Annotated in this window: 49 protein-coding genes (2 of these 49 running past the window's edge); 26 read left to right on the top strand and 23 right to left on the bottom strand. The window is 68.9% G+C overall.

Going from position 1 to position 56970, the window contains the following annotated elements; genetic code table 11:
• The 6 genes in view from ASC87_RS14835 to ASC87_RS14810 are tightly spaced (at most 58 nt apart) and all read right to left on the bottom strand, a layout consistent with a single transcriptional unit that may run on beyond the window.
• Positions 1 to 321, bottom strand: the beginning of a protein-coding gene (locus tag ASC87_RS14835; protein ID WP_056663198.1) for a D-mannonate oxidoreductase. It extends 813 nt beyond the left edge of the window; 321 of the gene's 1134 nt are visible here — the first part of the coding sequence; the start codon lies at positions 319 to 321; its stop codon lies beyond the left edge, outside the window.
• Between the two features lie 2 nt (positions 322 to 323).
• Positions 324 to 1334, bottom strand: coding sequence for a zinc-binding alcohol dehydrogenase family protein (locus ASC87_RS14830; protein ID WP_056663195.1), 1011 nt, complete (start codon positions 1332 to 1334; stop codon positions 324 to 326).
• Between the two features lie 35 nt (positions 1335 to 1369).
• Positions 1370 to 2260, bottom strand: a complete 891-nt coding sequence (locus ASC87_RS14825) for an amidohydrolase (RefSeq protein ID WP_056663192.1) — start codon at positions 2258 to 2260, stop codon at positions 1370 to 1372.
• Between the two features lie 58 nt (positions 2261 to 2318).
• Entirely contained in the window at positions 2319 to 3260 is a 942-nt protein-coding gene (locus tag ASC87_RS14820) for an ABC transporter substrate-binding protein (protein WP_056663190.1), read from the bottom strand.
• Between the two features lie 53 nt (positions 3261 to 3313).
• On the bottom strand, positions 3314 to 4297 hold the full coding sequence (locus ASC87_RS14815) for an ABC transporter permease (protein WP_056663187.1): 984 nt from the start codon (positions 4295 to 4297) through the stop codon (positions 3314 to 3316).
• The gene (locus ASC87_RS14810) at positions 4294 to 5892 is read right to left on the bottom strand and encodes a sugar ABC transporter ATP-binding protein (protein ID WP_056663184.1); all 1599 of its coding nucleotides are present in this window, start codon (positions 5890 to 5892) and stop codon (positions 4294 to 4296) included. Before ASC87_RS14810 ends, ASC87_RS14815 begins: the two co-directional genes overlap by 4 nt.
• Positions 5893 to 6049: 157 nt before the next feature.
• Here ASC87_RS14810 and ASC87_RS14805 point away from each other — a divergent pair, with 157 nt between their 5' ends.
• The gene (locus ASC87_RS14805; protein WP_056663182.1) at positions 6050 to 6793 is read left to right on the top strand and encodes a FadR/GntR family transcriptional regulator; all 744 of its coding nucleotides are present in this window, start codon (positions 6050 to 6052) and stop codon (positions 6791 to 6793) included.
• A gap of 55 nt (positions 6794 to 6848) precedes the next feature.
• Here the strand turns inward: ASC87_RS14805 and ASC87_RS14800 are convergent, their stop codons facing one another.
• The 6 genes from ASC87_RS14800 to ASC87_RS14775 all read right to left on the bottom strand — a co-directional run bounded on the left by ASC87_RS14800 (position 6849) and on the right by ASC87_RS14775 (position 15164).
• Positions 6849 to 9956: a calcium-binding protein gene (locus ASC87_RS14800; protein ID WP_056663180.1), complete on the bottom strand. Its 3108-nt coding sequence runs from the start codon at positions 9954 to 9956 to the stop codon at positions 6849 to 6851.
• A gap of 4 nt (positions 9957 to 9960) precedes the next feature.
• Positions 9961 to 10452 carry a calcium-binding protein gene (locus ASC87_RS33610; RefSeq protein ID WP_056663178.1) on the bottom strand — a complete coding sequence of 164 codons (492 nt, stop codon included), beginning with the start codon at positions 10450 to 10452 and terminating at the stop codon, positions 9961 to 9963.
• Positions 10453 to 10469: 17 nt separating this feature from the next.
• Complete coding sequence (locus ASC87_RS14790; RefSeq protein ID WP_056663174.1) at positions 10470 to 11531, bottom strand: calcium-binding protein; 1062 nt, start codon at positions 11529 to 11531, stop codon at positions 10470 to 10472.
• Positions 11532 to 11618: 87 nt separating this feature from the next.
• The gene (locus ASC87_RS14785) at positions 11619 to 11843 is read right to left on the bottom strand and encodes a hypothetical protein (protein WP_056663172.1); all 225 of its coding nucleotides are present in this window, start codon (positions 11841 to 11843) and stop codon (positions 11619 to 11621) included.
• A 137-nt stretch (positions 11844 to 11980) separates the two neighbouring features.
• On the bottom strand, positions 11981 to 12913 hold the full coding sequence (locus ASC87_RS14780; protein ID WP_157604054.1) for a PEP-CTERM sorting domain-containing protein: 933 nt from the start codon (positions 12911 to 12913) through the stop codon (positions 11981 to 11983).
• A gap of 199 nt (positions 12914 to 13112) precedes the next feature.
• Positions 13113 to 15164 carry an acyltransferase family protein gene (locus ASC87_RS14775; RefSeq protein WP_056663164.1) on the bottom strand — a complete coding sequence of 684 codons (2052 nt, stop codon included), beginning with the start codon at positions 15162 to 15164 and terminating at the stop codon, positions 13113 to 13115.
• A 385-nt stretch (positions 15165 to 15549) separates the two neighbouring features.
• Here ASC87_RS14775 and ASC87_RS14770 point away from each other — a divergent pair, with 385 nt between their 5' ends.
• Both ASC87_RS14770 and ASC87_RS14765 read left to right on the top strand, forming a co-directional pair.
• Positions 15550 to 16191 (top strand): MBL fold metallo-hydrolase, encoded by a 642-nt coding sequence (locus ASC87_RS14770; RefSeq protein ID WP_056663162.1) that lies wholly within the window; start codon positions 15550 to 15552, stop codon positions 16189 to 16191.
• A 75-nt stretch (positions 16192 to 16266) separates the two neighbouring features.
• Positions 16267 to 17649, top strand: coding sequence for a cytochrome P450 (locus ASC87_RS14765; RefSeq protein ID WP_056663157.1), 1383 nt, complete (start codon positions 16267 to 16269; stop codon positions 17647 to 17649).
• 18 nt (positions 17650 to 17667) lie between these two features.
• Here the strand turns inward: ASC87_RS14765 and ASC87_RS14760 are convergent, their stop codons facing one another.
• Together ASC87_RS14760 and ASC87_RS14755 are read right to left on the bottom strand one after the other, a co-directional pair.
• On the bottom strand, positions 17668 to 18567 hold the full coding sequence (locus tag ASC87_RS14760) for a M48 family metallopeptidase (RefSeq protein WP_056663154.1): 900 nt from the start codon (positions 18565 to 18567) through the stop codon (positions 17668 to 17670).
• 41 nt (positions 18568 to 18608) lie between these two features.
• A complete protein-coding gene (locus ASC87_RS14755) occupies positions 18609 to 20234 on the bottom strand; it encodes an MFS transporter (RefSeq protein ID WP_056663151.1) in 1626 nt (541 codons plus the stop codon).
• 77 nt (positions 20235 to 20311) lie between these two features.
• Here ASC87_RS14755 and ASC87_RS14750 point away from each other — a divergent pair, with 77 nt between their 5' ends.
• On the top strand, positions 20312 to 20824 hold the full coding sequence (locus ASC87_RS14750) for a flavin reductase family protein (protein ID WP_056663140.1): 513 nt from the start codon (positions 20312 to 20314) through the stop codon (positions 20822 to 20824).
• 4 nt (positions 20825 to 20828) lie between these two features.
• On the opposite strand, the gene ASC87_RS14745 is transcribed toward ASC87_RS14750, so the two are convergent.
• The gene (locus tag ASC87_RS14745; protein ID WP_056663126.1) at positions 20829 to 21989 is read right to left on the bottom strand and encodes a HAMP domain-containing histidine kinase; all 1161 of its coding nucleotides are present in this window, start codon (positions 21987 to 21989) and stop codon (positions 20829 to 20831) included.
• Between the two features lie 146 nt (positions 21990 to 22135).
• Between ASC87_RS14745 and trxC the strand changes: the two genes are divergently transcribed.
• Complete coding sequence (trxC, locus tag ASC87_RS14740; RefSeq protein ID WP_056663122.1) at positions 22136 to 22552, top strand: thioredoxin TrxC; 417 nt, start codon at positions 22136 to 22138, stop codon at positions 22550 to 22552.
• Here trxC and ASC87_RS14735 read toward each other — a convergent pair whose 3' ends face one another.
• Positions 22553 to 24355: an ABC transporter substrate-binding protein gene (locus ASC87_RS14735; RefSeq protein ID WP_056663119.1), complete on the bottom strand. Its 1803-nt coding sequence runs from the start codon at positions 24353 to 24355 to the stop codon at positions 22553 to 22555. It lies immediately after the preceding gene.
• A gap of 71 nt (positions 24356 to 24426) precedes the next feature.
• Between ASC87_RS14735 and ASC87_RS14730 the strand changes: the two genes are divergently transcribed.
• Genes ASC87_RS14730 through ASC87_RS14720 form a run of 3 tightly spaced genes read left to right on the top strand, consistent with a single transcriptional unit; the run spans position 24427 to position 28074 of the window.
• A complete protein-coding gene (locus tag ASC87_RS14730) occupies positions 24427 to 25365 on the top strand; it encodes an ABC transporter permease (RefSeq protein ID WP_056663116.1) in 939 nt (312 codons plus the stop codon).
• The gene (locus ASC87_RS14725; RefSeq protein ID WP_056663113.1) at positions 25362 to 26378 is read left to right on the top strand and encodes an ABC transporter permease; all 1017 of its coding nucleotides are present in this window, start codon (positions 25362 to 25364) and stop codon (positions 26376 to 26378) included. The genes ASC87_RS14730 and ASC87_RS14725 overlap by 4 nt, the downstream gene beginning before the upstream one ends.
• 10 nt (positions 26379 to 26388) lie before the next feature.
• Positions 26389 to 28074: an ABC transporter ATP-binding protein gene (locus tag ASC87_RS14720; RefSeq protein WP_157604053.1), complete on the top strand. Its 1686-nt coding sequence runs from the start codon at positions 26389 to 26391 to the stop codon at positions 28072 to 28074.
• Positions 28075 to 28095: 21 nt separating this feature from the next.
• Here the strand turns inward: ASC87_RS14720 and ASC87_RS14715 are convergent, their stop codons facing one another.
• Positions 28096 to 29919, bottom strand: a complete 1824-nt coding sequence (locus ASC87_RS14715; RefSeq protein ID WP_056663107.1) for a HAMP domain-containing sensor histidine kinase — start codon at positions 29917 to 29919, stop codon at positions 28096 to 28098.
• Between the two features lie 161 nt (positions 29920 to 30080).
• On the opposite strand from ASC87_RS14715, the gene ASC87_RS14710 reads away from it, so the two are divergent.
• The 5 genes from ASC87_RS14710 to ASC87_RS14690 all read left to right on the top strand — a co-directional run bounded on the left by ASC87_RS14710 (position 30081) and on the right by ASC87_RS14690 (position 33566).
• Entirely contained in the window at positions 30081 to 30683 is a 603-nt protein-coding gene (locus ASC87_RS14710) for a TetR/AcrR family transcriptional regulator (RefSeq protein WP_056663105.1), read from the top strand.
• Between the two features lie 184 nt (positions 30684 to 30867).
• A complete protein-coding gene (locus ASC87_RS14705; RefSeq protein ID WP_157604052.1) occupies positions 30868 to 31782 on the top strand; it encodes an alpha/beta fold hydrolase in 915 nt (304 codons plus the stop codon).
• A 130-nt stretch (positions 31783 to 31912) separates the two neighbouring features.
• Positions 31913 to 32164: a hypothetical protein gene (locus ASC87_RS14700; RefSeq protein WP_056663100.1), complete on the top strand. Its 252-nt coding sequence runs from the start codon at positions 31913 to 31915 to the stop codon at positions 32162 to 32164.
• Positions 32165 to 32189: 25 nt separating this feature from the next.
• Positions 32190 to 32381: a hypothetical protein gene (locus tag ASC87_RS14695; protein ID WP_056663097.1), complete on the top strand. Its 192-nt coding sequence runs from the start codon at positions 32190 to 32192 to the stop codon at positions 32379 to 32381.
• Positions 32382 to 32570: 189 nt separating this feature from the next.
• Complete coding sequence (locus tag ASC87_RS14690) at positions 32571 to 33566, top strand: tripartite tricarboxylate transporter substrate binding protein (RefSeq protein ID WP_056663095.1); 996 nt, start codon at positions 32571 to 32573, stop codon at positions 33564 to 33566.
• Between the two features lie 11 nt (positions 33567 to 33577).
• On the opposite strand, the gene ASC87_RS14685 is transcribed toward ASC87_RS14690, so the two are convergent.
• Positions 33578 to 34405, bottom strand: coding sequence for an NYN domain-containing protein (locus ASC87_RS14685; RefSeq protein ID WP_200954361.1), 828 nt, complete (start codon positions 34403 to 34405; stop codon positions 33578 to 33580).
• Positions 34406 to 34600: 195 nt separating this feature from the next.
• On the opposite strand from ASC87_RS14685, the gene ASC87_RS14680 reads away from it, so the two are divergent.
• A complete protein-coding gene (locus ASC87_RS14680) occupies positions 34601 to 36328 on the top strand; it encodes a SulP family inorganic anion transporter (protein WP_056663092.1) in 1728 nt (575 codons plus the stop codon).
• On the opposite strand, the gene ASC87_RS14675 is transcribed toward ASC87_RS14680, so the two are convergent.
• On the bottom strand, positions 36285 to 36563 hold the full coding sequence (locus ASC87_RS14675; protein ID WP_056663089.1) for a DUF427 domain-containing protein: 279 nt from the start codon (positions 36561 to 36563) through the stop codon (positions 36285 to 36287). The genes ASC87_RS14680 and ASC87_RS14675 overlap by 44 nt on opposite strands.
• Positions 36564 to 36621: 58 nt before the next feature.
• On the opposite strand from ASC87_RS14675, the gene ASC87_RS14670 reads away from it, so the two are divergent.
• Positions 36622 to 37575, top strand: a complete 954-nt coding sequence (locus ASC87_RS14670) for a PHB depolymerase family esterase (RefSeq protein ID WP_200954360.1) — start codon at positions 36622 to 36624, stop codon at positions 37573 to 37575.
• Here ASC87_RS14670 and ASC87_RS14665 read toward each other — a convergent pair.
• Positions 37568 to 38551, bottom strand: a complete 984-nt coding sequence (locus ASC87_RS14665) for a YafY family protein (RefSeq protein WP_056663086.1) — start codon at positions 38549 to 38551, stop codon at positions 37568 to 37570. The two genes, ASC87_RS14670 and ASC87_RS14665, sit on opposite strands and share 8 nt — an antisense overlap.
• A gap of 155 nt (positions 38552 to 38706) precedes the next feature.
• Between ASC87_RS14665 and ASC87_RS33790 the strand changes: the two genes are divergently transcribed.
• Genes ASC87_RS33790 through ASC87_RS14645 form a run of 4 tightly spaced genes read left to right on the top strand, consistent with a single transcriptional unit; the run spans position 38707 to position 46328 of the window.
• Entirely contained in the window at positions 38707 to 40647 is a 1941-nt protein-coding gene (locus ASC87_RS33790; RefSeq protein WP_369820765.1) for a TetR/AcrR family transcriptional regulator, read from the top strand.
• On the top strand, positions 40644 to 42062 hold the full coding sequence (locus ASC87_RS14655; RefSeq protein ID WP_056663083.1) for an efflux transporter outer membrane subunit: 1419 nt from the start codon (positions 40644 to 40646) through the stop codon (positions 42060 to 42062). The genes ASC87_RS33790 and ASC87_RS14655 overlap by 4 nt, the downstream gene beginning before the upstream one ends.
• A gap of 17 nt (positions 42063 to 42079) precedes the next feature.
• The gene (locus tag ASC87_RS14650) at positions 42080 to 43198 is read left to right on the top strand and encodes an efflux RND transporter periplasmic adaptor subunit (protein WP_056663343.1); all 1119 of its coding nucleotides are present in this window, start codon (positions 42080 to 42082) and stop codon (positions 43196 to 43198) included.
• 19 nt (positions 43199 to 43217) lie between these two features.
• The gene (locus tag ASC87_RS14645; protein ID WP_056663339.1) at positions 43218 to 46328 is read left to right on the top strand and encodes an efflux RND transporter permease subunit; all 3111 of its coding nucleotides are present in this window, start codon (positions 43218 to 43220) and stop codon (positions 46326 to 46328) included.
• Here ASC87_RS14645 and ASC87_RS14640 read toward each other — a convergent pair whose 3' ends face one another.
• From ASC87_RS14640 to ASC87_RS14630, 3 genes are all read right to left on the bottom strand, one after another.
• A complete protein-coding gene (locus ASC87_RS14640) occupies positions 46329 to 46847 on the bottom strand; it encodes a LapA family protein (protein ID WP_157604051.1) in 519 nt (172 codons plus the stop codon).
• A gap of 87 nt (positions 46848 to 46934) precedes the next feature.
• Entirely contained in the window at positions 46935 to 47432 is a 498-nt protein-coding gene (locus ASC87_RS14635) for a hemerythrin domain-containing protein (RefSeq protein ID WP_056663078.1), read from the bottom strand.
• Between the two features lie 91 nt (positions 47433 to 47523).
• Complete coding sequence (locus tag ASC87_RS14630; protein ID WP_056663075.1) at positions 47524 to 48504, bottom strand: LysR family transcriptional regulator; 981 nt, start codon at positions 48502 to 48504, stop codon at positions 47524 to 47526.
• Between the two features lie 116 nt (positions 48505 to 48620).
• Between ASC87_RS14630 and ASC87_RS14625 the strand changes: the two genes are divergently transcribed.
• The 7 genes from ASC87_RS14625 to ASC87_RS14595 all read left to right on the top strand — a co-directional run.
• Positions 48621 to 49223, top strand: a complete 603-nt coding sequence (locus tag ASC87_RS14625) for an FMN-dependent NADH-azoreductase (RefSeq protein WP_056663068.1) — start codon at positions 48621 to 48623, stop codon at positions 49221 to 49223.
• A gap of 83 nt (positions 49224 to 49306) precedes the next feature.
• Complete coding sequence (locus ASC87_RS14620; RefSeq protein ID WP_056663065.1) at positions 49307 to 49543, top strand: hypothetical protein; 237 nt, start codon at positions 49307 to 49309, stop codon at positions 49541 to 49543.
• Positions 49544 to 49586: 43 nt separating this feature from the next.
• Positions 49587 to 50579: an LLM class flavin-dependent oxidoreductase gene (locus tag ASC87_RS14615; RefSeq protein WP_056663062.1), complete on the top strand. Its 993-nt coding sequence runs from the start codon at positions 49587 to 49589 to the stop codon at positions 50577 to 50579.
• Positions 50580 to 50629: 50 nt separating this feature from the next.
• A complete protein-coding gene (serA, locus tag ASC87_RS14610; RefSeq protein ID WP_056663059.1) occupies positions 50630 to 51862 on the top strand; it encodes a phosphoglycerate dehydrogenase in 1233 nt (410 codons plus the stop codon).
• Between the two features lie 156 nt (positions 51863 to 52018).
• Positions 52019 to 53230 carry an ergothioneine biosynthesis protein EgtB gene (gene egtB / locus ASC87_RS14605; protein ID WP_369820764.1) on the top strand — a complete coding sequence of 404 codons (1212 nt, stop codon included), beginning with the start codon at positions 52019 to 52021 and terminating at the stop codon, positions 53228 to 53230.
• A 20-nt stretch (positions 53231 to 53250) separates the two neighbouring features.
• Positions 53251 to 54219 carry an L-histidine N(alpha)-methyltransferase gene (egtD, locus tag ASC87_RS14600; protein WP_056663057.1) on the top strand — a complete coding sequence of 323 codons (969 nt, stop codon included), beginning with the start codon at positions 53251 to 53253 and terminating at the stop codon, positions 54217 to 54219.
• Between the two features lie 52 nt (positions 54220 to 54271).
• Positions 54272 to 56970, top strand: the 5' portion of a protein-coding gene (locus tag ASC87_RS14595; protein WP_056663053.1) for a response regulator. The gene runs 1117 nt beyond the window's last position; only the first 2699 of its 3816 coding nucleotides appear in the window; its start codon is at positions 54272 to 54274; the stop codon falls past the right edge of the window.

Genomic DNA, 56970 nt, shown 5'->3' with positions numbered 1-56970 from the left:
CCGCACGGGGCCGCAGGCCCGCGCCCGCACCGTGGCCCACTGCGTTCTTGCGTCGAGCGACTCGCGAACGGACCGCGATATCTTGCGCACCTCCGAGGGCTGCCCGTCCACCAGGCCGCGCACGATGACCTCGTAGCCTTCGTCCCGCGCGAGCGCGGCGGTGCGCGCGCTGCTCACCGCGCTGCCCGTGGTCTGCACCACGGTGATGCCGCCGAGCGCGTCCCCGCGTTCAGCGGCTTCGGACACGAACAGGTCCACATGCGCCTGCAGGAACCGGCTCGTGCCGAACTGCAGGATGGGATGGCCCGGCAGCGTGGCCATGCTCAGCACTCGACGATCGCCTTGATGACCCCGGCGGCCGGGTCCAGCAGGCCCGCGAACGCCGTGGGCACCTCGGCGAGGGCCATGCGGTGGGTGGCGAGCGCCGCATCGGGCACCTGGCCGGACCGCATGGCCGCGATGACGGTGTCGAAGTCCTCCGTGGTGGCGTTGCGGCTGCTGAGCAGCGTGGCCTCGCGCTTGTGGAATTCCGGGTCGGAGAACCGGATGTCGCCCTGCACGATGGACACGAGCACGTAGCGTCCGCCATGGGCCACGAAGCGGAAACCCCGTTCCATCGCCTGCGCGTTGCCGGTGGCGTCGAACACCACGTCGAAGAACTCACCGTCGGTGAGGCGCGCCAGTTCGGCTTCGTCGCCGTCGCCCAGCGGCACGGCCGACGAAATGCCCACATGCTGCAGCGCGAAATCGAGGCGGTCGCGCCGCCCGTCGATGGCGGTGACCTGGCCACCGCGCAGCCTGGCGAAGATCATGGCCGCCAGGCCGATGGGCCCCGCGCCCACCACCAGCACGCGCTGCCCCGCGGCCACATCGCCACGGCGAACCGCGTGGGCGCCGATGGCGAGGAACTCGAGCATCGCCGCCTGGTCGAGCGAAATGCCCTCGGCCTTGTGCACGAAACCCCGGGGTACGGTGATGTACTCCGCCATGGCGCCGTCGCGGTGCACGCCCAGCACCTCGATGCGCACGCAGCAATTGGTCTTGCCTTGCCGGCAGGCGACACACCGTCCGCACGACAGGTACGGCATGACGTACACCGGGTCCCCCGCTTGAAGGCCACTGTCCGCATCGGCCGCCTCCACCACACCCGACAGCTCGTGGCCCATCACCCGCGGGTACGCCAGGTACGGCTGGTTGCCCGTGAAGATGTGGAGGTCGGTGCCGCAGACACCGACACGCTTGACCCGCAGCAGCACGTCGCCCGCGCTTCGCTCGGGACGAGCACCCTGCCGGGCCTGCAGGTTGCGCGGAGATTCGCAGATGATGGTGAGCATGGGGGATCGAAGGTCGAGGGTTGGAAGGGCCGGACTCAGCGGGCGGCGAACGAAGCAGGACGGCGTGTGTCGGCGAGGCGGTACACACGCATGGCGTTGCCGCCGAAGACGGCGTGCATCACGCGGTCGGACACCGCGGAGTCGAGGGACCGGATCAAGGTGCGGCTCATGTCGAACCAGTGCTGGTAGTCGCCGGCCAGCCGCAGCACGGGCCAGTCGCTGCCCCACAGCAGCCGGTCGGGGCCGAACGCGCGCCACAGCACATCAACGCACGGGCGGAGCGTTTCGGCGTTCGCGTGCGGGCCGGCTTCCGTCAACAGCCCGGACACCTTGCACGTCACGTGGGGCAGTTCCGCCAGGCGCTCGATGTGCGACTGCCAGGCGCCGAGGTCCCCGGACGCGAGGGGTGGCTTGGCCGCGTGGTCCACCACGATGCGCAGGTCCGGGTGGCGCCGGGCGAAAGCCTCGAGGGCGGGCAGGTGGCGCGGCAGCACTAGCGCGTCGAACACCAGCCCGCGGTCGGCCATCCGGCGCGCGGCCGGGTCCACGGCGCGGTCGGCGATCCAGTCGTCTTCGGGCAGGTCCTGCAACATGGGGCGAAGGCCCTTGAGCTTGCCGTCCCCACCGAGGGCGTCGATGCGCGCCGGCGCGTCGGCCGCCTTCATGTCGACCCAGCCCACCACGCCCCAGACGACGTCGTGGCGTGACGCGAGCCGGAGCAGGTGGTGTGTCTCGGCTTCGGTGGGCAGCGACTGCACCAGCACGCTGCCGTCGATCCCCGCGCGCACCCGCAGGGGCTCGAAGTCCGCCGGTTCGAAGTCGCGGTGGATGGCCGACAGCGCCGGCGGCGGCCAGTGCCCGCGCCGGTCGGCGAGCTGCCAGAAGTGCTGGTGGGCGTCGATGCGGGGAGGGTCGGTGACGTTCATGGGGTGTTCACGCGTCGAGGCAAGGGCGCACCCGCTACGGTGCGCCCGCGCAGGCCGGTCAGTAGAGGACGTTCTTCGCTTCCGGCTTGTCGATGTTGGCCTTCGTGACCATCACGACCCCGGTGTCGATGAACTTGTCGACCTTCTTGCCGGCCAGCACCGCCGCCACGGTCTTCACCCCCAGGTGGCCCATCTGGAAGGACCCCTGCACCGCGGTGGCTTCGAGCGTGCCTTCCTTGACGAACTTCTGGAGGTCCTCGTTGCCGTCGAAACCGACTGCCACGACCTTGCCGGCCTTGCCCGACTGCACCAGCGCCCGGCCCGCGCCCACGGCGGTGGGTTCGTTCGCGGCGAAGATGCCTTTCAGGTCGGGATTGGATGCGAGGACGTCGGTCGTCTGGTTCAGCGCCGTGGCCATCTGCGATTGCGAGTAGAACGGCCCCACGATCTGGAGCTTGGAGTTCTTCTCGATGTACTTCCTGAAGCCCCCGACGCGGCCGATCTCGGAGCCGGCACCGGCCACGTACGACATGATCGCCACCTTGCCGGACGTGCCCACCTTCGCGATCAGCTGTTTCGCGCACAGCTCACCGGCGAGGTTGTTGTCGGTGGCCAGGAAGGCCTGGTAGTAGTTCTTGCCGGCGTCCGACACCATCGAGTCGATCAGCACCACCGGGATACGGGCCTCCCACGCCTTCTTGAGGGCCGGCACGAGGGCGTCCGGGTCGGACGGCGCGAGCACGATGCCGGCCACCTTGCGGTTGATGGCGTTCTCGACCAGGTTCACCTGTTCGGCGATGGCGGCCTCGGAGGCCGGGCCCGAGAACGTCATGGTGTGACCCTGGACCTCCTTCAGGCCGGCGTCCGCACCCTTGTTGACGTTCTGCCAGAACGTCGAGTTGGCGGTTTTCACGATGACGGCGATTTCACCGGCCGATGCGGTGCCGCACGCGACGGCAACGACAGTCAGGCTCAACAAGCGGGCAACGATCTTCTTCACATTGACTCCTCAGAATGGACTCACGATGGACGGCCCTGCGCGGGGCCGCGGATTCATCGACGGTTGCGCAGCTGGTCGATCCACACGGTGAGCAGGATGACCAGGCCGATGATGATTTGCTGGGTGAAGGCGGACACGCCATTCATGTTCAAGCCGTTGCGCAGGATGCCGATGACGAACGACCCGATCGCCGTGCCGGAGATGGTGCCCACGCCCCCGATCAGCGAGGTGCCGCCGATGACCGCGCCAGCGATGGCATCCAGTTCGTACATGACCCCCTCGTTCGGCTGCGCCGTCACGAGGCGGGACATCAGCACGCAACCCGTCAGGCCGGCCAGGGCACCCGACACCATGTACGTGAACATCACGACGAGGTCGACCTTCACGCCCGACAGGCGGGCCGCGTCCGAGTTGGAACCCACGGCGTGGATGTGGCGGCCGAGCCGCGTGCGGGACAGCAGCACCGACGCGGCGATCGCGATGACCACCATCAGCACCACCGGGTAAGGGATGCCGGGAAACACGACGTCGGGGAACCCCTGCGCGTCGATCTTCTCGATGCGGAACAGCGAGCCGTTGCCGAGGGTACCAAAGGACTCGCCGAGGCCGGACACGGCGCGTGCGCCGGTGATCTGCAGCGCGACACCGCGTGCCACGAGCATCATGCCCAGCGTGGCGATGAACGGGGGCAGCTTGGCCCGTGTGACCAGGAGGCCGTTGAGCGCACCACACACCGCGCCGGCCAGTACCCCGAGCGCCATGCCCACCGGCACCGGCATGCCGGCCTTGACCGCCAGCGCCGCCAGCACCCCCGCCAGCGCCAGCACGGAGCCCACCGAGAGGTCGATGCCGCCTGCGATGATCACGAACGTGGCCCCCACGCCGAGCAACGCGATCGAGGTCACCTGGAGCGCCACCGTCATGCCGTTGCCCACGCTGAAAAACGCATCGCTGGTCAGCGAGAAGACGATGACGAGGACCAGCAATCCCGCCAGGGCGGCGAACTTCTGGATGAGGTCTTTGCGGCGGTCGTTCATGAGGTGATCGGTTCGAAGGCGGGGAGGTGTTCCGGCACGGCGGCACCGAGACTGGGCGCCCCGCGCCCGGAGGCGTGGTGCATGATTTCTTCCTGGGTCGTGTTCCGGGTGTCGAGCGTTTTCGTCAGGCGGCCCTCGTGGAACACCGCCACCCGGTCGGTCAACCCGAGGATCTCGGGGAGTTCGGAGCTGATCAGGATCACGCCGATGCCTTCGGACGCCAGCTTGTCCATCAGTTCGTAGATCGCGTACTTGGCGCCCACGTCGATGCCGCGCGTGGGTTCGTCGAAGATGAAGAGCCGCGCCTGGCGGAAGAGCCACTTGCTGATCACGACCTTCTGCTGGTTGCCGCCAGACAGCAGCCGCGCCACCTGGTGGGGGCCGGGCGTGCGAATGGCCAGCGCCTCGATGTAGCGGCGCGCCGCATCGCGTTCGGCGCCAAAACGGATGAACCCACCCCGCCCGCACACGGCATCCATGTTCGCCAGCGTGATGTTCTCGGCCACGGTCATCTTGACGGCGAGTCCGTCCGCCTTGCGGTCCTCGGAGACATACGCGATGCCATGGCGGATGGCATCGCTGGGCGAGCGGATCGAAAGCGTTTCACCGTGGAGGCGAACGACACCGCCATCCTTGGGATCGGCACCGAAGATGGCCCGTGCGACCTCGGTGCGCCCCGCCCCCATCAGGCCGGCGAATCCCAGGATCTCGCCACGCCGCAGCTGGAAGCTGACCGGCGACGACACGCCCTTGCATCGAAGGTCCTGCACGTCGAAGATGGTTTCGTTCGTCGGCTCGCTGCGGCGCGGGGGGAACTTGTCCTCGAGGGCCCGGCCCACCATCATCGCGACAATGCCGTCCACCGTCGTGTCCGCGAAGGCGCAGCAGCCCACGCGGCGGCCGTCACGCAGCACGGTGACCCGGTCCACGATCTGCGCCATCTCGTCAAGGCGGTGCGAGATGTACACGATGCCCACGCCGCTGCGCTTGAGCTCGTGGATCACGCGGAACAACTGCCCCGTCTCCGATTCGGTCAGTGACGACGTGGGTTCGTCCATGATCAGCACGGTCGCGTCCATCGACAGCGCCTTGGCGATCTCGACCATCTGCTGCTGCGCCACCGACAGGGTGCGAACCACGGCATCGGGCCGGATGGCCACACCCAGCCGGTCGAGGCACCGCTGGGCGCCGGCGCGCAGCCGTTTGCGGTCGATGAACCACCCTCGCTGCGGTTCGCGGGCCAGGAAGATGTTCTCGGCGACCGTCAGGTGCGGGATGAGGTTCAGCTCCTGGTGGATGATGACGATGCCGCGCGCTTCGGCGGACTGGGTTGACGGGAACACCATGCGCTCGCCGCGGAAGTGGATGGCGCCGCCATCCGGCTGGTACACGCCGCTCATGATCTTCATCAGCGTGCTCTTGCCCGCGCCGTTCTCGCCACACAGCGCATGCACTTCACCCGCATGCACTTCGAAGTCGATGCCCTCCAGCACGGGGATGCCGACGAAGGACTTGCTGATGCGGTCCAGCGTCAGCAGCGGTGGTGCCGACGCTGGGCTGTCATTCGTGGGAAAGTGTTCGTTCAGCACGGGCATCCGTATTGGTCAGATCACATTGGTCAGGCCACTATGCCACGAACACCAGGCTGCCTTACCAGCACAAACCCGGAGGCATCGCCTCACAGGCGAACATCCCTTGACCTGCGCGCTGGAGTAAGCTTCTGTCCCATCACCTGGCCTGACCAATCAACCCATGTCTGTTGACGGAGACTTCACGTTCGCTTCGCCCCGGTCGACCGACCCGCGCCGGCTTTACCAGCAGGTGGCCGACCAGATCCGCCACGTGATCGAGCGCGGCAACTTCACGCCGGGCATGCGGCTGCCGTCGGAGCGCGACCTGGCGCTGCAGCTGGGGGTGTCGCGCCCATCGTTGCGGGAGGGGTTGATCGCGCTGGAGATCGAGGGGCGGGTGGAGATCCGCATGGGGTCGGGGGTGTACGTCTGCGCCGTCCCCATCGCCGACGGCGTGGAGCAGCTCGCGCTGGGTGAAAGTCCGAGCGAGCTGATGCAGGCGCGGTCGGTGCTCGAAGGCGCCGTCATCACACTGGCCGCCGCACGCGCGAAACGCCAAGGCCTGGAGCGGGTGCGCGCCTGCATGGACGCCATGCGCCTGGACGTCAGCCGCGGCCATTCACCGGTCGACGCGGACCGGCGGTTCCACGTGGCCATCGCCGAGTTGACCGGCAACTCCATCCTGGCCCGGATGGTGGGGGAGCTTTTCGATGCCCGGCACGGCCCCATCACGTCGCGGATGAGCCGCCGGTCGGAAAGCCCCCGCACGTGGGAGACCGCGCTCGAGGAGCACGAGGCGATCTACCGCGCGCTGGAAGCGCACGACCCGCAGCAGGCCACGGCCGCCATGTTCAGCCACCTGCAGGCGTCGCGGGAACGGTGGATCGAAGAAGTCGCCGGCCTCGGCGACACCGCGCCGCGCTGACAGCCGAACAACGAGCGACGCAGCGCCGGGCAGGTCACCCTGCCCGGCCCGTGCCTCACTTCCAGCTGGACGCAATCACCGCGTCGAGACCAGCCTGGTGGTTCGCCGGCAAGGTGGTCTGGCCCGCCGCCGGTGGCGCGAACGCCGCCATCGCGTTGACGAGGCCATCCACCTGGCTGTCCAGCAACAGCTTGCCGTCGCCACTGCGGAACTGCTCGACGTGATAGCGGTTGCCCGCGTACCAGCCGTTGATCACGGCTTTGTCTGCCGTGCCGATGACGCTGACCTCGAGGTTGCTGCCACTTCGGGCGAACCACAACTGGGCCGACGCGATGTCCGCGCCGAGCTGCAACGTGTCGGTGTTGCCCACCGTTGCGTCGCTTTCGACCACGGTGTCGATGCCATGGCCCCGGGCCAGCCGGTAGACATCGTTGCCCGTGCCCCCCACCAGCGTGTCGCGGCCCGCGCCACCATCGAGCGTGTCGTTGCCGCCTGCACCGCTGAGCGTGTTGCCAGCGGCATTGCCCACCAGCGTGTTGTCGAGGGCGTTGCCCGTGCCCTGGATCGCGCCCGTGCCGGTCAGCGTGAGCGCTTCGACCATGTTGCCCAGCGTGTGGCTGACGCTGGCGTTCACCCGATCGATGCCTTCACCGGCGTTCTCGATCACGCGGTCACTGGTGCTGTCGACCACGTAGGTGTCGTTGCCCGCTCCACCGCTCATCGAGTCGATGCCTGCTCCGCCGTCGAGCAGGTCGTTGCCGGCCCCTCCGAGGAGCATGTCGTTGCCCGCGAATCCACGGATTTCATCGTTGGCAGCGGTGCCCGTCAGGCGGTCGGCCTGGGCCGTGCCGTTGATCGTCACCACGGCCGGGGCCACCACGAGGTCGAACCCGTCCTGGACACTGGCGCCGAAGCGGTCCGTGGCGGTGACGACCAGGTTCAGCGCCGTGGCACTGCCCGCCGGGGGAACCCCTCCGAGCACGCCGGATGCCGCGTCGAACTGCAGCCACTGTGGCAACGGCGCACCGCCGGCCAGGCCGATCGACAGCGTCAGGGCATCGTCTCCATCCGCGTCGCTGAACGCGCCGGCGGGCACCACATAGCGGAACGGGGCCCCCTCGGTCACAGCCGCATCGGCCAGCGGCACGCCCACCACCGGGGCCTGGTTCAGGGCCTGGCGTTCCATCTGCACGGTGTCCCACACGCTGCCATCGGCGAACGCCACCACGGTGCGGTCGTTCTGCGGTTGCAGCAGATAGTCGATGAGGCGGATGCTGTCGGTGCCGCCCGACAGCGTCAGCACCAGGTCGGCGTTGTCGGCGCGCACGGACACGTCGCCCTGCGCGATGCCGTGGCCCAGTTGCAAGCGGTCCTTCTCACCCGGTTGGCTCGACTTGGCGATGGCGGTGTCCTGCCCATCGCCACGGCTGAAGTGGTACGTGTCGCTGCCGGCGCCGCCGTCGAGCATGTCGTTGCCGGTGCCGCCGTACAACGCGTCGTTGCCCTCCATGCCGACGAGCGTGTCGTTGCCCGCACCGCCGAGCAGCGCGTCAGCGCCCTGGGTGCCACCCAGCGAATCGTCGCCGTAGGCGTTCAAGGCGCGGTCCACCGCCTGGCCGCCGAGCACCGTGCCGTCGGCCAGCACGATGGGTCCACCGGCAGCGTAGTCGTTGATCGTGTCTTGCCCGTCACCCCGGTTGAAGTGGTACGTGTCCCGGCCTTCTCCACCGTCCAGCTGGTCGTTGCCTGCACCGCCRTACAGCACRTCGTTGCCTTCGGCGCCATAGAGCGCGTCGTCACCGATGCCACCCACCAGCGCGTCTGCGCCCGGGGTCCCGTTGAGGTAAGTGCCACTCGAGCTCGCATTCAAGGCCCGGTCAATGACCAACCCGTCCAGCACCGCGCCATCGGCGAACACGATCTCCGTGCGCTCTTCGAGACCGGTGCCGCTGTAGTTCGTCAGGCGGATGCTGTCCGTGCTGCCCTTCAGGCTCAGCACCAGGTCACCATCGTTGCCCGCACCACCGATCAGTGCATCGGCGCCTGGCGTGCCATGCAGCGACGAGCCGCCCGGGTACGCGTTCACCGCCTGGTCCACGGCCAGGCCGTYGAGCACCGAGCCGTCCGCGAACGCAATGTCGATGCGCTCGTTCGGACCCGGGCCGAAGTAGTTCGTGATGCGCACGCTGTCCGTGCTGCCCTTCAGGCTCACCAACAGGTCGCCGTTCTCCAGCGTGAACGTCACGTCGGACAACGAGATCCCGCCGCCCAGTTGCAGGCGATTCTGCTCACCCGGTTGCATCGGTCCGTCGATCACCGTGTCCCGCCCGTCGCCACGCCCGAAGTGGTACGTGTCGCTGCCGGCACCACCGTCGAGCAGGTCGTTGCCGGTGCCACCGTACAACGCATCGTTGCCCTCCATGCCGACGAGCGTGTCGTTGCCCGCGCCACCGAGCAGCACGTCAGCGCCCTGGGTGCCACCCAGCGAATCGTCGCCGTAGGCGTTCAAGGCGCGGTCCACCGCCTGGCCGCCGAGCACCGTGCCGTCGGCCAGCACGATGTCCAGGCGGTCCGCGAGGTTCGCGTTGATGTAGCCGTTCAGGCGCACGCTGTCCGTGCTGCCTTTGATCCCCACCACGAGGCTGCCGCCATCCTGCGTGAACGTCAGGTCGGACAACAGGATGCCTGCGCCCAGTTGCAGGCGATTGCGCTCGCCCGGCCGGGCAGCGTAGTCGTTGATCGTGTCTTGCCCGTCACCCCGGTTGAAGTGGTACGTGTCCCGGCCTTCTCCACCGTCCAGCTGGTCGTTGCCTGCACCGCCGGCAGCGTAGTCGTTGATCGTGTCTTGCCCGTCACCCCGGTTGAAGTGGTACGTGTCCCGGCCTTCTCCACCGTCCAGCTGGTCGTTGCCTGCACCGCCRTACAGCACRTCGTTGCCTTCGGCGCCATAGAGCGCGTCGTCACCGATGCCACCCACCAGCGCGTCTGCGCCCGGGGTCCCGTTGAGGTAGGTGCCACCCGGGTTCGCATTCAAGGCCTGGTCCACGACGAGGCCGTCGAGCACCGTGCTGTCCGCGAACACGATCTCCGTGCGCTCTTCGAGACCGGTGCCGCTGTAGTTCGTCAGGCGGATGCTGTCCGTGCTGCCCTTCAGGCTCAGCACCAGGTCACCAGGCGAACACGATCTCCGTGCGCTCTTCGAGACCGGTGCCGCTGTAGTTCGTCAGGCGGATGCTGTCCGTGCTGCCCTTCAGGCTCAGCACCAGGTCACCATTGTTCAGGGTCAGCGTCACGTCCGACAGCAGGATGCCTGCCCCGAGTTGCAGGCGGTTGCGTTCACCCGGCTGGGTCGGACCGTCGATCACCGTGTCCTGGCCGTCACCKCGGTTGAAGTRGTACGTGTCGCGGCCGAAGCCACCGTCGAGCAGGTCGTTGCCRGCGCCGCCGTACAACACGTCGTTGCCTTCCTGGCCCATGAGCGTGTCGTTGCCCGCACCACCGATCAGTGCATCGGCGCCTGGCGTGCCATGCAGCGACGAGCCGCCCGGGTACGCGTTCACCGCCTGGTCCACGGCCAGGCCGTYGAGCACCGAGCCGTCCGCGAACGCAATGTCGATGCGCTCGTTCGGACCCGGGCCGAAGTAGTTCGTGATGCGCACGCTGTCCGTGCTGCCCTTCAGGCTCCGTTGCCCGCACCACCGATCAGTGCATCGGCGCCTGGCGTGCCATGCAGCGACGAGCCGCCCGGGTACGCGTTCACCGCCTGGTCCACGGCCAGGCCGCCGAGCACCGTGCCGTCCGCGAACGCGATGTCGATGCGCTCGTTCGGACCGGGACCGAAGTAGTTCGTGATGCGAACGCTGTCGGTGCTGCCCTTCAGGCTCACCACCAGGTCGCCGTTCTCCAACGTGAACGACACGTCGGACAGCGTGATGCCCGTGCCCAGTTGAAGCCGGTTGTGCTCTCCTGGCTGCGACGGTCCGTCGATCACCGTGTCCCGCCCGTCGCCACGCCCGAAGTGGTACGTGTCGCTGCCGGCACCACCGTCGAGCAGGTCGTTGCCGGTGCCGCCGTACAGCGCGTCATCGCCCTCCATGCCGACGAGCGTGTCGTTGCCCTCACCCCCGAGCAGCACGTCAGCGCCCTGGGTGCCACCCAGCGAATCGTCGCCGTAGGCGTTCAAGGCGCGGTCCACCGCCTGGCCGCCGAGCACCGTGCCGTCGCGTTCAAGGCGCGGTCCACCGCCTGGCCGCCGATCGTTGCCCTCCATGCCGACGAGCGTGTCGTTGCCCGCGCCACCGAGCAGCACGTCAGCGCCCTGGGTGCCACCCAGCGAATCGTCGCCGTAGGCGTTCAAGGCGCGGTCCACCGCCTGGCCGCCGAGCACCGTGCCGTCGGCCAGCACGATGTCCAGGCGGTCCGCGAGGTTCGCGTTGAGGTAGCCGTTCAGACGCACGCTGTCCGTGCTGCCCTTGATCCCCACCACGAGGCTGCCGCCATCCTGCGTGAACGTCAGGTCGGACAGCAGGATGCCTGCGCCCAGCTGCAGGCGGTCGCGTTCGCCGTCGGGCGAAGGCGAATGGTTCAGCGTGTCCTGGCCGTCACCGCGGCCGAACTCGAACACATCGCTGCCCAGGCCACCGTCCAGGAAGTCATCGCCACCCAGACCCCTCAACACGTCGTCCCCGTCTCCACCAACCAAGACGTCCGCTCCAGCCGTACCTTCGAACAAAGCCATGTCAAATTCCTTTTCGCCGCAGTTAGTCCCACGAGCCCACACGTGCGCGACACGCCACGGACAACCCGTGGCGGCCCGCTCCAGATTTCATTCGAATGACAAGATGCCGTGCCACCGGCGTGCGTGAGCGGCAACCACCGCATCACGAGGGGGCGGGCCTTCACAGGCCCGGCGGGAGCGTTCGCGGCGCGCAAGAGACGCCGCCGTGAAAAATGACACGTTCCCCGCGGCGCGGCCGCGCCGGTTGGAACCGTTGTTCAACAACAAGGCGATGACCGAGCATCGCTGGCGCAGCGCGCCGATCGTGTCCATGAGCTTTCTCCCCGCGTTCTTGTGCATGGCCCGACTGCGCGGACCTCTTGCGAAACGATTCTACGGGGATAGGCGTGAAAGGCAGAAGTCAGCGCGACATCGGACACGGCGCGTGGCCAAGAACTGCGCAGTAGTCCTCAGTGCCCTCCGGCGGGAGGCCGCCGACGCCGCGCCCCGAGCCCGGCCAGCACCAACCCCAACGCCATCACGGCGGCCATGCCGGGTTCCGGCACCGGCGGCGGCATCACCCCGAACGGCAGGCGATAGTCGTAGCCGGACAGCGAGCTCAGCTGGTAGCCCCGGACGGCGACGTCATCGACCGTCACCGACCGGATGCCTTCCCAGAAGCCCGAGGCCCCGGCCGAGGCAAAACTCTCGGCCTGCCCCGCGGTGTAGCCCGCCACGCTCATGAAGCTCTCGAACGACAGATCGATCGCCTCGCCCCAGGTGAAGGACGTGGTGAGCAGGAACTCGCCTCTCGTGGCCCCTGGCACGTCCGTCAGCGGCTTTTCGGTCCGGACACCATCGCGCACCGACGCAGAGGTCGACGCTTCGGCAGAATCCCAACCGAACCGGGCGACCATCGCGGCCGACGACCACGCGGTGTTGTCCCCCACCGCGTCGGCCGTGGCGTGGCCCCCATAGCGGACGGCCACCGTGACGACACCGTTGCGGCCGGTGAGGTCGGCGCGGTCGATGGTGAGGCCGTCGGAGAAGCTCGCGCGTGCGGTCGCCTCAGCCGTGGCGCCCACCGCCGTGTCCCCGAGGGCCTTCGCCCAGACACCGGCGCCGGCCCCTGCGGGGTCGGCATTGATCTGGGCAAAGCCGGTGGCCTTGCGCTGGTCATGGGTCGTCTCCGCGATAGCCAAGACCGAGACGCCCGACGGCAGAACCTGCTCGTCGCTGTCGGTCACGGCCGATGGGCCCGGTCCCTGGAAGACGTCGGCCAGCGCATCGACCTCGCCAGTCGACCACTGGGCCTGGGCCCACATCGGCCCCGCCACCAGGGCCAGCAACGCGGCGCGGCGCGCCCACCTCGAAACACCAGGGAGCAATCGGGCGGAATCCATGGCGAGCCTCCACGGGCAATCGGGTCGCCAAGTCTAGGGGCCGGCGCCCGCGCCGGAGCCATGCCCCCTCGGACAACGCCGGTACGGGCGGCTTAGGGACTTGCCGCTCAAGCCGCGTCGACACTCTGGCATGTCCTGGGCAACGACGGCAGAACGCGCCTTCGATACATTGCCATCCTGGTGTGCTTTCCTTGGGGTGTCAGTCGGTCAGCGATGGCCCCCGATGCTGAGCATGCATCTCGACCGCGCCTTCACCTCTCCAGATCTCCAGCAGTTGATTCGTGAAGGACGGAATGAGGGCGCGGCTCCCATGTCCGCTGAGGTGATCGCCGTCGATGAAGAGGGGTTTGTCTCCGTCAAACGCCGAGCACACCGGCCCGTCGCAGACCACGGGGAACGGATCCCACACGTGGACCTGGTGAAGGTCATGCAGGACGCGCAGTGACGCCATCGTCGGCTCGCGGTGCGCTTGCAGCGCCGAACGGTCCATCGTGAATCCATGCAGGCAGATCGGATTGGATCTGTTGAACCAATCCGAGCACCTGAACGGCGGCGCCTTGAAGATGGGCATGGGCGCGTTCATCAGCACGTTGAGCCCGCTTGCCCTGAGTGTTTTCGTCAGCGCGACGGCCTGGTCCAACGCGATTTCGCGGATCCTGATTTCATCCGGCAGTGCGCTGCGTGCCTGAACCGCGTCCTGATCGAACAATCCCCATTGGTCGCCAAACCTTGGCACACGAAGCGCTGCGAAGAAAACAACATCACCCGGCCTCGCCTGTTGCTTGATCCAATCCACGGTCTCTTCCGTAAAGTTCTCGCAGCGTTCGTTGTTCCTGGCGGCCGTGATCAGACGGGCGATGGGGCATCCCGAGCGAGCAAGGAACTTGACTTCCGCGCCCAGTGTTCCAGCGGCCGCCGCCGCCATGGATCTGAACGCGCCGGCATGAGAATCCCCCACGAGGAAGAGCTTTCGGCCGAGACCGACCGCTTGCGCGTCGACGGGTGCGGGCGACGGGACTTCATATTCGTTGTTCCAGACAGTCCTCTCCCTGTTGACGGTGCTCAGGCTGAGTTGGTACTTGTTGGTGACCAGAAAGAGCGCCGCCACGGAAACCGCCGATGCGCCAATGAGCACGACGCCGCCAGTCACCGCCTTCCAATTCGGCAGGTGAGCAACAAAGTGACTTCTGCGGAATCTGTTCTCGATGCAGTGGTACGAGAAGGCACCGAGGCCCAACGTCAGAAGGACGGCCATGCTCTGAGACATCCAACTTTCCATGCCGACCGTCCATCGAAAGAACGAAAACACGGGCCAATGCCATAGATAGAGCGAGTACGAGATCCTGCCGATGTACGTCGCGGTGTCCGATTCGATCAGCGCCCGGAGACGGCTCGTGCCTGCCGGGCCACCGGTCGCTCCGGCAACCATCAACAAGGTTCCCGCCACAGGCAGCAAGGCCCAGGGAAACGGGAAATGGGTTTTGTCGGCGAACACGAAACCCACGACCAGCAACGCAGCGCCGGCTGCCAACATGGATGCCGATCGGTGCGCCACCCTTGAATTCAATCCATGGCGGAGTTGCAACTGCAGCAAGATCGCGCCGGCCGCGAGTTCCCAGACCCGGCTCGGGAGCAGGTAGAACGCGTGATCACGCGCAAAACTCGATTGATAGGCCGACAAGGCCAAGGACCCCACGGCGATGGCTGGCAACATCCAGGCGGCGATGCGGTGATGTTTTCCATCCCTGCCGCCCGCCTTGAGCCAGAAATAGAAGACAAACGGGAAGAAGAGGTAGAACTGTTCCTCCACCGCCAGCGACCAGGTGTGGACGAAAGGATTGAATGGGATCCGGTCCGAGAAGTAGCCGTCCGCCGCACTGACCAGAAAGATGTTGCTGACACCAAGGAAGGCGGCGAGGGCCGTCATCTTGTTGGGGGCGCTCAACCATTGATTGGGAACGAACAATGCGTGAAAAATACTCGCGGCGATCAGCAGGAATATCAACGCCGGGAAGATCCGCAATATTCTCCGCTTGTAGAAATTGACGATCAACTCATCAAAACCAGACCATTCCCGTGAAGCCAGCGACTTGCTGATCACATACCCCGAGATCACGAAAAAAACATCTACGCCGGTGAAGCCACCGGGCAAGTATTTTTCGTTGAAGTGATAGATGATGACGGACAAGACGGCGATGGCCCTCAGGCCGTCGATGCCCTCTATATATGAGTCCCTGGGCGCGTTAGTCATGGGAGCCTCCCTCCGATTGAATGAATGTTCTTATGCTGGGATCGGGGAAAATTCATCCGTCGGCCGCGGATGTGGCCGACCGAACGCAAGAACGGGGCCACTGGCGGCGCTGCAAATCAGCAGACCGCTGCCCGCGGTGCGGCGCCGTGTTGCCCGTTCATCGGGCACGATTCTATGGATGCCGCCGCTGGTTTCGCTGGCGTTTCTGCACGGGTGCAAGTCCGCTTCAGCGGTGGCACGGCTCGCCGAAGGATGAGGGTCTCGCCAGTCCTCAGTACCCGCGCCCGGGGGGAGTTCGAAACCTTGCCAACCGGTCCGCAGGTCACCGGTCGACACTCGTCTTGGTCGAGCCACTTCGACACTTTGTTCTCAGCTTCCTGCCGCCATGCCCTTCCAGTACCAGACCATCCCGGTCACTGCCTTCGCCCAGAACTGCTCCATCGTCTGGTGCGCCGACACCCTGAAGGCCGCCGTCATCGATCCCGGCGGTGACCTGCCGAAGCTGCTGGCGTTCGTCGAGGCCCAGGGGCTGTCGCTCGAACAGATCTGGCTCACGCACGCGCACATCGACCACGCGGGTGGCACCGGACAGCTCGCACGGGAACTGGGCCTGCCCATCGTGGGGCCGCACGAGGGCGATCGCTTCTGGATCGACGGTCTGCCGCAGCAGAGCCGCATGTTCGGCTTTCCGGCGGCCGAGCCGTTCGAACCCACGCGCTGGCTGCACGACGGCGACGAGGTGTCGATCGGGCACTGCACGCTGCACGTGCGCCACTGCCCGGGGCACACGCCCGGGCACGTGGTGTTCTTCGAGGCGGCGAGCCGCCGGGCCTTCGTGGGCGACGTGCTGTTCGCGGGCGGCATCGGCCGGACGGATTTTCCGCAAGGCAACTTCGATCAGCTCATCGGATCGATCACGCAACGCCTGTGGCCCATGGGCGACGACGTGACGTTCATCCCCGGGCACGGCGAGGAAAGTACCTTCGGCGACGAACGCCGCCACAACCCGTACGTGCGCGGCACCTGAGGAGGCCGGGCGGCCTCCTCGCGTCGTCCCGTCTGGGGATGCACCGGGCGGCCACCTTGCCTAGGCTGGCGACAGATGAACGTCACCAGCACCACCTCGACCGCCCCGCTGCCCCCTCCCACCCGGCCGCGCCCCGTGCCCGGCCGCCGGTTGCCCGGATGGTGGGCCACCGCCGTCCAGACCGCCGACTATTTCCTGTGGAGCGGCCCGGACGCGTTCCTGCGCCACCAGCAGCGCCGGCACGGCGGCACGGTGTTCCGCGTGTACCTGTGGCGGCCGGTCGTGGCACTGGTCGACACCCAGGCCATCTCGGTGCTGTTCGACTCGCCCGACCTGGTGCAGGAATACGGCTTCGGCTGGTCGCGTCCGCCACGCGCGCTGGTGGGGGGCGTGGTGCCCAGCACCTTCGAAAACGGCCGGGCGCACGACGTGCCGAAGGCGCTGTACCACGACTGGCTGCAGTCGCGCCTGCCCGACCTCGGCGAACGTTTCGAGGCCACCGCGGACCACTACCTGGACCGCTGGGACAACGGTGGCCGGCCGTTTTCATTCCGGGATGAACTGGAGAACTTCCCGGCCGAGTTCCTGTTCGATTGGCTGCTGGGCGCGCGGCCCGATCCGGCCGACGTGCGCCTGCTGTACTTGAACCTGTTCGGCCACCGCTTCCCCCGGCTCGCCGCGCTGTTCCCGCGTTCGCGCTACCGGCAGTCGCTGGCGGCGTTCGAGCGGCTGCTCGCGTGTGTGTTGCAGAGCCCGCAGTTTCCCGGCGTGCTGGCGCGCGCCCGGGCCCTCGGCCTCGACGACGCCGGCGAGGTGGCCCGCCAGATGCTGTGCCTCATCGGCATGCACGCGTTCCTCGGCCTGCAGAGCCTGCTGAAATCGGTGGTGGGGGAGCTGTCGTCGCAGCCGGCATGGGCCCTGCGGGTGCGGCACGAGGTGATCACCACGTTCGGGCCGCTGCCGGTGTTGCCCGCGCTGCGCCGGCTCGAGGGCCTGCCCGGGCTCGACGCCTGGATGCGCGAGGTGCTGCGCCTGCACCCGCCGGTGGCCAACGTGTTCGCTCGGGCCACCCGCGACCGCACGCTGCGCTCGCAGTCGGGTGCCTATGCCATCCGGCAGGGCGACCGGTTGATGGGTGCGATCGCGGCCGCACACCGCGACCCCACCGCCTTCGACGACCCCGGGCGGTTCGACCCGCAGCGGTTTCGCCAGCCGGCCGGCTCGCGCCACCTCATCTGGGCGCGCGGCCCCCACGATGCACCGTTCTGCCCCGGCAACCGCACGTGCCCGGGCAAGGACGTGGCGGTGCTGGTGGCCAAGCTCTTCTGCGCGAAGCTCGTGACCCACACGCACTGGACGTTGTCCTCGCCGGCCCTGTGGCGGCGCGAGGCCCACGGGGTGAATGCGGCGACGCCGCAGGGGCCGATGACAGTGAGTGCGTTCGAGCGGGTGCGCTAACGCACCACCGTCAGCCTCTCAGCCCTTGGCCGGCGGCTCGAAACGCCGCGCAGGCTTCGGTGCACGGGCGTACAGCGGCTGCACCTGCGGCAACGCGCGCTGGATGTCCTTGATCCGGGTGGGCCCCGACGGGTGGGTGGACAGGAACTGCGGCGGCGCGCCCTTGCTGGCCTCGCCCATCTTCTGCCACAGCGACACGCCGGCGCGGGGGTCATACCCGGCGCGGGCGGACAGCTCCATGCCCACCAGGTCGGCTTCGGACTCGTCCTCGCGGCCGAACCGCAACGAGAGCAGCTGGCCGCCCATGTCGGCCACCACGCGGGCGTTGTTGCCCAGGCCCAGCAGCGCCGCCCCGAGTGAGATCGCGCCCTGGGTGGCCATGGTCTTGCCCATGCGCTCGCGGGCATGTTCGCGCAGCGCGTGGGCGATCTCGTGGCCCATGACCATGGACACCTCGTCGTCGTTGAGCTGCAGCTGCTGCAGGATGCCGGTGAAAAAGGCGATCTTGCCGCCCGGCATGCAGAAGGCGTTGACCTGCTTGGACGCCAGCACGTTGATCTCCCACTTCCAGTCGCGGGCGCGCGGGTTCCATTCGTAGCTGAACGGAATGAGGCGTTCGGCGATGGCCCGCAGGCGCACCACCTGGGGATCGCTGTCGGGCAGCAAGGCGGACTTCTGGCGGGCCTCCTGCTTGAGCTGAGTGTAGTTCTGGACGGCCGCGGTCTCGACCTGCTCGGCCGACGCCAGCTTCGAGAACTGCGAGCGTTCCCCCACGTCGACGCCTTCCCGGGCCAGCGCAGGCACAGCGGCCAGCGCCCCGGCAGCGAGCAGGCCGCCCGTGAACAGGCGGCGGGAATGCAGCGCGCAGCCGCAGGCAGGCGCCCAGGTGAAGTCTTGAGGATTGGATGTGTGTTGCATGCTGGGTTCAGACCCTTTCAGGCCTCGGAATGTTCCACCGGTCAATCGTCGCTCAACGGGGCGTCGGGGTCCACCTCGAGCGCGGACACCGGTGCCCTGAGCCACCACAACAGGCCCAACGCCGGCAGGGCCACGGCGGTGGACACGAGGAAAAACACGGGCCAACCGATGGTTTCGGCCAGCACGCCGGCCAGCGGCCCCACCCACACCCGCCCCACGGAGGCGAACGCGGACAGCAAAGCGTACTGCGTGGCGGTGAAACGCTGGTTGCACAGTCCCATCAGGAAGGCCACGAAGGCCGCGGTGCCCATGCCCCCCGACAGGTTCTCGAACGCGATGACCATCAGCAGGCCACCGTCGATCGGCGTGGCCTGCGCGAGCGAGACGATGCCGAGGTCGAACGCCGGGATGGTCAACGCCGGCATCACGCCCTTGCCGTTCACTGCCAGCCACCAGAAGCCCAGGTTGCTCAGCATCTGCAACACGCCGAACAGCATCAGCGAACGCCACAGCCCGAGCTTGAACATCAGCGCGCCGCCGAGCAGCGCACCGCCGATCGTGAGCCACAGCCCGATCAGCTTGTTGGCCACGCCGAACTCGGCGGGCGCGAAGGCCATGGCCTTCAGCAGGAACGGCGTCATCAGCGACCCGGCAAACGCATCGCCCAGCTTGTAGAGCACGATGAAGGCGAGGAAGGCACCGGCGCCCGGCTGGCTGAAGTAGCTCTGCAGGCCCCCCAGCAGCGTCTCGAAGCGCGCCTTGCGCGCGGTCCACGCGGCCAGCGGCAACGTGACCCCGATGCCGATCAGCAGCGTCAGCAGGTCGATCCACTTGGACTTCAGCGCCAGCGACAGTGCGCCGCCCGACAGCAGCGGGTCGAGCACCGCGGCGGCGGCCGGGCGGAAAAGGCCGTGGGCCAGCAACGGGTGGCGGCCCTCGGCGTCACCGAGGCCAGCGGTGAGCACGTACCCGGCGCCGATGGCCAGCGCCACGCAGGCAAAACCGCGCAGGTCGTGCGACGCGACACTGGTGGGCCGCACCGTCACGGCGAGGCGGGGCAAGGCCACTGCCGACAGCACCGCAGCGCCCACCATCAGCCAGGCCATCGTGCGGTACACCTCGGGCCAGGTCCAGCCGCCGCCCTGGGTGGGGTCGACCCAGATCAGCGCCACCCCCCCCGACAGGATCATCGCGAGGCGGTAGCCCAGCACGTTGAGCGACGACCCGAGGCCGCGCTCGTGGGCGTGCAGCAGGTCGGTGCGGTACGCGTCGATCACGACGTCCTGCGAGGCCGACACGAACGCGACCAGCACCGCCAGCAGCGCGAACGTGCGCGTGGCCGCGGTGGGCGAGGTGTCTGCCATCCACCACAACGCACCGGCCAGGCCGAGCTGGGTCAGCACGAGCCAGCCGCGCCGGCGTCCGAGCCACGGCAACTCGAAACGGTCCATCAGTGGCGCCCAGAGGAACTTGAACGTGTACGGCAGGCCGACGAGGCTCAGGAACCCGATGGTGGCCACATCGATGCCCACGCCGCTCAGCCACGCCTGCATGGCCTGTCCGGTGAGGGCGAGCGGCAGGCCGGAAGCGAACCCCAGCACGGCCACCACGAGCAGGCGGTGGAAGGCCACCGCGCGGGCGTGGAGGGGCGACAGGGGTTCGGTCATCGTGCTGATTCTAGGAGGCCGGGGGATCGAGAGACCGAGAGCCTCCGAGGCTTGGCCGGTTCGCCGACAATCGGGGGATGAGCCGTTCGCCCCGCGCCTTGTCCCCCACGTTTTCAGCCCTCGAGTTCCGCCAGGCGCTCAGCACGTTCGCCACGGGCGTGACCATCGTGACCGCGCGCGATGCCAGCGGCGCATTCGTGGGTTTGACCGCCAACTCGTTCAACTCGGTGTCGCTCGACCCGCCACTCGTGTTGTGGAGCCTGTCGCAGCGTGCCGGGTCCATGCCCATCTTCACGCGCGGGTCGCACTACGCCATCCACATCCTCGCGGCCGACCAGGTGGCCCTCGCCCAGCGGTTTGCCACGAAGGACATCGACCGGTTCGCCGGCCTCCCGTGGCAGGAGGGAGCCGGCGGCGTGCCGCTGCTGGAAGGAGCCGCCGCCCGGTTCGAGTGTTTCAACCGCAGCCGCTACGAGGAAGGCGACCACGTGATCTTCGTGGGCGAGGTGGAGCGGTGCGAGCACCGCGAAGGCGCCCAGCCGCTGCTGTTCCACGGCGGGCGCTACTACACCGAACTGCCGCTCGCCTGAGCACCTAGGCGCCTCGGGCGGCCTCCAGATCGAGCAGCACGGCGGGCAAGAGCGCGCTGGCCAGCTCGGCCCGGCTCACGCACCCGGGTGTGTCCAGCCCCGTGGGCATGAACCCGCTGGCCGCATCGACCAACTCGATCACGGCGAGGCGCGGTTGGCTCGTGCGCAGGTCGTCGATGAAACGCGCGGCCTCCGGGTCGTTGGCGGGGAACCCGGTGATCAGCACGTCCGGTTCGCGGTCACGCAGCGCCAGGCGGGCCTGATCGAGGTTGGCGGCGGCATCGGCCCGGAGCCCCGCGGCCAGCAGCAGTTCGCGGGCCTGCAGGCGTGACCGGGAGCGTGGGTCGATGATCAGCACATGGCCCCCGCGCACGCCCGCAGTGCCCGCCATGTCGGCCGCCTCGGCCGTGGCCGGGTACCAGCTGCCGAGCGTGGCCATCGGGAAGGTCAACACCACGCTCAGCATGCTGCCCGAGCGCTCGCGCCGGGCGGCGATGCCGCTCGCCCGGGCCACCTGGCTCAGCATCAGCCAGCGCAGGTCGTCCTCGTCGTCCTCGACCGCATTCCCACGCCCGGACGCGGCCGACGTGATGGGGCCGGTGCGCTGCACGTCGATCAGCAGCAGCGCCTGCTGCGCGGCCGGCTGCGGGCGCACCCGCAGCGCCACCGAGTCGCCGGCGTCCAGCGCGTGTTCGAGCGTGAGGTCGATCAGCTGCTCGAACACGGCGGCGTCCACCTGCACGCGTGCCGAGGTGGCGTCGGGCTGGTTCAGCACCACCCCGCGGGCACGGGCGGCGGTGGACCACAGCACCAGCGCCCGCTGGACGGCGTCGGCCAGGTCGATGTTCTCCACCGCGTGGGCACCATCGTGGCCCATCACCCGGGCCATCTGCTGCACCTGCAGGCCCAGGTTCTCGAGGCGTTCGAGTTCGGCGAGGCTCGCCTCGAGGGCACGCGGGTCGGCGTCAAGCAGGCGGTCGTGCAGCGCGGCCAACGCGGTGGCAAACGCCTCGCCCACCTTCGCGAGCAGCTTTGGCGGCGCCTGCAACGCCGGTGGCCGTGCTACCGAAGGCCGCCACGCGGACTGGGCCGGCGTGGTGTCGGACAGCCACATGGGATCGGGGGACGCCGCACCGGTGTGCGGCGAACGGGTGTCGAACGACATGGATCGTCTCCTTGGGTCGGACAACGCCGCCCACCGTCCGATGATGCTATGCCCGCCCGGACAACGCGTCCACCCCGCAGATCGTGTGGTTGAAATCCGGCCTGCCAGCAGCATGTCCAGGGGAGTTGCCGCTCCGGAGCCGAACGATGCATGTTGCCTGTCCCCAATGCCAAGCCACCAACCGCGTGCCCGGCGAGCGGTTGCGCGACGACCCCGTGTGCGGGCGCTGCGGCGTGCCGCTGCTGCCCGCCACCCCGATCACGCTGGACGACAGCAACTTCGACACGTTCGTGGCCCGTTCGGAGCTGCCGGTTGTGGTGGACTTCTGGGCGGCCTGGTGCGGCCCCTGCCGCATCATGGCGCCGCAGTTCGAGGTGGCCGCGCGCGAGCTGCAGGGCCGCGCCGTGCTGGTGAAGGTGGACAGCGATGCGAACCCCCGCACCGCCGGGCGGTTCGCGATCCGCAGCATCCCCACGCTGGTGCGGATCGACCGTGGCCAGGAGACCCGGCGCCAGGCGGGCGCGGTGCAGGCGTCCCAGATCGTGGCCTGGGCCACGAAGTGATCACCGGGGCCGCAGCGTGTCGTCGATGTCCACCATGTGCCAGTAGTTGTTCCAGAAGATGGGCGCCCGGTAGCCGATGACCCAGGGCTGCACCAGCTGGTTGATGATGCGGTGCACATTGAACTTGTACGGCATGTAGGCCACCAGCAGCCGGTTGCCCTCCCGCATCGCTGCCAGGCGTTCCGGGCCGTCGGGCAGCGAGTCGATGCGGCGGTACACGTCGTCGTAGGCCTTCAGCTTGAACCGCGCGAGGTTGCCCGCGCCCGCGGACGGCCCGTAGGACCGCTCGAACCCGCCCGAGCTGTCGGGTGACGACGACGACGACCCGAGTGCCCACACCATCAGCTGCCCGGCCCGCGCCCGCTTGAGCTGGTCGGGCCACTTGCCGATGTCGAACGACAGGCGCACGTTGATGGCGTCCATGTTCTTCTTCCACAACTCGTCGAACTGGCGCGAGATGGGGTCGGGCTGCGTGGCGTACTTGATGACCAGCGGCTGGCCGTCGGGCTGGTCGCGCCAGCCGTCGCCGTCGCGGTCGACATAACCGTTCAGGTCGAGCAGGGCCTTTGCCTTCGCGGGGCTGAACTCGCTGTTCTCGGTCTTGAACGTGGGGTCGTAGCCGTAGGTGTCGGGGGCGACGCCCGACTGCGCGGGGATGGCCTGGCCGCGGCGAACGCGGGTCACCTCCTGCTCGACGTTCGTGGCCAGCGAGATGGCGCGCCGCAGTGCCACCTTCTGCGGGGTGTAGCCGCCTACCACCGGGTCGTCCATGTTGAAGTAGTAGAACGTGACGTCCGAGCCGAGCCGGCGCCGCAACTGGATGCCACGTTTGGCGAGGTTGGGCGCCAGCTTGCCCTGCGGCAGCGCCACGTTCGTGAACTCGAGCGGCACGGCCGCCACGTCGAACTCGTTGTTCAGGAACGCGAGCCACCGCGGCTGGCTTTCGTCCACCACGCTCACCTCGACCCGGTCCACCATGGGCAGCCGCCGCCCCTTGAAACGGGCCAGCAGCGCCTGGCCTGCCACGTCGTCGGCGTTCGGTTCGGCGTTGTAGTACTCCTCGCGGTAGTTCGGGTTGCGCTCGAACACCATCAGCGAGCTGCGCCGCCATTGCGTGAGACGGAACGGCCCGGTGCCCACCGGGTGCTCGCCGATCGCATCGCCATAGGCTTCGGCCACCTCGCGGGCCATCGCGACGAACCCGGCCAGCGCATAGATGAACCGCGGCCGGGGTTCCGCGAGCTTGAATTGCAGCGTGTAGCGGTCGAGCGCCCGGAGGCCTTCGACCTCGCGGTCGTAGTCGAACGGCTTCTTGGCCTTGATGGCCGCCTGGCGATGCTCGTCGAGGCCCACGATGCCCTCGTCCACCATGCCGGAGTAGTGCGGGCTCTTGATCTTCGGGTCGAAATAGCGCTTGATCGAGTAGACATAGTCGGCGGCCACCAGCTCTCGCTTCTGCCCCTTGAACGCCGGATCGTCGGCGAAGTAGGTGCCAGGCTTCAGGCGCACCGTGTACGTGCGGAAGTCGGCCGACACTTCGGGCATGGCCACCGCGGTGGCCGGCTTGATCTTGAACGGCCGGGCCAGGTGGTCGTAGTCGTACAGCGAATCGAAGATGTGCGAGATGGCGATGTTCGAGTACAGGTCGCTCACCTGCGCGTAGTCGAACCCGGTCTCGGCCGCGACGAACGGGATGCGCAGCACCTTCTGCGGCGGCGCGGCGGCGGACTGTGCGAAAACCAACGCCGGCGCCGCCATCCACGCGACGCCCATTCGCCGAAAAAGTTGGAGCCAGGTGTTCATGATCGCTAGTCTAGGGCCGTAGACTCCGGCTCGACACACCCCCGTATTTTCCGAGCCGAGGTCCCCACCGCATGACGGCCTACCTGTTGCGACGTTTGTGGCAGATGATCCCGACGCTGATCGGCGTCGTGCTGCTGGTGTTCTTCCTGTTCAAGTACTTCGGCGGCGACCCGGCGGAAATCCTCGCCGGCCAGAACGCCTCCGCCGAGACCGTCAAGGCCATCCAGGACCTGCTCGGGCTGAACCGCCCGGTGTGGGAGCAGCTCTGGATCTTCGCGAAGCAGATCGTCACCCTGGACTGGGGCCGCAGCTGGGCCACCAACGAATCCGTCGCCGGGCTGTTCCTGAGCCGCCTGCCAGCCACGCTGACGGTGATGGTGCCCATCCTGGTGCTGGAGGTGCTGCTCGCCATCCCGTTCGCCCTCGCGGTGGCCTACCTGCGTGGCTCGCTGACCGACCGCGCGGTGATGATCGTCACCACGGTGGCGCTGTCCATCTCGTTCCTGGTGTACGTGATCGCCGGGCAGTACGTGTTCGCGTTTCGCCTGGGCTGGTTCCCGGTGCAGGGCTGGACCGACTCGGTGTGGACCAACCTCGTGAAGTACGCCCCGCTGCCGGTGCTGCTGGCGGTGTTCGTGTCGCTGTCGCCGCAAACGCGGCTGTACCGCAGCTACTTCCTCGACGAGATCGGCAACGACTACGTGCGCACCGCGCGGGCCAAGGGGCTCACGGAAAAGCGCATCCTGCTGACACACGTGATGCGCAACGCGATGATCCCCATCCTCACCGGCATCGGCGGTGCCCTGCCGGGCATCTTCGTGGGGTCGTTCCTGATCGAGGTGTTCTTCTCGATCCCGGGCGTGGGCCGCGAGGTGCTGCTCGCGGTGAACCGCAGCGACTACCCCGTCATCCAGGCCGTGACGATCTACCTCGCCGTCATCACGATGGTGGTGAACCTGTTGACCGACGTGCTCTACACCGTGGCCGATCCGCGGGTGGTGCTCAAGTGACGGCCCCCACCGAGGGCATCTGGGCCGCCGCGTGGCGCCGCCTGCGCCGCGACAAGGTGGGCATGGCCGCGCTCATCGTGGTGCTGTTGTTCCTGGTGATGGTGCTGCTGGCGAGCGCCGGGCTCATCGCCTCGGACTGGCAGCGCGAACGCGGCGTGTCGTATGCCCCGCCGAGCTTCATGGGCCCGGCCAACGGCAGCGCCACCGCCGGGCTGCCGGTCCCCACCGGGCCCAACGTCGACCTGAGCGACATCGACCCCCTGGCCCCGCAATACAAGGCCTGGGCCGAACGCGCGGCCACGTTCGAACACACCGAGACCGCCAAGGCGAACACCCTGCCGTTCGGCGCCGACCTGCAGGGCCGCGACGTGCTCGCCAAGGCCGTGCAGGGTGCGAAGGTTTCGGTGCTGGTGGGCGTGCTGGCGGCCGTCGTGGCCACCGCCATCGGCACGGTGCTCGGTGCGCTCGCCGGCTTCTTCGGCGGCAAGGTGGGCGACCTGCTGGAGTGGGTCTACAACGTGTTCACGTCCATCCCCGGCATCCTGCTGATCTTCGCGTTCGCGGCGCTGGCCGGGCGGGGCACGCAATCGGTGGTGCTGATCCTGGGCTTCGCGGGCTGGACCGGCATCTACCGCCTCGTGCGCGCCGAGTTCCTGAAACACACGGTGCGCGAGTACGTGCGCGCGGCCGAGGCCATCGGGGCCAGCACCACGTCACGCATGTTCCGCCACATCCTGCCCAACATCAGCCATGTGCTGCTCGTGCAGTTGTCGGTGCATGTGGTGGGGTTCATCAAGGCCGAGGTGATCCTGTCGTACCTCGGGCTCGGCGTGGCGGTGGACGAGGTGAGCTGGGGCACCATGCTGTCCGAGGCCCAGAGCGAGCTGATCCAGGGCTACTGGTGGCAGCTGGCCGCGGCCACGGTGTTCATGGCGGTGTTCGTCACCGCGTTCTCGCTGTTCACCGACGCGCTGCGCGATGCGCTCGACCCCAAACTCCGCGGGCTGGAATGAGGAACACCCCATGCTCTTGAGCATCCAGGACCTCCACGTGGCGTTCCGCGTGGGCAAGGAACACGGCGTGGTGCTGCGCACCGAGGCCGTCGGGCGCGGGCCGGTGGGCGTGAGCCTCGACGTGCCCGAGAACACCACGGTGGCCCTCGTCGGGGAATCGGGCTCGGGCAAGAGTGTCACGGCCATGTCGATCCTGAACCTGCTGCCCGAGAATGCCGAACGGCGCGGCCGCATCCTGTTCCAGGACCGCGACCTGGTGCACGCGACCCTCGGCGAGTTGCAGGCGCTGCGCGGGCGCGAGATCGCCTGCGTGTTCCAGGACCCGATGAGTTCGTTGAACCCGGTGTTCACCGTGGGCCGGCAGGTGACCGAACCGCTGCGCCGGCACCTGGGCCTCAGCGCGCGCCAGGCCCTGGCCCAGGCCGAGGCCCTGCTCGACGAGGTGGGGCTGCCCGAACCGAAGCGGCGCCTGTCCAGCTACCCGCACGAGCTGTCGGGCGGGCAACAGCAACGCGTGATGATCGCGATGGCGCTCGCCTGCAAGCCGAAGCTGCTGATCGCCGACGAACCCACCACGGCGCTCGACGTGACCATCCAGCGCCAGATCCTCGACCTGCTGCGCGCGCTCAAGGACAAGCACCGCATGAGCATGCTGTTCATCAGCCACGACCTCGGGGTGGTGGGTGAGATCGCCGACGAGGTGGTGGTGATGCGCCAGGGCACCGTGCGCGAGCGCGGCCCGGTGGCCCGCATTTTCTCCGACCCGCAGGACGCGTACACGCAGGCGCTGCTGGCCTGCCGCCCCTCGCTCCAGCAGGGTCACCGCCTGCGGGCCATCGACGACGTGCGGCCGGCCACCGCCTCCACCCCGGTGGTGAAGGACCCGGCCGCGCCGGTGGTGCTGCAGGCCGAGAACCTCACGAAGGGGTTCTGGCTGCGCCACGGGGTGTTCGGCCGGCGCGAGTTCAAGGCCGTCAAGGGCGCGAGCTTCACGCTGCGGCGTGGGCATACCCTCGGCGTGGTGGGCGAATCCGGTTCCGGCAAGACGACGATGGGCCTCGCGCTGCTGCGCCTGCACGAACCGCACGGTGGCCCTGAAGGCGGCCGCGTGACCTTCGACGGGCGGGACCTGCTGGCGCTGTCACGGCGCGAGATGCTGCCCATGCGCCGGCGCATCCAGGTCGTGTTCCAGAACCCGTATGCGTCGCTCAACCCGCGTTTTGCGATCGGCCGCACGCTCGTCGAACCCATGGCCATCCACGGCATCGGCACGTCGGACGCTGATCGCGAGGCGCGCGCGCGCGCGCTGCTCGCGCGTGTGGGCCTCGACGAATCCGCGATGAACCGCTACCCGCACGAGTTCTCCGGCGGCCAGCGCCAGCGCGTGGCCATCGCCCGGTGCCTGACACTGAACCCCGAGGTGCTGGTGCTCGACGAGGCGGTCAGCGCGCTCGACGTGTCGGTGCAGGCGCAGGTGCTCAACCTGTTGAAGGACCTGCAGGACGAGCTGGGCCTCGCCTACGTGTTCATCAGCCACGACATCGCGGTGGTGCGGTTCATGGCCGATGAGGTGATGGTGATGAAGGACGGCCAGGTGGTGGAACAGGCCCCGGTGACCCAGGTGCTGGACCACCCGCGCGAGGCCTACACCCGCGACCTGCTCGGGGCCATCCCGCGCGGCTACGTGCCGGCCTGATCCGCGTCAGTCTCCCCCGCTTCAGGCCGCGACGGCACTGCCCTTGGGCAGCCGCACCACGAACGTCGTCCCCTCGCCCGCGCGGCTGCTGGCGGCCACGCTGCCGCCCATCAGCGTCACCAGCTGGCGGGTGATGACGAGGCCGAGGCCGCTGCCCACCACCTTCGAGTACTCGGCACCGAGCCGGTTGAACGGCTGGAACAGCTGGCCCAGCTGCTCCTCGGTCAACCCCGCGCCGGTGTCGTGCACCTTGGCCACCACGTCGTTGCCGTCGGGTTCCACGGTGAGCCGCACCTCGCCGTCGGGCCGGTTGTACTTGATGGCGTTCGACATGAGGTTGATGAACACCTGCTCGAGCCGCCGCGGGTCCGCCAGGACGTGCAGGTCGCGCTCCGGTGGGGGTGGCACGATGCGCACCCCTTGTGCATCGGCCAGCGCCGACAGCTTGTCGCTGCAGCGGGCGAGCACGCCGTGAACGGACACTTGCTGCGGGGCGAACTTCACCCCGCCGGCGTCGATGCTCGTGACGTCGAGCATGTCGTTGATGAGGTCGAGCAGGTGGCGGCCGCTGTCGATCACGTGCCCGACGCGGGCGGCCTGCCCGGGGCTGAGTTTTTCGGCACTGTCGAGCTGCATCAGCTGCGCGAAACCGAGCACCGCGTTGAGTGGCGTGCGCAGCTCGTGGCTTACCCGGGACAGGAACTCGCCCTTGGCCCGGTTGGCGCGTTCGGCGGTTTCCTTGTCGAGGCGCAGGCGTTCGGCCTCCATGTCCCGGCTGACGTCGCGCAGGATGCCGATCATGCGCGGGTGGCGGCCGTTGGCCCGCGCCCGCGCGTGCAGTTCGATGTGGCGCACCTTGCCCATCGGCGTCACGACACGGTAGCGGACCGACACCGGTTCGACACGGTCGACCGCCGAACCCAGCATGTGCTGCACGCGTTCACGGTCTTCGGGATGGACGGACTCGATGGCGAAGTGGTCCGCATCGGCCACGGTGTGGGCCGCGGGAAAACCGGCCAGCACGGCAGCGCGCGCATCGAGCGCGACCCGCTTGCGCACCACGTCCCAGTCGAACACGCCGATGCCCGCGGCATCGGCGGCAAGCGCCCAGCGTTCGTTGCCTTCGCGCAGCGCCCGTTCGGCCATCAACTGCTGGTTCAGCAGGCGGGCGATCAGCAGGAGCCCGGCCGAGGCCAGCACCACGGAGATGGTCAGCGTGGCCACCAGCACGATGCGCTTCGACAGCCGCGAGGCTTCGCCGAGGCGGTCCGAGAACTGGCGCTCCAGCTGCGACAGCCGGGCGTCCATGGCGGGCAGGCGCTGCGCCAGCGCGCGAAGTTCCGGCCCGTCGGCCTCGCCCGCCACCACGTGCCGGCGCATCTGCACCCCGAGCACGCGGAGTTCGTCGATGGCCACGTCGGCTTCGGCCCAGATGGCGATCGCGTCCGCCATGAAACTGACTTCCTTGAAACGGAGGAACAGCGTGATCATCGAGGGGATGTCATCGGGGTGGTTGCCACCCTGCTGCAACCCCTGGCGGGCGACTTCCAGGTCAGGTGACGGGCCGGAGAGTTCGATGCGGGCCCGGCGGTCGCCGAGCGGCATGGACAACGCCCGTTCGAAGCGCACATAGTCGTTCGGGTCGTGCAGGCGGGCGTACCGGTCGAGGTGGTACAGCGCTTCCTTCTGCCCCTTGGACCACAGGCTCTCGCCGCCCACGTAGGCGCGCACCGCCGACAGGATGTCGGCGCTGGCCACCCCCAGCGCCGCCGTCAGGGCAACCACCATGAGGTACGAGACGACGGCCAGCCAATGGCGTCGCGTGAGTGCGCGCTGAACCGTCATGCTGCCGATGTAGATTGAAGAGCCTGCTCCGACCGTGCGGAATGGGTGTACCACGGGGAAGCGACCGCTGTCGATCGGCCGTTCAGCCGATCCGCGACCGGCAGGACATCCCCTCGCAAAATAGCGCTTGAAACGTCGCACGATCGTGCTAAATTAGAGACATGGAAACCCGCACCGAACGCAGCGAAGCCACCTTGGGCGCCATCGTCGAGACCGCGCTGGCCATGGCCCTGGCCGACGGCCTCAACAGCCTGAGCCTGGGCGAGGTGGCCAAGCGTGCCGGGTTGTCCAAGAGCGGGGTGTTTTCGCGCATCGGCTCGCGCGAGGCGCTGCAGAAGGCCGTGATCGAAGAATACGCCAAGCGGTTCCTGCAGGACGTGTTCATGCCGGCCATGCGCGAACCACGCGGCCTGCCGCGCCTGAACGCCATCATGCACCTGTGGATGAAGCGGGTGCGCGAGGTCGAGAGCCGCACCGGCTGCCTCTACAGCGCCGGCGCCTTCGAGTTCGACGACTGCGAGGGCCCGCTGCGCGACCTGCTCCTCGAACACGTGTTGCATTGGCGCGCCGCGTTGCGCCGCTCGGTCGACCTGGCCATCCAGGTCGGTCACCTCCTCCCCGACACCGACGCCGAGCAGATCGTCTTCGAGCTCGACGGCCTCTTCGTCGCGCTGATGCGCGAAGCCCGGTTCCTGCGCGATCCGCTCGCCTGCGACCGGGCGTGGACGGCGTACGAGCGCCTGATCCGTTCCGTCACCCCCTGACACGCGCCACCATGACCCGGCGCCGTGTCTGCCGATCCAACTTCGCACGACCGTGCGCCAAAAGGACTGCCATGCTTCCCCTGCTCCTCTTCCTGCTGGCCTTGCTGCTGTTGCGCGGCGGGCTCTGGGTGGTCCGCGCCTGGCGCGCGGTGCCGCGGCGCAACGCCGATTTCGGGTGGCCGCGATGAGCCCGGCCACCGACACGGCCGCCAACCCGATTGCCGCGTTCTACGGCGGACACCGCGTGGCACGCGGCCTCGGCCAGGCGCTGCAGGCCGTGCAACGGCTCGCCCCTGGCTGGGGCACCCGGCTGGCGCTCCGGCTTTTTTTCACGCCGCTGCCCACGAAGCGCGGGTCCCGGCGCCGGGACCTGCCGGCGGGTTGGACGCTCGAGCGCTGGCCGTTCGAGTCGGGGTCGATGGCGGTGTACCGCCGCGACGGCGCCCCGCCCGGCCGCCCCACCGTGCTGCTCGTCCACGGCTGGGCCGGCCATGCGCTCCAGATGCAGGCACTCGGGGACGCCGTGTTCGACGCCGGGGCGAACCCGGTGTTGCTCGACCTGCCCGGCCATGGGCGCAGCGATGGCTGGCGGTCCACGCTGCCGCAGTTCGTGCGGGGCATCTGGGCGGCCTCGGCCCGGCTGGGCCCCCTGCAGGCCGTGGTGGCGCACTCGATGGGTGCAGTGGCCGCGGCCCATGCGGCCGCCCACGGCCTGCCTGTCGACCGCCTGGCCCTGATCGCCACATCGCCACCGCCGAAGCTCGTGCTGAAGTGGTTTGCCAACGGATTCGGCCTCGGCGGGGCCATGTCGATGCGGATGCGCCGGCTGATCGAGCAGCGCGAGGGCATCGACCTCGAAGGTTTCGAGCCGGACGAACTGGCGCCCCGGCTGCCACGGGCCACGCTGGTCGTGCACGACGAGGACGACCGGGCCGCGCCACCCGCACTCGCGCGGCACCTGGCCGACCAGGTTGCCGGGAGCCGGTGGTTCGCCACCCGGGGGCTCGGCCACCGCCGGGTGCTGGCCGATGCGGAGGTGGTGCGCCAGGTGGCCGAACACGTCACAGCCCCGATGAACACTGACGATTCGGGTCGGTGATGTAACCGCCGGCTTACCGGTCCGCCACAAAACGGCGGTTTCGTTTGCCTGACGAGGGCCAGACGGGCACAAATCACGCTGGCACAAAAGCTGCGCTTGGCTATCCAGCCCCCGACCCTGGACCTGAGCCATGACGCCCACCCCGCCTCGTTCCCGCCGCACCCGGCGCCCCGCGCGCCCCGCCATGCCGAGTTGCCGGGGTGGTGCGTCGTCGCTGCTGCGCCTGGCGCAGCCCGTCGTGTCGTCCGCCAAGGCCTCCCGTGGCATCCAGGTCACGGCCTGGCTGGCCCGTGCCGCCAGCGTGCTCACCCCCGTTCCCGCCCTGGCGCTCAATGTGCGCCCGAGTGAATTCGCCCCCAGCCAATGGCTGATCGGTCACTGATCCCTGAACGCGACGAGGTCCCCCCATGGCCATGCTCCAACCGCAAACACTGCCGCTGGTTCGCACCGAAAGCACCCGCAAACCCGTGATGCCCAGCACCGTGCGGCCGCTGCCGCCGCCGCCGGCTCGTGCGTTCCAGGTGCTGCAGGCCCATCGCGCACCCACGCAACTCTCCCTCTTTTCGCCGCCTGGAGCCCAGCTCCGCGGCACTCGCTGAACCTTTCCCGGTTTTTCAGGCGCGTTTGACACGTCCGCAGGGGAGCGGGCGGCCCGGGGTGGATGAGAGCGAGTCTCCGGATCCCTGTCCCGCTTCCCTTCTTTTTGGCCCGTGTCGCCTGGGAATTGCCCTGGGACCCCGCACAACCGTTGGCGGCACACTGAACGTCTCCCCCCACCGAGACGTTCCATGATTTCACTGCATCGCCGCCAACTCGTGCTGGCCGCCGGCGGCGGCCTCCTGCCGCTGTCCGCGCCGTTTGCCCAGGGCGCCTGGCCCGGCAAACCCGTTCGCATCGTCGTCCCGTTTGCCCCGGGGGGCACCACCGACATCCTCGCCCGGGCCATGGCCCCCGAACTCGGCAAGGCGTTCGGCCAGACCTTCATCGTCGACAACAAGCCCGGTGCCGGCGGCAACCTCGGGGCCGATCAGGTCGCCAAGTCGCCGCCGGACGGCCTCACGCTGCTGATGTGCACCGTCGGCACGCACGCCATCAACCAGTCGCTGTACCCGAAACTGCCGTTCGACCCCATCAAGGACTTCGCCCCGATCACGCTGGTGGCGGGGGTGCCAAACGTGCTGGTGATGAACCCGGCCAGCGCCGACGCGGCGGGCATCAAATCGGTCGCCGACCTGATCCGCTACGCCCGGGCCAACCCGGGCAAGCTCAACATGGCGTCGAGCGGCAACGGCACCTCGATCCACCTGAGCGGTGAGCTGTTCAAGAGCATGACGGGCACCTTCATGCTGCACTTCCCGTACCGCGGGTCGGGCCCGGCGATGCTCGACCTGATCGGCGGCACCATGGACCTCATGTTCGACAACCTCCCGTCGGCCATGCCGCACATCAAGGCCGGCAAGCTGCGGGCGCTCGGCGTGACCACCGCCCAGCGCAGCGCCGCGTTGCCCGACGTGCCCACCATCGCCGAGGCCGGCCCCGTCAAGGGGTTCGACGCCAGCTCGTGGTTCGGCCTGCTGGCCCCGGCCGGCACCCCGCCCGACATCGTCAACCGCATCCAGCAGGAATGTGCCAAGGCGCTGGCGTCCCCCGCCGTGAAGGAGCGCCTGTTGTCGCAGGGCGCCATCCCGGGCGGCAACACCCCGGCGGCGTTTGCCGCGTTCATCGCGTCCGAGACGAAGAAGTGGGCGGACGTGGTGAAGAAGTCTGGCGCAAAGGTGGACTGACGGCGCTGGCCCTACCAATGAGCCGGTCGCAGGACCGGCTTCCTGCGGGTGGGCACGCAGTCTGGCAACTGCGCCGCATCCAGCTCGGCATCCAGGATGTGGTGCCGCGTCCAGTGCGCATGCCGGGCCAGCGACGCGCTGACCCGGCGGCGGTCACCCGCATCCGGCGGCCGCACGGGCGTCACGACACCGATCATCACAGATGGGCAGTCCACTCGAATGGCGGCAAGGGCCGGCTCCGCATCGGAATCGTTGGAGCACAGCACGAGTTGCCTGAACCGTCCGGCGACCGCATCCCGGTACATCGCCAACGCCAGGTTGACGTCGGTCTTCTTCTCGACCAATCGCCAGACCCGCGCGGTAAGCGCCCTGTCGTACGGCGCTCCCGGAATGAACAGCGGCAGGGCCGTTCCGTGTTTGTCGTAGGCGTGAGCACCCAGCGTCTTCATGAACCGCTCGGGATGGCGGTTCTCAAGCGCTCGGTGGTAGGACTCTTGCGCGGCCACCGACGATTCGCCGTGTGAGGCGAACTGGCCGAGCGCAGGAGCCGAGAAGAAGTGCACCTTGTGCACCACGGACGAAGGATCCTGGACGCGCACCAATTGATCGAACAGGGTGACCACGTCGAGCCACTTGTGAGGCGAACCGCGCAATCGCCCGTAGTACAGGTTGTACCCATCGATGTACACCGCTGTTGCCTTGCTCCCAGAATCCACCTTCGACCCACCTTCGACCTCGTTCGGACGTGAAAAAACCGCCTCGGAGGCGGTTCTTTCTTCCAGAGCAGCAGTCAACTGAATGACCCGGCAAAGGAGGGGTTGCGACAGATTCTGCGCCACCTCGAAGAGACCGTCAACATATGCCGAGTCGTGCCTGGGCCCAGTGTGCAGCCGTGTTGGAGCCCTCCGGTGACTCGGCCCCCCTGTTCATCGGCCCACCACTCGTGACGCCTGCGTTTCGACGCCATGGGACCTGCGCACCGCAATTCCATGGAAACCCGTAGCATCGGGCGTCCCCCTGACCTCCTTCGCCCGATGCCGCTTTCCCGCCTCCGCGGCGACCTGATCCGCTACCGCGACGCCGCCCTGGCCGACGACCTCGTCGCCGCGGTGATCGTGTCCGTGCTGCTCGTGCCGCAGAGCGTCGCGTACGCGCTGCTGGCCGGGCTGCCGCCCGAGGCCGGGGTGTACGCGAGCCTGCTGCCCATGCTCGCGTACGCGGCACTCGGGTCCAGCAACGTCAACTCGATCGGGCCCGCCGCGGTCCTCGCCCTGATGACGGCGCAGGCCATCGCGCCCGTGGTGGCCCACGACGTGCCGGCCACCGACGCCGCGCTCGTGCTGGCCATCGAGTCGGGGGTGATGCTGGCCCTGGCCGCGTTGCTGAAGTTCGACGCACTCGCGTCGCTGCTCAGCGTGCCGGTGCTGCAGGGTTTTTCGGTGGGGGCCTCGCTGTCGATCCTGCTGTCGCAGCTGCCGGTGTTGTTCGGCGCGCGTGCGGCGGGGTTCAACCTGGTGGAGGTGTTCGGCTCGTGGTGGCGCGGCGGGCATGGCATCCACCTCGCCACCGCGGCGTTCGGGATCGGGGCACTGGTGCTGCTGGCGACCGCACGCCGGCACGCCCCCGGCTGGCTCGGCCGCTGGTTGCCCGCGCGCACGGCCCACCTGGCCTCGCGTGCGGCACCGCTGGCCGTCATCGTCCTGGCCACGGTGGTGGCCTGGGCCGTGTCGGCGTCGTCGGCTGGCGTGCGGCTCGTGGGTGACCTGCCGCCGCTGCAGCCGCGGCTCACCTGGCCCGACGTGGCGTGGTCGGTGTGGCAGCAACTGCTGCCCGGTGCCGCGCTGATCGCGCTGGTCACGTTCGTGAGCAGCCTGGCCGTGGCGGAGAACCTCGGCCTGCAGCGTGGCAAACGGGTCAGCGCCCGGCGCGAGCTGATGGGCCTCGCGGGGTCGAACCTCGCGGCCGGGTTCGGGGGCGGCATGCCGGTGGGCGGCAGCTTCTCTCGCACCGCGGTGAATGCCGAGGCCGGCGCCCGCACGCGGTGGGCCGGCGTATTTGCCGCGTTGTTCACCGGCATCGGCATGCTGCTGTTCGCCGCGCCGCTGGCGCTGCTGCCGAAGGCGGTGCTGGCGGCCACCATCGTGATGTCGGTGCTGGCCGCTGGCGAATGGCGCGGGTTCGCCGAGGCGTGGCGCTACTCGCACGGCGAGGCCGCGATGATGGCGGCGGTGGCGGCCATCACGGTGCTGAAGGATGCGCAATGGGCGTTGGCGTTCGGCGTGGCGCTGTCCATCGCGCTGCTGCTGCAGCGCACCGCGCGGCCCCACGCGGTGATGGTGGCGCGCATGCCGGGCACTGAACACTACCGCAACGTGTTGCGCTACGCGACGGAAACCACGCCCGGCCTGCTGGGCATCCGCATCGACGAAAGCCTGCTGTACATCAACGCGCGCCAGTTGCCCGACGTGGTGGTGGGCTGCCTGGACAGCGCACCGGGCACCACCCGCGTGCTGCTGCAGATGTCACCGGTGAACCACATCGACTTCAGCGGCGTGGAGGCCCTGCGGTCGCTGCAGGACCTGCTGGCCCGCCGCCGGGTTCGGCTCGACCTGTCGGAGGTCAAGGGGCCGGTGCTCGATGCGCTGGTGGCCAGCGACTGGCTGCGCTGGTTCCGCGGCAGCCTGTACCTGAGCCACCACCAGGGTGTGGCGGCCGAGGTCACTCCACCTTCACACCCTTCCAGAAGGCCACCCGCCCCTTGATCTCGGCGGCGGCCTCGAGCGGCTCGGCGTAGTACCAGACGGCGTCGGGGTTCATCTCGCCGTTGACGAACAGGCTGTAGTACTGCGCCTGCCCCTTCCAGGGGCAACTCGTGCGGTGGTTGCTGAACGTCACGTACTGGCGGTTCAGGCTGCTCTCGGGGAAATAGTGGTTGCCTTCGACAACCACCGTGTCGTCGCTTTCGGCGATGGTGACGCCGTTCCAGGTCGCTTTCATCTCGGGTCCTTCGGGTGGGATGGCGCGATGGTAACGGCGCGGCCGTTACCATGGTCCGATGAAACCGTTCGCCCCGATGTTGTCGCGGTGGCTTCGCCAAGCCACCAACTCCCTGCGCCGCGCGCTGCTGCGACGCCCTACCGCCCCTGCCCCGCTGCACCGGTTCGACAGCGGAACGTTCGTCACCACCGTGGGCGCACGCCCCTACAAGCTGTTCGTGCCGGAGGGGTTCACGGGCAAGCAGCTGCCGCTCCTGGTGATGCTGCACGGCTGCAAGCAAGACCCCGACGACTTCGCCCGGGGCACGCGCATGAACGACCTCGCCCAGCAGCAGGGGTTCCTGGTGCTGTACCCCCGCCAGCCACCCCGCTCGAACGCCGCGAAGTGCTGGAACTGGTTCATGCCCAACGACCAGCGGCGCGGCAGCGGTGAACCCGCCGTGCTGGCCGGCATGGCACGCGACGTGGTGGCCACCCACGGGGCAGACCCCGACCGGGTGTTCGTGGCCGGCTTGTCCGCAGGGGGGGCCATGGCCGCCATCCTGAGCCGCGAGTACCCCGACGTGTTTGCCGCCGCCGGCGTGCACTCCGGGCTGCCGCAAGGCGCGGCGGCCGACGTGGCCTCCGCGCTGACGGTGATGCACACCGGGCGGCTGCGGCCGTTCGGCCCGTCGCGGTCGGGCGGCCCGGGTGTGCCCACCATCGTGTTCCATGGCGACGCCGACAAGACCGTTCACCCGGCCAACGGCCAGCACGTGGTGGACGACGTGCTCGCAGGCACCCCGCCACCCGCACAGATCAACCGTGGCGAACACCAGGGCCGCCTCTTCACGCACACCGTGTTCCCGGGCCGCGACGGCCGCCCGTTCGTCGAACACTGGGAAGTGCATGGCACCGGCCACGCGTGGTCGGGTGGTGACCCCGCCGGCTCGTACGCCGACCCGCACGGACCCGACGCCAGCAAGGAACTCCTGCGGTTCTTCGGGCTGCAGCGGCGCCGCGCGATCAGTTGACGCCGTACTGCGCCAGGGCACGCGTGAGGCGCCCCTTGATGGCATTCGCCAGGACCTTGTCCCCGGTGACCACCACGCTGTCGCCGTGCCTCAGGATGTCCATGGCCAGTTCGGTGGGGTCGCTGTAGGGCACCTGCAGTTCATAGCGGCCATCGTCGAGCCAGCGTGCCTTCTGCTGCGTGTGCCATTCCTCGCCGGCCACCCACTGCGCGGCACCGGCCTGGAACACGAGCGTGGCCCACTTCAGCTTGGCGTCCCCCCCGCCATAGATGCCGTAGCCGGCGTCGAGTTCGGCCTCCAGGTCGCGGATGGCGACGTTGCGGGCCCGGGTGTCGAGGGCGCGCGCGTCCTGCACCGCGTCGAGCGCAAAACGCCGCAGCCCGTCGCTGGCATGGCACCAGGCATCGAGGTACCAGGTGTTGCGGTGGTTCACGAGCCGCTGCGGCGACACCTCGCGTTCGCTGGTGCTGCGGTCGCTGCGCTTGAAGTAGCGCAACCACACCCGGCGGCGCTGCACGAGCGCACTGCCCAGAAGCTCGAAGTACTGGCTGGGCGTGCGCCGCCGCGCGGTGACGATCACCTTGACCCGGCGCATCAGCTCGCGCGCCTCGCTTTCGTCGGCCCCCAGCATGCCCTGCAGCTTGTCCATCATGGGCTGCAGGTGGCGTGACAGCACACCGTCGTCGTCGAGCCCGGCCATCAGCTGGTGCATGGTCAGCAGGGCGTGGATCTCCTTTTCGCTGAACCACAGGCCCGGCAGTTCGTGGCGTTCGCCACCGGCGGCTGCGTCGAAGCGATAGCCGTTGTCGAAGCGGTCGTAGACGATGGGGGCGCTCAGGCGGTCGCGGAGGTACTGCAGGTCGCGCTTGAGCGTGGCACGCGACACGCCCAACTCCTCGATCAGCGCATCGAACGGCACACAGCCCCGGTTGCGCAGCAGCAGTTCGATCTTGTAGAAGCGTTCGGTGCGGTCCATGGGGGCTCCTGGCACGAGGGTGGCTCACCAGACGAGCCACACATGACTCGGAGCATAACAAAGATCATCAGCAGGTGGCTCACGCCATGAGCCACCCGGGTTCGACACTGGCTTCATCGCTGCAACGGTTGCAGTGAAACGGAACGGAGCCTCCCATGACCCTCGCAGCGCCTCTCTCGCACGACACCGTCACGAACCACGAGCACATCGGCTTCGAACTCGGGTGGGACTATGCCCACTACAACGTGCACCTGCCCGCCCCCTACGCCCAGGAACCTTCGCCGCTGCGCAACGGCCTGCTCGCCGGTGCGGCCACGTTCGGCATGCGCACGCTGCAGCCCACCCGCCACGTGCGCAAGTGGCTGCAGCTGCGCCTGCACGCCTGGTTGCGCGGGCGCAGCGTGGAGCTGGTGCAGGTCACGCCACACTACCTGCAGCAGATCGACACCACCCACTGCCCCGTCACCCGCGTGCCGCTGAGCGCGGCCACGCTGGAAGGCACCGACGCGTCGATCGACCGGGTGCGCAGCGATGCCGGGTACGCCGCGGGCAACCTCGCGGTGATCAGCGCCAAGGCCAACCATGCGAAGGCGGCGTACGGCTTCCGTGACGCGCTCGGGTTCGTGCGCCAGATCGAGGCGGCATCGGTAGGCGGCCTGCACGGGCTCACCGCGGCGCAGTGGTCACGCACTGCGGTGTTGTGCAGCTTTGTCGAGCGGCTGTCGCACGCCGAGGCCTGCGCGCTGCCGATGCTGGTGCTGCCGCCCAACCGGTTGCGCCTCTTCAACCCGGTGCAGGCGCTGCAGGCCTTCATCAGCCTGCAGCTGGCCACGCCGGGGTGGAGCAACCGGCTCGCGCGGTTCGAAGACCTGCTGCCCCGCCCGCCGGTCAAGCGCGCCTTCCAGACGTTTTTCCATGCGCTGCTGCCACGGGTGCTCGAGGCCGGCAAGACGGCCGAACCCCACGAGCTGCGCTGGGCCATCGAGGACGCCTGGCGCAATCCGCTGGCGCTGCAACGGTGGACGGCCTTTGCCAGCCAACTCTCGGAAGCCGAATGCGAGGAACTCGTGAGCCGCGCCAGTCTGCGCAAGCTCGGCACCACGCGCCTCGACCGCGTGAGCGACGAGCAGGCCGTGGACGGCTGGAACCTCGACTCGAAGGGTTACGTGCCCCACACGGTGCTGATGCGCCGCGATGTCCATGAACACGCCGTGGCGCGTGGTGCGCTCGGCGAACAGCTGGCTCAGGTAACCCCGCATCACGTCGATCACGTGGCCGGCTGTCCACCGCGCATCACGATGGAACCGCTGCCATCCCACCCCAGGCCTGCGCCGATCAACCCTCTTTGCCACCCCGAATTAAATCAATCGTTTGATTTATTTGCTACATTCCGGCGAATGAGCGCACTCCCGGAACGGCCCCGACCCAAACGCAGCGATGGCGAGCAGTCTCGCGAACGCCTGTTGCGCGCGGCGTTGCGCCTGTTCGCCGACCACGGCTACAGCAAGACCTCCACGCGAGCCATCGCCGAGGCGGCCCAGACCAACATTGCGTCCATCAGCTACTACTTCGGTGACAAGGCCGGCCTCTACCGTGCGGCGTTTTTTGAACCGTTCGGCTCCCCCGAGGCCGACATCGCCCGGTACAGCGATCCGTCGATGAGCCTCACCGAGGCGCTCCACGGCCTGTACGCCACGTTCCTCGAACCGCTGGCCGAAGGCGAACTGGTGCGGCTCGGCATGAAGCTGCGTTTCCGCGAGATGCTCGAGCAGACGGGCTTGCTCGCCGATGAAATCAATGAAAGCATCCAGCCCCAGTTCGACGCGATCCTCGTCGTGCTGGGCCGGCACGTGGGTGCCCCCGAACCCGACGACGACCTGCGCCGCCTGGCGGTGTGTGTCACCGCGCTCGGGGTGAACCTCTTCGTCACCGACGACGTGTACGAGGTGGTCGCCCCCAGCCTGAAGTACCACCCTGACGCGACGGCCCTCTGGGCCGAGCGCCTCGTGATGTTCGGCGAAGCCATGGTGCTGGCCGAAGCCCGCCGCCGCGCAGGGAGCGCGGTGCAACCTCCTGTGAAGGCGAAGAAGAAGTGACCCGAAGAAGATCCCTCCCTCCGCTGGCCCCGCTGCTGCTGGCCGCCTTGCTGACCGCCTGCGCCGGAGGCCCGCTGCCGGCCGACGTGCGCGACCCCGCGGCCACCGCACCCGCGCAATGGCAGGCCCCGCTGCCCCACCAGGGCAACGCCGCCGAACTCGCCCAGTGGTGGCAGCAGTTCAACGACCCGCTGCTCGCCGACCTGATGCAGGCCGCCCAGGAGGTGAGCCCCACGCTTGCCACCGCCCGCACCCGCATCGAACAGGCCCGCGCCACCCGGGTGTCGGCCGGGGCCACGCTGCTGCCGGGGCTGAACGCCGCCGCCAGCGCGAGCCGCGGGGTCCAGGAACCCTCCATGCCCATCACCAACACCGGCTCCGCCGCGCTGCAGGCATCGTGGGAGATCGACCTGTTCGGCGGCAACCGCGCCGGCTGGGATGCCGCACGCGCCCGCCATGCCGGTGCCGAGGCGGGCTGGCACGAGGCCCGCGTGGCGGTCGCGGCCGAAGTTGCATCCACGTACCTGGGCCTGCGCGCCTGCGAGGCGTCACTCGAGAAGGTGCAGGCCGACGCCGGCTCGCGCGCGGAAACCTCACGCCTCACCGAGATCGCCGCCAAGGCGGGCTTCCAGGCCCCGGCCGCGTCGGCACTCGCCCGTGCCAGCGCGGCGCAGGGCAACAGCCTCTACTTGCAGCAGAAGGCGCAGTGCGACACCTCGGTCAAGTCGCTCGTGGCCCTCACCGGCTTCGCCGAACCCGACCTGCGCGCCCGGCTGGGCGCGGGCACGGGCACGCTGCCGGTGCCGGCGCTGATCGCGGTGGGCACGGTGCCCGCCGACGTGCTGAACCAGCGGCCAGACCTGTACATCGCCGCCCGCGACGTGGAGGCCGCCAGCGCCGACGTGTCACAGGCCCGCGCCGCCCGCCTGCCTCGGGTGAGCCTCGGCGGATCGTTCGGGCGCATGCGTGTGGAAACCAGCGCCGGCACGTCCGAAGGCACCACGTGGGCCGTGGGACCGCTGGCGGTGTCGCTGCCGCTGTTCGACGGCGGCACGCGCCGCGCCAACGTGGACGCCGCACGCGCCCGCTACGACGAAGCCGCCGTGACGTACCGGGCGAAGGTGCGTGGCGCAGTGCGCGAGGTGGAGCAGGCCCTGGTGCAGCTGGACAGCGCCGAGGCCCGCCGCGAGGACGCCCGCACCGCGGCAGAGGGATTCGACGCGTCGTACCGCGCCGTCGAGGCCCGCTACCGCGGCGGCCTGGCCAGCCTCTTCGAGCTGGAAGACGCGCGGCGCACCGCGCTGCAGGCCCAGATCAGCGTGGTGGACCTGGAGCGCGACCGCGTCACCGCCTGGATCACGTTGTACCGCGCCCTCGGTGGCGGGTGGACCACCACCCCGCCGAAGAACTCCTGAACACGGTCACACCTGCCATGAAATTTGCCAACCATCCCCTGATCTCCGTCCTCGCCGCCGCGGGAGTGATCGCCGTGGCCGCCGGTTCGTACGCCGTGCACGCCGCCGACCCCGCGCCCGCCGAGGCCCCCCGGCCGGCCCTGACCGTCGCCGTCACGCAGCAGCAGCGCATCGCGGTGCCGCTGCGCGTGGGCGCCAACGGCAACATCGCCGCCTGGCAGGAAGCCAGCGTGGGCACCGAGGCCAACGGGCTGCGGCTCGCCGACGTGAAGGTCAACGTCGGTGACGTGGTCAAGCGCGGCCAGGTGCTCGCCACGTTCGCGCCCGACACCGTGCTGGCCGACCAGGCCCAGATCCGCGCCAGCGTGGCGGAAGCCGAAGCGGCACTCGCCGAGGCCGCCGCCAACGCGCAACGCGCCCGCGAACTGCAGACCACCGGTGCGCTGAGCGCCCAGCAGATCAACCAGTACCTGACGGCCGAACGCACCGCGCAGGCGCGGCTCGAGGCGCAGCGGGCATCCGCCCGCACGCAGCAGTTGCGCCTCGGCCAGACCAAGGTGCTCGCGCCCGACAGCGGCGTGATCTCGTCACGCAGCGCCACCGTGGGGGCCGTGCTGCCCGCGGGCCAGGAACTGTTCCGGCTCATCCGCCAGGGCCGCCTTGAGTGGCGCGGCGAGGTGCCGGCGTCCGACCTGTCGCGGGTCAAGCCCGGCCAGGGGGTGGAAGTGACGGCCGCCTCGGGCGCCAAACTGGCCGGCAAGGTGCGCATGGTGGCGCCTACGGTGGACGTGCAGACGCGCAACGGCCTCGTCTACGTGGACCTGGCCGTCTCGCCCGAAGCGCGGGCCGGCATGTTCGGCCATGGCGAGATCGACGTGGGCGCGCAGCAGTCGCTGACGCTGCCGCAAAGTGCCGTGACGTTGCGCGACGGTTTCCACTACGTGCTGCGCGTGGGCCCCGATTCGAAGGTCACTCAGCTCAAGGTGAAGGTGGGGCGCCGCATCGGCGACCGCATCGAGATCGCGAGCGGTGTGCCGGCCGATGCCAAGGTGGTGGCCAGCGGCGGCGGGTTCCTCGCCGACGGTGACCTCGTGAAGGTGGTCGACGCGCCAGCGCCGTCGGTCGCGCAGAAATGATCCGGGGCACCACGCCATGATGAACGTCTCTTCCTGGTCCATCCGCAACCCGATCCCGGGCGTCTTGCTGTTCATCATGCTCACGCTCGTGGGCCTGGCGAGCTTCAAGGCGATGAAGATCCAGAACTTCCCCGACATCGAGCTGCCCACCGTCACGGTGGTCGCCTCGCTGCCGGGCGCCTCGCCCGCCCAGCTCGAAACCGAGGTGGCACGCAAGATCGAGAACTCGCTCGCCACGCTGCAGGGCATCAAGCACATCTACACGAAGGTGCAGGACGGCACCGCCACGCTGACGGTCGAGTTCCGCCTCGAAAAGGGGGTGCAGGACGCCGTGGACGACGTGCGCGACGCGGTCTCGCGCGTGCGCTCGGATCTGCCGACCGACCTGCGCGACCCTGTCATCTCGAAGGTGGAGCTCTCGGGTTCACCGATCCTCACCTACACGGTCGAGTCGTCGCGCATGGACGAGGAGGCGCTGAGCTGGTTCGTCGACAACACCATCGTCAAGTCGATGCTGAGCGTGCGCGGCGTGGGTGCGGTGGCCCGCGTGGGCGGCGCTACGCGCGAGGTGCACGTCGAACTCGACCCCGCGAAGCTGCAGGCCCTGAACGCCACGGCGTCCGACATCTCGCGCCAGCTGCGCCAGATCCAGACCGAGGCGTCCGGCGGCCGCACCGACGTGGGAGGCTCCGAACAGTCGGTGCGCACCATCGCCACGGTGCAGTCGGCCGGCGAACTCGCGGCCGTGGACATCGCGCTGCCCGACGGCCGGCACATCCGCCTCGACCAGGTGGCCAACGTGTCCGACACCGTCGCGGAAAAGCGTTCCGCGGCACTGCTCAACGGCAAGCCGGTGGTGGGGTTCGAGATCACCCGCACGCGCGGCGGCGGCGAGACCGAGGTGGCCGCGGGCGTGCGCCAGCAGCTCGACGTGCTGCGCGCCGCGCACCCCGAGGTCAAGTTCACCGAGGCGTTCAACTTCGTCGACCCGGTGCAGGAAAACTACGACGGCTCGATGATGCTTCTGTACGAAGGCGCCATCCTCGCCATCATCGTGGTGTGGTTCTTCCTGCGTGACTGGCGCGCCACCCTGGTGGCCGCCACCGCGTTGCCGCTGTCGGTGATCCCCACGTTCGGTGCGATGTACCTGCTGGGGTTCACGCTGAACGGCGTGACGCTGCTGTCGGTGTCGCTGGTGGTGGGCATCCTCGTGGACGACGCCATCGTCGAGATCGAGAACATCATGCGTCACCTGCGCATGGGCAAGACGCCGTTCCAGGCCGCGATGGAAGCGGCCGACGAGATCGGCCTGGCCGTGATCGCCACCACGTTCACGCTGATCGCGGTGTTCCTGCCCACGGCGTTCATGAGCGGGGTGCCTGGCAAGTTCTTCGTGCAGTTCGGCTGGACCGCGGCCATCGCCGTGTTCTTCTCGCTCGTGGTGGCCCGCATGCTGACACCGATGATGGCCGCCTACGTGCTCAAGCGCCCGAAGAAGGACCACCACGAAGGCCGCTGGCTCACGATCTACATGCGCTGGGCCGAGTACTGCCTGAAACACCGCATCAAGACGGTCATCGCGGCCGTGGTGTTCCTGGTGGGCTCGTTCATGCTGGTGCCGCTGCTGCCCACGGGCTTCATCCCGCCCGATGACCTGTCGCAGACGCAGGTGACGCTGACGCTGCCGCCGGGCAGCACGTTCAAGCAGACGTTTGCCGCGGCCGAGCAGGCCCGCGCCATCCTCGAGAAGAACGAGCACATCAAGCTCATCTACACGACGGTGGGTGGCGGCAACACCGGTGCCGACCCGTTTGCACCCGCGGGTGCCGCCGAAGTGCGCAAGGCCACGCTGACGATCAACATGACCCCACGCAACGAACGCCGGGGGATCAGCAAGCAGGCCATCGAACGCGGCATTCGCGAGTCGCTCGACGTGGTGCCGGGTGCACGCGTGAAGGTGGGGCTCGGGGCGTCGAACGAGAAGTACGTGCTGGTGCTCGCCGGCGAAGACGGCCACGCGCTGTCGGAACACGCCGCGAAGGTGGAGCGTGAACTCCGCGGCATCTCCGGCATCGGCGGCGTCACGTCCACATCGAGCCTGGTGCGGCCGGAACTGATCGTGCGGCCCGACTTCGCCCGCGCGGCCGACCTCGGGGTCACGTCCACCGCCATCGCGGAGACGCTGCGCATCGCCACGGCCGGCGACTACGACCAAGGCCTCGCGAAGCTGAACCTGTCGCAGCGCCAGGTGCCCGTGCTGGTCAAGCTGGCACCGCTTGCCCGCACCGACGTGGACCTGCTGTCGCGCCTCGCGGTGCCCGGGTCACGCGGACCGGTGATGCTGGGCAACGTGGCCGACCTGACGATCGAAAGCGGACCGGCCGAGATCGACCGCTACGACCGCCAGCGCAACATCAACTTCGAGATCGAGCTGAACCAGAAACCGCTCGGCGAGGTCGAGAAGGAGGCGCTCGCGCTACCGAGCCTGAAGCAGCTGCCGCCCGGCGTGATCCAGACCACCATCGGTGACGCCGAAGCCATGGGCGAGCTGTTCGCAAGCTTCGGGCTGGCCATGCTCACCGGCGTGCTCTGCATCTACGTGGTGCTCGTGCTGCTGTTCAAGGACTTCGTGCAACCGGTGACCATCCTGGCCGCGCTGGTGCTGTCGATCCCGGGGGCTTTCCTCGCGCTGTTCCTGACCCGCACCGCGTTGTCGATGCCGTCGATGATCGGGCTCATCATGCTGATGGGTGTCGCCACGAAGAACTCGATCCTGCTGGTGGAGTACGCGATCATGGCCCGCCGTGAACACGGCATGACACGCTGGGAAGCCCTGCTGGACGCCTGCCACAAGCGGGCCCGCCCGATCGTGATGACCACCATCGCGATGGGTGCCGGCATGTTGCCCGTCGCGCTCGGCATCGGCACCGACCCGAGCTTTCGCGCGCCGATGGCCATCGTGGTGATCGGCGGGCTCATCACGTCCACGTTCCTGAGCCTGCTGGTGATCCCGGTGGTGTTCACGTTCGTCGATGACGTGGTGCAGTGGTTCGCCAGGCACGTGGGGCACCGGCACCACCACGACGAGGTTCCGGCCGCCGCGCAACCGGAACCGGAAGGGCGTGGCTGATCAGCGCCGCAGCGGCGTGTCGTCGCTGCGTTCGTACTGGGCGGGCACCAGTTGGGCCCGCTCCAGGCGGTCCTCGAGTTCACCGATGTAGGCCGACAGCGTGTTGGACGCTTCTTCCTGCGAGGCGCGGGCCGCCTCCTGTGCGCGGTCGAGGCGGCTCATCATCATGGCGCGGGTCTGTTCCTGCGCTACTGCCACGGTGCTCAACTCGGCCGCCAGGAAAGTGCGCAGTTCGGTGAACCGCGAGGCCTCGGCCTTGTCGGCGAGGTCGCGCTGGGCCTGCAGGTCGCGGGCCAGGCGGCGCGATTCCATCAGCGCGCCGCCCTGCAGCGTCATGGCCCACACGATGAACAGCACGCTGAGAAAGGCCACCACCGCCAGCATCACGAGGCCAAGCGGAGCCTCCACCGTGGTGACCCCGAGCGACAGTGGCGTTGGGGTCACGAACGCGGTCCAGTTCAGCAGCGCGAACAGGCCCACCAACGTCAAGCCGATAAAAAGAACAACGGCGCGGATCATGGGACGCTCCTTGGGAAGGGATGCCCCGAGCGTAGTCCCGCGACGCCAGGAGGGTTGTAGGACGCGGGCGCGTCAGAAGTACGGCCGTCAGAGGAGCGGCGTGGCCTCGCCGGTTTCGGCCGCCACCCCGGCGCGCGGGTCACCGTCCTCGCGCAGGCGCTGTTGCAGCAACTGCATCTCGCCGCCCAGCTTGTCCAGCTCCTTCGGGTCGAGCAGCTTCTGCACCTTCGGGAACAGGTTTTCCTCCTCTTCCTCGTGGTGGTGTTCGGTTTGCTCCTGCAGCACCTTGGCTTTCGGCTTGAAGGTGTCCTCGCCCGGGTCCAGCGCCAGCAGGTCGGCCAGCAGTCGCTTGAGCGACAGGTGTTCCTCGAGCGACTCCATCAGGATGTCCTCGGTGCGGTGGGCCTTCACGGCGGGGTAGAACACCAGTTCCTCGGAACTGATGTGCACGGTGAGGTCGTCGCCCACTTCGGCGAGCACGGCCTTGGTGCGCGCACTGGCGCCGGCATCGACGGCGGTCATCAGGTCCCCGAGCTTGGACTCGAGGTTGCGGTGTTGCGAGATCAGCAGTTCGACGGCATTCATGGCAGGTCTCCCGTTCGGCGTCCATGGCGATGCCGCGAAGCGTAGGCCGATGCACCGGTTCCCGTGCCGCTGTAGGAGAGAATTCCCCGGCTCAGGCGACCTGCTTTTCCGCGCGCGCGGCCGCGATGCGCACGCGTCGGGTCTGCGCCATCTTGTCGCGCTCGGCCTCGCAACGGGACACCGAAAACTCGGCCTCCAGCGCATCGAGGAACACCCGCGTTCGGGCCGGCATCAGCCGCCGGCCGGGGAACACGGCCCACGCCTCGGTGGGTGGCAGGTACCAGTCCACCAGCACCGGCTCCAGCTCGCCGGACAGCACGTACGGCTCGGCGAAGTGATCGGCCACCGCGGTGATGCCGGCGCCCGACCGCGCGAGGCGCATCAGCAGTTCCGGCGAGTTCGCGGCGGCCCGGCTGGGCGGGGTGTCCTGCCACACCTCGTGCTGGCGGGTCAGCAGCCACGGCGACGTCTGGCGCTGCTGCGTGGTGAGTTGCAGCGCGTCATGCTGCATCAGGTCGGCCGGCTCCCGGGGGGTGCCTCGCTGCTGGAGGTAGGCGGGCGAAGCGTAGAGCCCCGCCGAGAACACCGCGAGGCGGCGTGCCGCGAGGTTGGCGTCGTCGTCGAGCACGCCCATGCGGATCGCGAGGTCGAAGTTCTCGCCGATCAGGTCCACGCGGCGTGGCGACACGTCGACCTGCAACGAGATGCCCGGGTACTTCGCGGTGAAGTCCATCATCAGCTGGCCGAGCACGACGTTGGCGAAATCGCCGGGGATCGACAGGCGCAGCCGCCCGCTCGGTTCGGCCTGGCGGTGCTGGGCCAGTTCGGCGGCGGCCTCCACCTCGGACACCACCTGGCGGGCGTGTTCCAGCACGCTGTGGCCGAAATCGGTGAGGGTGAGCTTGCGGGTGGTGCGCAGCATCAGGCGCTCGCCCAGCTGCGCCTCGAGCCCCGCCACCCGGCGTGACACGGTGGACTTGGGCAGCCCGAGCCGCTCGCCGGCACGGCTGAAGCTGCCGTCTTCCACCACCCGGGCAAAAAGCAGCAGGTCGTTGGGTTCGATCGAGGTCATGGTGCGGGCTCCGTCGGTTCCACTGGTGGAACAATGTTATCCATTCCGGAGTCTTCCGGATTGTTTTCGGGATTACTACAGTGAAGCCATCGAACTTCCTCCCCGAAAGGTCCGTGATGAACATCCTGCAGATCAATTCCAGCGCCCGTGCCGACGCCTCCCACTCCACCCGCCTGGCCAACGACCTGGTGAGCGGCTTGCGCGCCAGCCGCCCGGAAGCCGCGCTGACGGTGCGTGACGTGGCCGGCCAGCCGCACCCTGCGCTGGACGAAGCCACGCTGCAGGCCCTGTTCACGCCGGCCGACCAACGCAGCCCCCAGCAGGCCGCCCGCGTGGCCCAGGACGATGCGCTGATCGCCGAACTCCAGGCCGCCGACGTCCTGGTGCTCGCGGTGCCGATGTACAACTTCGGCGTGCCGTCGTCGCTGAAGAACTGGATCGACGCGGTCAGCCGCGCCAAGGTGACGTTCACGTACACGGAAAAGGGCCCGGTCGGCCTGCTGACTGGCAAGAAGGTCTATGTGGTGACCACCCGCGGTGGCATCCACCGCGACGCGCCAGCCGACACGCAGGTGCCGTACCTGAAGACGACCCTCGGCTTCCTCGGCATGACCGACGTGCAGTTCGTCTACGCCGAAGGCCTCTCGATGGGCCCCGACGCCGAGAAGAAGGCGTTCGCCTCGGCCGCCGAACAGATCGCCGGCGCATTGGCGTCCTGAGTTCCCCGCCGCGTGCGGCAATGGCACCGGCGACGGTGGGCTATAGTGCCCGCCGTCGCGTTGTTGTGTTCGTTGTCCCCGGCATGTTCGTTTCGCCCATCGGCTCTGCCCTGTCTCCTGCCCTCGCCGCCTTCGTGCGCGATGCGGTGGCCCACGGTGCGGCGCCCTACAAGAACGTCGAACTGAACACCAGCGTTCCCGGCCTCGGGCCCTACACGCTCGACAACGGCGGGGCCTACACGCTGACCGTCTACCCCGGTTCCGTGATGACCTTCGCCGTCACCCCCAAGCTCGGCCGCTTCCTCAACGCCGCCGCTTGACCCTTCACCGGCACGAGTGGCGCCACGTCACTACGATGCCGCGATGAAGATTCCGTTGTCCGTCCTCGACCTCGTGCCCGTCGGGAGCGGCGGCAGCGCCGCCGAATCGGTGCGCCGTTCGGTCGACCTTGCCCGCCTCGCCGAACGCCTGGGTTACGTCCGGCTGTGGTTTGCCGAACACCATGGCATGCCCGCCGTCGCCAGCGCCGCCCCCGAGGTGCTGATCGCCCACGTGGCCGCCCACACCACCACGCTGCGCCTGGGCTCCGGCGGGGTCATGCTGCCCAACCACGCCCCGCTGCGGGTGGCCGAAGCCTTTCGCACGCTGTCTGCCCTGCACCCGGGCCGCATCGACCTCGGGCTCGGCCGCGCGCCGGGCTCGGACGTGCAGGCCACCCGGGCGCTGCGCGCCTTCGACGGCGAACAGTTCCCGGCACTGCTGACCGAACTGCTGACGTGGTCGGGCGAACGCCTGCTGCCGTCGAATCACCCGATGCAGGCCCTCAAGGCCATGCCCGACGACGCCCCGTTGCCGCCCATCTGGATGCTGGGCTCGAGCGGCGCCAGCGCGCAGATGGCCGGCGAGCTGGGCATGGGTTATTCGTTCGCGAGCCACTTCAGCCCCACCCCGGCGGCCCCGGCGTTCGAGGCCTACCGCCGTGCGTTCGTGCCGTCACGCCAGTTCACCGAACCGCACGCGATCCTCGGGGTGTCGATGGTGTGTGCGCCCACGGCGGACGAGGCCGAATACCTCGCCTCGAGCATGGACCTGGCGTGGCTGCGCATCCGCCAGGGTCAGTTCAGCCCGCTGCCCACGCCGGAGGAAGCGCTCGCCTACCCCTACACCGAGCAGGACCGCCGCGTGATCGCCACCTTCCGGCAACTGGCCGTCGTGGGCGACCCGGCGTCCGTGGCCGCCCAGATCACCGCGCGCGTGCGAGCCTGCGAAGCTTCCGAGGTGATGGTGGTGTCGAACCTGCCCGATCCGGTGGCGCGGTTGCGCGGCTACGAGTTGCTGGCGGCGGCGCTGCTGTAGGGTCTTGGTTCCCGGGGTAATCTCGGAATCCCTTCCTGGAGCCCGCCCCGATGACCCCGCGCCTGTCCGTCCCGAAAGAGAAACTCAAGTTCGTGCTGCTCGAAGGCATCCACCCGTCCGCGGTGGACGCCCTGCAGGCCGATGGCTACACGAACATCGTCACGTCGCCGCGCGCGCTCGTGGGCGACGAGTTGAAGTCGGCCCTCGCCGACGCCCACTTCCTCGGCATCCGCTCGCGCACGTTCCTCACACCCCAGGTGCTCGCCGATGCGCCGAAGCTCGCGGCCGTGGGGTGCTTCTGCATCGGCACGAACCAGGTCGACCTGACCGCCGCCATGTCCCGCGGCATTCCGGTGTTCAACGCGCCGTTCTCGAACACCCGCAGCGTGGCCGAGCTGGTGCTGGCCGAACTGATCCTGCTGATGCGCGGCATCCCCGAGAAAAACGCCATCCTGCACCGGGGCGGCTGGGTCAAGAGCGCCGCGAACTCGTACGAGGTGCGCGGCAAGACGCTGGGCATCGTGGGTTACGGGCACATCGGCACGCAGATCGGCGTGCTGGCCGAACACCTCGGCATGACGGTGGTGTTCCACGACATCGACGCCAAGCTGCCGCTCGGCAACGCACGCCAGGCGGCCTCGCTCGACGCGCTGCTCGAAGTGGCCGACGTGGTGAGCCTGCACGTGCCCGAGACCCTGCAGACGCAGGACATGATCGGCGCGGCCCAGATCGCCCGCATGAAAAAGGGCAGCCACCTGATCAACGCGTCGCGTGGCACGGTCGTCGACATCGCCGCGCTGACCGACGCGCTCGAATCGAAACACCTGCTCGGCGCCGCGATCGACGTGTTCCCGGTGGAACCCACCGGCAACGACGCGGTGTTCACGTCGCCGCTCACGCAGTTCGACAACGTGATCCTCACGCCGCACATCGGCGGCTCCACCGCCGAGGCGCAAGCCAACATCGGGCGCGAGGTGGCAGCCAAGCTGATCCGCTACAGCAACAACGGCTCCACCACGTCGGCCGTGAACTTCCCCGAGGTGGCGCTGCCGGAACACGCGGGACGCAGCCGGCTGCTGCACATCCACCGCAACGTGCCGGGCGTGCTCGCGCAGGTCAACGAAGGGTTGTCCAACGCGGGCATCAACATCGCGGCGCAGTACCTGCGCACGAACGACGACGTGGGCTACGTGGTGATCGACGTCGACCGTGCCACGAGTGACGCCGCACTCGGCGCGCTGTGCGCCGTGCCCGACACCATCCGCTGCCGCGTGCTCTACTGACAACACTTGGCGCGATAGCACGTCGCCGCGGGCCCTGCATCCGGCCCCGTCCAATGTCCGGTTTCGGGGCCCCGTCCGATTGCGGTGAGGCAGCACCGCTGCTAAGGTGATCCCGATCGGACCTGCGGGTCCTTCGGATCAGAAGGGGCGACGACCTTGCCGTTTCCAGCCACCGCCGTGGTGCCCCGCGCCACGCCGCGCCACGCCCTCGCCGAGGCCTTCGATGCCGTGCGCGCCCACTCGTGCACGCTCGCCGCACCGCTGTCCGACGAGGACCAGTGCGTGCAGTCGATGCCCGATGCCAGCCCGGTGAAGTGGCACCTCGCGCACACCACCTGGTTCTTCGAGACGATGGTGCTGCAGCCGTGCGTGCCCGGCTACCGGCCGGCCGATGCGCGCTACGCGTTCCTCTTCAACTCGTATTACGAGGCCCTCGGGCCGCGCCACCCGCGCCCGGCCCGCGGGCTGCTGACACGGCCTTCGGGCCAGGAGGTGCGCCGGTACCGCGCGGCGGTGGATGGTGCGGTGCGCCGTTTCCTCGACAGCGCCGACGACGCCACGTTCGCCAAGGCCGAACCCGCGCTCACGCTGGGCCTGCACCACGAGCAGCAGCACCAGGAGCTGCTGTTGACCGACGTCTTGCACCTGCTGTCGCAGAACCCGCTGGACCCCGCGTACCGCCCTCCGGCCCACGCGCCCGCCGCACGGGCGCCCACCCCGCTCGGCTGGGTGGACCACCCGGCGCGCGAGGCCGTGATCGGCCACGCCGGCGGCGGTTTCGCGTTCGACAACGAGGGGCCTGCCCACCGCGTGCTGCTGCACCCGTACCAGCTGGCCGACCGGCCCGTCAGCTGCGGCGAGTTCCTCGCGTTCATCCGCGACGGCGGCTACCGGGATCCGCAATGGTGGTTGAGCGATGGCTGGGCCGCGGTCAGCACCCACGGCTGGGACGCGCCGCTGTACTGGCGCGCGGCCGGCACGTCCGAACCCACCTCGTTCACACTGCATGGCCTGCGCCCGCTCGACCTCGCCGAACCGGTGAGCCACGTGAGCCTGTACGAGGCCGCGGCCTACGCGGCGTGGGCCGGCGCCCGCCTGCCCACGGAGTTCGAATGGGAAGCCGCGGCCCCCGCCGCCACCGGCGACGTGTGGGAATGGACCCGCTCCGCGTACGACCCCTACCCCGGCTTCCAGCCGTTCGCGGGCGCGGCCGCCGAATACAACGGCAAGTTCATGATGGGCCAGGTCGTGCTGCGCGGCGGCAGTGCGGCCACGCCGCCGGGGCACGTGCGCCCCACGTACCGCAACTTCTTCCCGCCTTCGGCGCGCTGGCAGTTCTCCGGACTGCGGCTGGCGCGCAACCTGTGACTTCCTGCGAAAGGCTGCCAATGCGTGCCACGCTGCCCCTGCCCGCCTCCGAACGACACCTCGGAGTGCCCCCTGAAACCACCGAGTTCGAACGCGAGATGATGGCCGCACTGTCGGCGCACCCGCGGTCCATTTCACCGAAGTACTTCTACGACACCGCCGGCTCGCGCCTGTTCGACCGCATCTGCGACCTGCCCGAGTACTACCCCACCCGCACCGAGTTCGGCCTGCTCGCGCGCCACGGCCGCGAGATGACCGCGCTGTTCGGCCGTGGCGCCGACCTCGTCGAGTTCGGCGCAGGTTCGGTCACGAAAGTGCGGCTGCTGCTCGACGCCTGGGAGCACCCTGGCCGGTTCATCCCGGTCGACATCTCGGCCGACCACCTGCACGAATCGGCCGCACTGCTGCACCGCGACTACCCGCACCTCCAGGTGCTGCCACTGGCCGCCGACTTCACCCGCCCGCTCACGCTGCCACCCCATCCGCGGCGCGTCGGCTTTTTTCCGGGCTCGTCGATCGGCAACCTGGGGCCCGTCGACGCGGTGCGGTTCCTGCGGCAGGCCTTCCAGGCGCTGCAGGGTGGCGGCCTGCTGATCGGGGTCGATCTCGTCAAGGACCCGGCCCGGCTGCACCTCGCCTACAACGACAGCGCGGGCGTGACCGCCGCCTTCAACCGCAACCTGCTGGTGCGTGCCAACCGCGAGCTGGGCGCCGGCTTCGACGTCGAGGCCTTCGACCACTACGCGTTCTACGAGCCCATGCACCAGCGGGTCGAGATGCACCTCGTCAGCCGGCGCGCGCAAACCGTCAGCGTTGGCGGCCGGCTCTTCGAATTCGCCGAAGGTGAAAGCCTGCACACCGAGAACTCGCACAAGTACACGGTGGACGGCTTTCGGCAACTGGCCTGCCGTGCCGGGTTCCTGCCCGGCCCGGTGTGGGTCGATCCCGAGCACCTGTTCAGCGTGCACTGGCTCGCAGCACCCGCCTGACCCTGTCAATCCTGCCAGTTGACGCCGCGGGGCCTGCGCGGCCGAATGGCCCATGGTTTCGACTGTTCCGGCGGCGCTGTCCCTCCGTGCCCGATTGCACCTGCTGGTCGGTGCCACGGCGCTGCCGCTTGTGGCGTTGATCGGCTACACCGCCTACGACGAAGCCCGCCTGCACACACGCGGCGCCGAGGCGTCCACCCAACGCGCCGCACACGCCATCGCCGCCGATGCCGAACGGTTGATCGGGCGCGCACGGGAGCGGCTGCAGTTCCTCTCGCATGAGCCGGCCATCGTGGCACTCGACCGCGACCGTTGCCACCCGTTGTTCGGCCAGTTCAACGGCTTGTTCCCCGAGTACACCAACCTGGCCACGGTGACCCGCGACGGCCGCCGCATCTGCAGTGCCATCGCGCCGGCCAGCGGGTCGGGGCCGTTGGCGACCCGGAGTGCCGTGCCCGAGGCGCTGCTTCAGTCCGAGCACTTCATCGTCGGTGAATCGATGCGCGGCCCGTTCAGCCACCGCTGGATCGCATTCGCGCTCCAGCCGCTGCACGCCACCTCCGGTGACGTCGTGGGGTTCGTGACCCTGTCGGTCGACCTCGCCACGCTGCAACTCGCACCCGCCCCGGGCACCCTGCCGGCCAGCGCCATCGCCCGCATCGTCGACGGGGCGAGCGCGGTCATTGCCAGCAGCGTCATGGGCGACACCCATGGCGCACCTCCGGGCGCACAGGCCGTCAACGGTGACCACATCGAGGCGGCGGCACCGGTACGAGGCACCCGGTGGTACGCCACGGTGTCGATCCCGCGCAGCGACGTGATCGCGACGGTGAAGGCGCGGGCCATCTACCAATCGGCGCTGGCCGCGGCCGCCATCGCGTGTGCCGCGCTGCTCTCGTACCTGATCGCACGGCGCACCGCGCGCCCCATCGAGACCATCGCCGCCGCGGCGCGCGATGCCGCCACGGCACTGATAGACCCCAAGATCACCGAGGGCGACCCGCGCCTGCGCAACGCGCCCCGCGAGGTGCAGGCGCTGGCCGCCGACTTCCGCGCCATGCTCGCCGCCCGCTTCGACACCGAGCAGGCCCTGGCCGACAGCGAGTGGCAGTTGCGCCTCGTCACGCAGGCGTTGCCGGGGCCGGTCTCTCGCGTGAACCGCGACGGCACGCGGTTGTTCACCAACCTCGCCCACACCCGCTGGTTCGGTGACTCGCCCGACACGGATCCGCTGTCCGACCTGGCGGCCCCCTACCTGGCCCGAGTGCATGCCGGTGAGCAGGTGACGTGGGAATGCGAGATGCGGCTACCCGAGGGATCCAGGCACGCGCAGGTGACGCTCGTGCCCACGCGCGACGACATCGGCAAGGTGACGGGACACATCCGCGTGGTGGTCGACGTCACCGCGTACAAGCGGGCCGAGGCGGCCCTCAAGGCCAGCCAGGAGCGTTATCACCGCACGCTCGAGAACATGCTGGAGGGCTGCCAGATCATCGGGTTCGACTGGCGCTACATCTACATCAACCGCGCGGGCATCGAACACGCGCGCAAGCCGCTCGACGAGCTGATCGGGCGCACGATGATGGACGCCTACCCCGGCATCGAGCTGTCCGAAGCGTTCGGCGCGATCGAGACATGCATGCGCAACCGCGTGCCGCACCAGATGGAGTCCCCGTTCGCCTACCCGGACGGCGAAACCGCGTGGTTCGAACTGCGCATCCAGCCCGTGCCCGACGGGGTGTTCATCTTGTCCGTGGACATCACGCAGCGCCAGCAGGCCGAGGCGGCACTGCGCGACAGCGAGTCGCGCCTGCACCGGCTGATGGACATGACCCCGCTGCCCATCTGCCATGTGAACGACGCTGGCGACTTCACGTACCGCAACCGCCGCTTCGGGCAGTTCTTCGGGTACACGGAACAGGACGTGCCCACCCTCGCTGCATGGTGGCCGCGGGTGCTGCCCGACCGCATCGAGCGCAAGGAGTCGGTGATGCGCTGGCGCCGGGCCGTGGAAGAGGCTCGCCGCACCGGTGAGGACATCGCCCCGCAGGAGGGCCGCATCCGTTGCCGCAACGGCGAGTTCAAGCTGATCCAGGTGACGGGCATCACGCTGCCCGACGGGGTGTTGACGGCCTTCATCGACCAGACCGAACGCAAACGCAGCGAACAGTCGCTGGCCGCCTACCGCGACCAGCTCGAGGCGCTCGTGCAGGCGCGCACCGCGGAACTGGAGGCGGCCAACGCCCAGCTGCGGCACAACGACCAGCGCCTGCTCGCCATGTACCAGCTGAGCCAGAGCGCCACGGCCCTCGGCGAATCAGCGCTGCTGCAGCTCGCGGTGGACACCGCGGTGACGGTGACCCACAGCGGCGCCGGCTGCCTGCAGCTGATGGAGGAGGCCGAGACGGGACTGACCTGTTCACCGGACACCCACGGGCTGCTGCACCGGCTGGCCGAGGGCTGCGTGCACGTGCAGCTGTCGGGCACGGCACTGCGCGACCCGGCCGCGCGGGTGGGGCCGCGTTGCATGGCGGTGCCGGTGAAGCTGCAGGGTGAGGTGCAGATGATCATGTGCCTTGCCACGGAGTTCGGCCACTACACCGACACCGACCTGCAGACACTGCAGCTGATGGCCGACGACGTCTGGGGCATCGTGGTGCGGCGCCGGGCCGAGCTGGCGCTGGCGCAGGCGCGCGACGCCGCCGAGGCGGCCAGCCGCGCGAAGAGCAACTTCCTCGCGAACATGAGCCA

It is taken from the genome of Rhizobacter sp. Root1221 (genome assembly GCF_001425785.1).
In the GTDB taxonomy this organism is placed as follows: Bacteria; Pseudomonadota; Gammaproteobacteria; order Burkholderiales; family Burkholderiaceae_C; genus Rhizobacter.
This window is presented reverse-complemented; position numbering and strand designations above follow the sequence as displayed.

What these genes read in the sequence shown, in the direction of transcription:
- ASC87_RS14830 (WP_056663195.1), bottom strand. Translation starts at nt 1,334, where the DNA reads ATGCTCACCATCATCTGCGAATCTCCGCGCAACCTGCAGGCCCGGCAG.
- ASC87_RS14825 (WP_056663192.1), bottom strand. Translation starts at nt 2,260, where the DNA reads ATGAACGTCACCGACCCTCCCCGCATCGACGCCCACCAGCACTTCTGG.
- ASC87_RS14815 (WP_056663187.1), bottom strand. Translation starts at nt 4,297, where the DNA reads ATGAACGACCGCCGCAAAGACCTCATCCAGAAGTTCGCCGCCCTGGCG.
- ASC87_RS14810 (WP_056663184.1), bottom strand. Translation starts at nt 5,892, where the DNA reads ATGCCCGTGCTGAACGAACACTTTCCCACGAATGACAGCCCAGCGTCG.
- ASC87_RS14805 (WP_056663182.1), top strand. Translation starts at nt 6,050, where the DNA reads ATGTCTGTTGACGGAGACTTCACGTTCGCTTCGCCCCGGTCGACCGAC.
- ASC87_RS14790 (WP_056663174.1), bottom strand. Translation starts at nt 11,531, where the DNA reads ATGGCTTTGTTCGAAGGTACGGCTGGAGCGGACGTCTTGGTTGGTGGA.
- ASC87_RS14785 (WP_056663172.1), bottom strand. Translation starts at nt 11,843, where the DNA reads ATGGACACGATCGGCGCGCTGCGCCAGCGATGCTCGGTCATCGCCTTG.
- ASC87_RS14780 (WP_157604054.1), bottom strand. Translation starts at nt 12,913, where the DNA reads ATGGATTCCGCCCGATTGCTCCCTGGTGTTTCGAGGTGGGCGCGCCGC.
- ASC87_RS14775 (WP_056663164.1), bottom strand. Translation starts at nt 15,164, where the DNA reads ATGACTAACGCGCCCAGGGACTCATATATAGAGGGCATCGACGGCCTG.
- ASC87_RS14770 (WP_056663162.1), top strand. Translation starts at nt 15,550, where the DNA reads ATGCCCTTCCAGTACCAGACCATCCCGGTCACTGCCTTCGCCCAGAAC.
- ASC87_RS14765 (WP_056663157.1), top strand. Translation starts at nt 16,267, where the DNA reads ATGAACGTCACCAGCACCACCTCGACCGCCCCGCTGCCCCCTCCCACC.
- ASC87_RS14760 (WP_056663154.1), bottom strand. Translation starts at nt 18,567, where the DNA reads ATGCAACACACATCCAATCCTCAAGACTTCACCTGGGCGCCTGCCTGC.
- ASC87_RS14755 (WP_056663151.1), bottom strand. Translation starts at nt 20,234, where the DNA reads ATGACCGAACCCCTGTCGCCCCTCCACGCCCGCGCGGTGGCCTTCCAC.
- ASC87_RS14750 (WP_056663140.1), top strand. Translation starts at nt 20,312, where the DNA reads ATGAGCCGTTCGCCCCGCGCCTTGTCCCCCACGTTTTCAGCCCTCGAG.
- ASC87_RS14745 (WP_056663126.1), bottom strand. Translation starts at nt 21,989, where the DNA reads ATGTCGTTCGACACCCGTTCGCCGCACACCGGTGCGGCGTCCCCCGAT.
- trxC (WP_056663122.1), top strand. Translation starts at nt 22,136, where the DNA reads ATGCATGTTGCCTGTCCCCAATGCCAAGCCACCAACCGCGTGCCCGGC.
- ASC87_RS14735 (WP_056663119.1), bottom strand. Translation starts at nt 24,355, where the DNA reads ATGAACACCTGGCTCCAACTTTTTCGGCGAATGGGCGTCGCGTGGATG.
- ASC87_RS14730 (WP_056663116.1), top strand. Translation starts at nt 24,427, where the DNA reads ATGACGGCCTACCTGTTGCGACGTTTGTGGCAGATGATCCCGACGCTG.
- ASC87_RS14720 (WP_157604053.1), top strand. Translation starts at nt 26,389, where the DNA reads ATGCTCTTGAGCATCCAGGACCTCCACGTGGCGTTCCGCGTGGGCAAG.
- ASC87_RS14715 (WP_056663107.1), bottom strand. Translation starts at nt 29,919, where the DNA reads ATGACGGTTCAGCGCGCACTCACGCGACGCCATTGGCTGGCCGTCGTC.
- ASC87_RS14710 (WP_056663105.1), top strand. Translation starts at nt 30,081, where the DNA reads ATGGAAACCCGCACCGAACGCAGCGAAGCCACCTTGGGCGCCATCGTC.
- ASC87_RS14705 (WP_157604052.1), top strand. Translation starts at nt 30,868, where the DNA reads ATGAGCCCGGCCACCGACACGGCCGCCAACCCGATTGCCGCGTTCTAC.
- ASC87_RS14700 (WP_056663100.1), top strand. Translation starts at nt 31,913, where the DNA reads ATGACGCCCACCCCGCCTCGTTCCCGCCGCACCCGGCGCCCCGCGCGC.
- ASC87_RS14695 (WP_056663097.1), top strand. Translation starts at nt 32,190, where the DNA reads ATGGCCATGCTCCAACCGCAAACACTGCCGCTGGTTCGCACCGAAAGC.
- ASC87_RS14690 (WP_056663095.1), top strand. Translation starts at nt 32,571, where the DNA reads ATGATTTCACTGCATCGCCGCCAACTCGTGCTGGCCGCCGGCGGCGGC.
- ASC87_RS14680 (WP_056663092.1), top strand. Translation starts at nt 34,601, where the DNA reads ATGCCGCTTTCCCGCCTCCGCGGCGACCTGATCCGCTACCGCGACGCC.
- ASC87_RS14675 (WP_056663089.1), bottom strand. Translation starts at nt 36,563, where the DNA reads ATGAAAGCGACCTGGAACGGCGTCACCATCGCCGAAAGCGACGACACG.
- ASC87_RS14670 (WP_200954360.1), top strand. Translation starts at nt 36,622, where the DNA reads ATGAAACCGTTCGCCCCGATGTTGTCGCGGTGGCTTCGCCAAGCCACC.
- ASC87_RS14665 (WP_056663086.1), bottom strand. Translation starts at nt 38,551, where the DNA reads ATGGACCGCACCGAACGCTTCTACAAGATCGAACTGCTGCTGCGCAAC.
- ASC87_RS33790 (WP_369820765.1), top strand. Translation starts at nt 38,707, where the DNA reads ATGACCCTCGCAGCGCCTCTCTCGCACGACACCGTCACGAACCACGAG.
- ASC87_RS14650 (WP_056663343.1), top strand. Translation starts at nt 42,080, where the DNA reads ATGAAATTTGCCAACCATCCCCTGATCTCCGTCCTCGCCGCCGCGGGA.
- ASC87_RS14645 (WP_056663339.1), top strand. Translation starts at nt 43,218, where the DNA reads ATGAACGTCTCTTCCTGGTCCATCCGCAACCCGATCCCGGGCGTCTTG.
- ASC87_RS14640 (WP_157604051.1), bottom strand. Translation starts at nt 46,847, where the DNA reads ATGATCCGCGCCGTTGTTCTTTTTATCGGCTTGACGTTGGTGGGCCTG.
- ASC87_RS14635 (WP_056663078.1), bottom strand. Translation starts at nt 47,432, where the DNA reads ATGAATGCCGTCGAACTGCTGATCTCGCAACACCGCAACCTCGAGTCC.
- ASC87_RS14630 (WP_056663075.1), bottom strand. Translation starts at nt 48,504, where the DNA reads ATGACCTCGATCGAACCCAACGACCTGCTGCTTTTTGCCCGGGTGGTG.
- ASC87_RS14625 (WP_056663068.1), top strand. Translation starts at nt 48,621, where the DNA reads ATGAACATCCTGCAGATCAATTCCAGCGCCCGTGCCGACGCCTCCCAC.
- ASC87_RS14620 (WP_056663065.1), top strand. Translation starts at nt 49,307, where the DNA reads ATGTTCGTTTCGCCCATCGGCTCTGCCCTGTCTCCTGCCCTCGCCGCC.
- ASC87_RS14615 (WP_056663062.1), top strand. Translation starts at nt 49,587, where the DNA reads ATGAAGATTCCGTTGTCCGTCCTCGACCTCGTGCCCGTCGGGAGCGGC.
- serA (WP_056663059.1), top strand. Translation starts at nt 50,630, where the DNA reads ATGACCCCGCGCCTGTCCGTCCCGAAAGAGAAACTCAAGTTCGTGCTG.
- egtD (WP_056663057.1), top strand. Translation starts at nt 53,251, where the DNA reads ATGCGTGCCACGCTGCCCCTGCCCGCCTCCGAACGACACCTCGGAGTG.